General features: G+C 72.8%; 36 protein-coding genes, 10 tRNA genes and 1 pseudogene. 19 read left to right on the top strand and 28 right to left on the bottom strand.

Translation table 11 applies throughout. From position 1 onward, the window contains the following. Nucleotides 1-618, bottom strand: a 618-nt coding sequence (locus ACS04_RS13945) for an AfsR/SARP family transcriptional regulator (RefSeq protein ID WP_048476898.1), incomplete at its 3' end; no start/stop codon positions are given. 230 nt (nucleotides 619-848) lie between these two features. After that, the gene (locus ACS04_RS13940; protein WP_078864745.1) at nucleotides 849-3035 is read right to left on the bottom strand and encodes an asparagine synthase-related protein; all 2187 of its coding nucleotides are present in this window, start codon (nucleotides 3033-3035) and stop codon (nucleotides 849-851) included. Nucleotides 3036-3697: 662 nt separating this feature from the next. Between ACS04_RS13940 and ACS04_RS13935 the strand changes: the two genes are divergently transcribed. The 4 genes from ACS04_RS13935 to ACS04_RS13920 all read left to right on the top strand — a co-directional run bounded on the left by ACS04_RS13935 (nucleotide 3698) and on the right by ACS04_RS13920 (nucleotide 8990). Then, a complete protein-coding gene (locus ACS04_RS13935) occupies nucleotides 3698-5356 on the top strand; it encodes an NsdA family TPR-like regulatory protein (protein WP_048476897.1) in 1659 nt (552 codons plus the stop codon). Between the two features lie 145 nt (nucleotides 5357-5501). Next, nucleotides 5502-6734 carry an L-2-hydroxyglutarate oxidase gene (lhgO, locus tag ACS04_RS13930; RefSeq protein ID WP_048476896.1) on the top strand — a complete coding sequence of 411 codons (1233 nt, stop codon included), beginning with the start codon at nucleotides 5502-5504 and terminating at the stop codon, nucleotides 6732-6734. 56 nt (nucleotides 6735-6790) lie between these two features. After that, on the top strand, nucleotides 6791-7615 hold the full coding sequence (trmB, locus tag ACS04_RS13925) for a tRNA (guanosine(46)-N7)-methyltransferase TrmB (protein WP_048476895.1): 825 nt from the start codon (nucleotides 6791-6793) through the stop codon (nucleotides 7613-7615). 52 nt (nucleotides 7616-7667) lie between these two features. After that, nucleotides 7668-8990, top strand: coding sequence for a PrsW family intramembrane metalloprotease (locus ACS04_RS13920; RefSeq protein WP_048476894.1), 1323 nt, complete (start codon nucleotides 7668-7670; stop codon nucleotides 8988-8990). Here the strand turns inward: ACS04_RS13920 and ACS04_RS13915 are convergent. The 11 genes from ACS04_RS13915 to ACS04_RS13865 form a co-directional block, all read right to left on the bottom strand. Beyond that, nucleotides 8899-9951, bottom strand: coding sequence for a M23 family metallopeptidase (locus ACS04_RS13915; protein ID WP_048476893.1), 1053 nt, complete (start codon nucleotides 9949-9951; stop codon nucleotides 8899-8901). The genes ACS04_RS13920 and ACS04_RS13915 overlap by 92 nt on opposite strands. A gap of 293 nt (nucleotides 9952-10244) precedes the next feature. Next, nucleotides 10245-11414, bottom strand: coding sequence for a PP2C family protein-serine/threonine phosphatase (locus ACS04_RS13910; protein ID WP_048476892.1), 1170 nt, complete (start codon nucleotides 11412-11414; stop codon nucleotides 10245-10247). A gap of 173 nt (nucleotides 11415-11587) precedes the next feature. Next, nucleotides 11588-11661: transfer RNA gene (locus ACS04_RS13905), tRNA-Met, on the bottom strand. Nucleotides 11662-11918: 257 nt separating this feature from the next. Further along, nucleotides 11919-12425: a hypothetical protein gene (locus tag ACS04_RS13900; protein WP_048476891.1), complete on the bottom strand. Its 507-nt coding sequence runs from the start codon at nucleotides 12423-12425 to the stop codon at nucleotides 11919-11921. A 156-nt stretch (nucleotides 12426-12581) separates the two neighbouring features. After that, a tRNA-Trp gene (locus ACS04_RS13895) sits at nucleotides 12582-12659 on the bottom strand. 89 nt (nucleotides 12660-12748) lie between these two features. After that, nucleotides 12749-12821, bottom strand: a tRNA-Lys gene (locus ACS04_RS13890). Nucleotides 12822-12958: 137 nt separating this feature from the next. Further along, nucleotides 12959-15235 (bottom strand): DEAD/DEAH box helicase, encoded by a 2277-nt coding sequence (locus tag ACS04_RS13885; RefSeq protein ID WP_048476890.1) that lies wholly within the window; start codon nucleotides 15233-15235, stop codon nucleotides 12959-12961. A gap of 269 nt (nucleotides 15236-15504) precedes the next feature. Continuing rightward, entirely contained in the window at nucleotides 15505-16020 is a 516-nt protein-coding gene (locus ACS04_RS13880; protein WP_053080767.1) for a hypothetical protein, read from the bottom strand. Between the two features lie 221 nt (nucleotides 16021-16241). Further along, on the bottom strand, nucleotides 16242-16616 hold the full coding sequence (gene crcB / locus ACS04_RS13875; RefSeq protein WP_048476889.1) for a fluoride efflux transporter CrcB: 375 nt from the start codon (nucleotides 16614-16616) through the stop codon (nucleotides 16242-16244). Continuing rightward, entirely contained in the window at nucleotides 16613-17083 is a 471-nt protein-coding gene (locus tag ACS04_RS13870) for a fluoride efflux transporter FluC (RefSeq protein ID WP_048476901.1), read from the bottom strand. Before ACS04_RS13870 ends, crcB begins: the two co-directional genes overlap by 4 nt. A 122-nt stretch (nucleotides 17084-17205) precedes the next feature. Further along, a complete protein-coding gene (locus tag ACS04_RS13865; protein ID WP_030160118.1) occupies nucleotides 17206-17556 on the bottom strand; it encodes a metallopeptidase family protein in 351 nt (116 codons plus the stop codon). 128 nt (nucleotides 17557-17684) lie between these two features. On the opposite strand from ACS04_RS13865, the gene ACS04_RS13860 reads away from it, so the two are divergent. The 3 genes from ACS04_RS13860 (at nucleotide 17685) to ACS04_RS13850 (ending at nucleotide 17969) form a co-directional block, all read left to right on the top strand. After that, a tRNA-Glu gene (locus tag ACS04_RS13860) sits at nucleotides 17685-17757 on the top strand. 39 nt (nucleotides 17758-17796) lie between these two features. Next, nucleotides 17797-17870 (top strand) — tRNA-Asp (locus ACS04_RS13855). Between the two features lie 22 nt (nucleotides 17871-17892). Continuing rightward, nucleotides 17893-17969: transfer RNA gene (locus tag ACS04_RS13850), tRNA-Phe, on the top strand. Nucleotides 17970-18005: 36 nt separating this feature from the next. On the opposite strand, the gene ACS04_RS13845 is transcribed toward ACS04_RS13850, so the two are convergent. Genes ACS04_RS13845 through ACS04_RS13835 form a run of 3 tightly spaced genes read right to left on the bottom strand, consistent with a single transcriptional unit; the run spans nucleotide 18006 to nucleotide 19956 of the window. After that, a complete protein-coding gene (locus ACS04_RS13845; protein WP_048476888.1) occupies nucleotides 18006-18854 on the bottom strand; it encodes a cytochrome c biogenesis CcdA family protein in 849 nt (282 codons plus the stop codon). Further along, complete coding sequence (locus ACS04_RS13840; protein ID WP_048476887.1) at nucleotides 18851-19666, bottom strand: DsbA family protein; 816 nt, start codon at nucleotides 19664-19666, stop codon at nucleotides 18851-18853. Before ACS04_RS13840 ends, ACS04_RS13845 begins: the two co-directional genes overlap by 4 nt. A gap of 53 nt (nucleotides 19667-19719) precedes the next feature. Then, on the bottom strand, nucleotides 19720-19956 hold the full coding sequence (locus tag ACS04_RS13835; protein WP_048476886.1) for a hypothetical protein: 237 nt from the start codon (nucleotides 19954-19956) through the stop codon (nucleotides 19720-19722). Nucleotides 19957-20266: 310 nt separating this feature from the next. Here ACS04_RS13835 and hrpA point away from each other — a divergent pair, with 310 nt between their 5' ends. Together hrpA and ACS04_RS13825 are read left to right on the top strand one after the other, a co-directional pair. Beyond that, nucleotides 20267-24202, top strand: coding sequence for an ATP-dependent RNA helicase HrpA (gene hrpA, locus ACS04_RS13830; protein WP_048476885.1), 3936 nt, complete (start codon nucleotides 20267-20269; stop codon nucleotides 24200-24202). Between the two features lie 69 nt (nucleotides 24203-24271). Beyond that, nucleotides 24272-24345, top strand: a tRNA-Asp gene (locus ACS04_RS13825). A gap of 519 nt (nucleotides 24346-24864) precedes the next feature. On the opposite strand, the gene bldC is transcribed toward ACS04_RS13825, so the two are convergent. Together bldC and ACS04_RS13815 are read right to left on the bottom strand one after the other, a co-directional pair. Continuing rightward, complete coding sequence (bldC, locus tag ACS04_RS13820) at nucleotides 24865-25071, bottom strand: developmental transcriptional regulator BldC (protein WP_003949541.1); 207 nt, start codon at nucleotides 25069-25071, stop codon at nucleotides 24865-24867. Nucleotides 25072-25571: 500 nt separating this feature from the next. After that, complete coding sequence (locus tag ACS04_RS13815) at nucleotides 25572-26426, bottom strand: DUF8083 family protein (RefSeq protein WP_209441694.1); 855 nt, start codon at nucleotides 26424-26426, stop codon at nucleotides 25572-25574. Nucleotides 26427-26609: 183 nt separating this feature from the next. Between ACS04_RS13815 and ACS04_RS13810 the strand changes: the two genes are divergently transcribed. After that, nucleotides 26610-27722: a Leu/Phe/Val dehydrogenase gene (locus ACS04_RS13810; protein ID WP_048476884.1), complete on the top strand. Its 1113-nt coding sequence runs from the start codon at nucleotides 26610-26612 to the stop codon at nucleotides 27720-27722. Nucleotides 27723-28003: 281 nt separating this feature from the next. After that, nucleotides 28004-28270, top strand: a complete 267-nt coding sequence (locus ACS04_RS13805; protein WP_048476883.1) for a DUF3073 domain-containing protein — start codon at nucleotides 28004-28006, stop codon at nucleotides 28268-28270. A gap of 90 nt (nucleotides 28271-28360) precedes the next feature. On the opposite strand, the gene purM is transcribed toward ACS04_RS13805, so the two are convergent. Together purM and purF are read right to left on the bottom strand one after the other, a co-directional pair. After that, on the bottom strand, nucleotides 28361-29431 hold the full coding sequence (gene purM / locus ACS04_RS13800) for a phosphoribosylformylglycinamidine cyclo-ligase (RefSeq protein ID WP_048476882.1): 1071 nt from the start codon (nucleotides 29429-29431) through the stop codon (nucleotides 28361-28363). Between the two features lie 108 nt (nucleotides 29432-29539). Beyond that, nucleotides 29540-31057 carry an amidophosphoribosyltransferase gene (gene purF, locus ACS04_RS13795; RefSeq protein WP_030160137.1) on the bottom strand — a complete coding sequence of 506 codons (1518 nt, stop codon included), beginning with the start codon at nucleotides 31055-31057 and terminating at the stop codon, nucleotides 29540-29542. Between the two features lie 147 nt (nucleotides 31058-31204). Here purF and ACS04_RS40405 point away from each other — a divergent pair, with 147 nt between their 5' ends. Both ACS04_RS40405 and ACS04_RS13790 read left to right on the top strand, forming a co-directional pair. Next, nucleotides 31205-31300, top strand: coding sequence for a putative leader peptide (locus ACS04_RS40405; protein ID WP_350325720.1), 96 nt, complete (start codon nucleotides 31205-31207; stop codon nucleotides 31298-31300). 115 nt (nucleotides 31301-31415) lie between these two features. Then, nucleotides 31416-32840, top strand: coding sequence for a sulfatase-like hydrolase/transferase (locus ACS04_RS13790; RefSeq protein ID WP_048476881.1), 1425 nt, complete (start codon nucleotides 31416-31418; stop codon nucleotides 32838-32840). A gap of 22 nt (nucleotides 32841-32862) precedes the next feature. Here ACS04_RS13790 and ACS04_RS13785 read toward each other — a convergent pair whose 3' ends face one another. From ACS04_RS13785 to purS, 5 genes and pseudogenes are all read right to left on the bottom strand, one after another. Then, nucleotides 32863-33675 carry an META domain-containing protein gene (locus ACS04_RS13785; protein ID WP_048476880.1) on the bottom strand — a complete coding sequence of 271 codons (813 nt, stop codon included), beginning with the start codon at nucleotides 33673-33675 and terminating at the stop codon, nucleotides 32863-32865. Nucleotides 33676-33772: 97 nt separating this feature from the next. Continuing rightward, nucleotides 33773-34564: a maleylpyruvate isomerase family mycothiol-dependent enzyme gene (locus tag ACS04_RS13780; protein ID WP_048476879.1), complete on the bottom strand. Its 792-nt coding sequence runs from the start codon at nucleotides 34562-34564 to the stop codon at nucleotides 33773-33775. A 128-nt stretch (nucleotides 34565-34692) separates the two neighbouring features. Further along, nucleotides 34693-36965: pseudogene (gene purL, locus ACS04_RS13775) on the bottom strand (phosphoribosylformylglycinamidine synthase subunit PurL). After that, entirely contained in the window at nucleotides 36962-37642 is a 681-nt protein-coding gene (gene purQ, locus ACS04_RS13770) for a phosphoribosylformylglycinamidine synthase subunit PurQ (protein WP_048476878.1), read from the bottom strand. The pseudogene purL and the gene purQ overlap by 4 nt, the downstream one beginning before the upstream one ends. A gap of 2 nt (nucleotides 37643-37644) precedes the next feature. Further along, nucleotides 37645-37896, bottom strand: a complete 252-nt coding sequence (gene purS / locus ACS04_RS13765) for a phosphoribosylformylglycinamidine synthase subunit PurS (protein ID WP_008740952.1) — start codon at nucleotides 37894-37896, stop codon at nucleotides 37645-37647. 346 nt (nucleotides 37897-38242) lie between these two features. On the opposite strand from purS, the gene ACS04_RS13760 reads away from it, so the two are divergent. The 6 genes from ACS04_RS13760 to ACS04_RS13735 all read left to right on the top strand — a co-directional run bounded on the left by ACS04_RS13760 (nucleotide 38243) and on the right by ACS04_RS13735 (nucleotide 40969). After that, the gene (locus ACS04_RS13760) at nucleotides 38243-38560 is read left to right on the top strand and encodes a histone-like nucleoid-structuring protein Lsr2 (protein WP_030292364.1); all 318 of its coding nucleotides are present in this window, start codon (nucleotides 38243-38245) and stop codon (nucleotides 38558-38560) included. A 177-nt stretch (nucleotides 38561-38737) separates the two neighbouring features. Next, nucleotides 38738-38809: transfer RNA gene (locus ACS04_RS13755), tRNA-Gly, on the top strand. Nucleotides 38810-38890: 81 nt separating this feature from the next. Beyond that, a tRNA-Gly gene (locus tag ACS04_RS13750) sits at nucleotides 38891-38963 on the top strand. A 71-nt stretch (nucleotides 38964-39034) separates the two neighbouring features. Beyond that, entirely contained in the window at nucleotides 39035-40261 is a 1227-nt protein-coding gene (locus ACS04_RS13745) for a sensor histidine kinase (RefSeq protein WP_048476877.1), read from the top strand. Next, a complete protein-coding gene (locus ACS04_RS13740) occupies nucleotides 40258-40869 on the top strand; it encodes a response regulator transcription factor (protein ID WP_048476876.1) in 612 nt (203 codons plus the stop codon). The genes ACS04_RS13745 and ACS04_RS13740 overlap by 4 nt, the downstream gene beginning before the upstream one ends. A gap of 24 nt (nucleotides 40870-40893) precedes the next feature. Then, a tRNA-Gly gene (locus ACS04_RS13735) sits at nucleotides 40894-40969 on the top strand. A 182-nt stretch (nucleotides 40970-41151) separates the two neighbouring features. Here ACS04_RS13735 and ACS04_RS13730 read toward each other — a convergent pair. From ACS04_RS13730 to ACS04_RS13720, 3 genes are all read right to left on the bottom strand, one after another. Next, on the bottom strand, nucleotides 41152-42054 hold the full coding sequence (locus ACS04_RS13730) for a phosphoribosylaminoimidazolesuccinocarboxamide synthase (RefSeq protein WP_048476875.1): 903 nt from the start codon (nucleotides 42052-42054) through the stop codon (nucleotides 41152-41154). 190 nt (nucleotides 42055-42244) lie between these two features. Continuing rightward, nucleotides 42245-43741 carry a N,N-dimethylformamidase beta subunit family domain-containing protein gene (locus ACS04_RS13725; protein ID WP_048476874.1) on the bottom strand — a complete coding sequence of 499 codons (1497 nt, stop codon included), beginning with the start codon at nucleotides 43739-43741 and terminating at the stop codon, nucleotides 42245-42247. 204 nt (nucleotides 43742-43945) lie between these two features. Continuing rightward, nucleotides 43946-45559, bottom strand: coding sequence for a M48 family metalloprotease (locus ACS04_RS13720; RefSeq protein WP_048476873.1), 1614 nt, complete (start codon nucleotides 45557-45559; stop codon nucleotides 43946-43948). Nucleotides 45560-45647: the final 88 nt, after the last annotated feature.

The raw sequence follows: 45647 nt of genomic DNA, 5'->3' as shown, positions 1-45647 counted from the left end.
GCGCAGGGCGCGTAGCTGCTGGGCGCGCAGGAGCTCGTCGTACGGGTGCTCCCGGATCAGCGCCTCGATCTCCGGGAGGAGGGACGCCGGGTCGGCGGCCCCGCTGCGGAGCTCGGCCTCGATCCGGGCGCGGAGGGCGGATGCGCGGTGGGCCCCGGGGGTGGCGGCGTGGGCGGTACGGGCGGGCTCGGGGAGGTCGGCGAAGGCGGGGCCGCGCCACAGGGCGAGGGCGGTGTGCAGGGTTTCGGCGGCGGTGGCGGGGTCGGTGGCCAGCTGCCGGGCGCCCAGCCGGGCGAGCCGCGTGAAGCGGTGGAGGTCGACGTCGTCGAGGTCGGCGACGGCGAGCCGGTAGCCGCCGGCGGGGTCGGCGCGGACCGCGTCCCGGCCGCCGAGGGCGCGGCGGAGGCGGCCCACGAGGGCTTGGAGGGCGGCGGGGGCGTCCTGTGGCGGGGCGTCACCCCAGACGTCGTCGACGAGGTCGCCGACGGTGGCGGCGGCCGGGCCGCCGGCGCGGAGCGCGAGGGCGGCCAAGAGCGCGCGCAGGCGGGCGCCGCCGATGGGGAGGGGGGCGCCGGTCTCGTCGCGCGCCTCGGTGACGCCAAGGATGAGATACCGCACCGGGCAATTCTGCCTTGCCGCCGCCGGGGGCGCCGGGGGGTTTTCGCGGGGGCCGGGCCGCGGGGGCCGGCGCGCGATGTGCGGCGGCGGGAGCGGAAGCGGCGGGAGCGGAGGCGGCCGAAGCGGCCGATGCGGATATGCCAGGTGGCGGGAACCGGCCGCCCGCCCCCGCCAGGGCGGGGCATCGGGTGTCGGCGGTCAGCCCCACGCGGTCGGCCGGGGCCGGGCCGTCAGGAGAGGGCCGCCCGGGGAGTCGGGACCCCTTCGGGGACCGCTCTGCGGCGGGGGGTGGACGTGCCCGTCCAGCACGTGCCCCGGCGGGACAGGAGGCGGCCCAGCCAGAGTTCCATCGAGACGAGTTCGGCCAGGCCGTCCAGCGGTACCGGGTGGCCGTCCGCCGCGTCGAGGAGGGCCTGCTGCACCACCCGGGCCTCGATCAGGCCCGCGTCCGCCAGGAGGGGGGACGCGAAGAGCGCCAGGAGGGAGGTGAGCGCCGCGCGCAGGCCCAGGCGGATGGCCGTCTCGTTCGGGGTGTGGGTCGGGGCGCCCCAGCCCGGGGGGAGTTCGCGTACGCCCGTCGAGGACAGAACCGTGCGCAGGATCGCCGCCCTCGCGCCCGGCTGGACCCGCAGCGATTCGGGGAGGGCGCGGGCCGCCCGTACGACCTGGTTGTCCAGGAACGGGGCGTGCAGGCGCTGGCTGCGGACCTCCACCGCCTGTTCGAAGACCCGGTGGTCCGCCGCGTGCCGGGTCAGCGCGGCGCGGGCCCGGGCCTCGCCGGGGCGCAGGGACAGGGGCGGGCGGGCCGCCGCGGTGGTCAGACGGATCGATACTTCCGCCAGGGCCTCCCCCGTCAGCCAGCCCGCCGCCGGGCCGGGCCGGGACCAGGTCAGGGCCGCCAGCGAGGCGTCCACCGGATTCGACGCGCCTGCGGCGACGGTCCCTTCGCGCAGCCGGGCCGCCGCCGCTTCCATGCCCGCGCGGTACGGCGTACGGGCGAGGCGGCGGGCCGCCGAGTAGACGGAGAACGGGACCAGCAGGGACAGGGCGGAGTCGCCCGGCGCCGAGCGGGCCAGGGCGGCGACCGGACGCAGCAGGTGGCGTCTGCGGCGGTCCATCAGGAGGTCGGCGAGACGGGCCGGGTGCGCGTCGAGGACCTGGCGGGCGCCGTGCCCGACGAAGTGGTCGGCCGAACCGGCTGCCAGCCGGCGCCGCTCGCGGGCGGCGGAGACCAGGGAGGGGCCGGGCTCGTCGGTGAGGGGGCCGTCGAGGTCGGCGTACGGGAGGGCCTCCTCGGCGGCGGCCACGACCACGTGGTGGAGCCGGGGGTTGGCGGCGATGGCCCGGGCGCGCTCCAGTTCGGCCTCGCGGCCCTGGGGGGTGGCGAGGTCGTTGAAGGTGACGGCGAGGAGCCGTTCGCCGGACTGCTTCAGCACCGTGCCGGGCGCCCCGGGCAGGCCTGCGGCGAGCAGCGCGAGGGTGGCGGAGGCGCTGCCCCCGGAGAGGTCGGCGCCCACGCCGGGCGCGGGGGCGGGTGCGCCCCGGGCCGCGCGCCGGTCGGCGGGGCCCATTCCGGGCACCGGGCCGGGGTCGTGGGGCGGCGTGTCGGGGGCATGCCGCGGAGCCGTGAGCCGGGCGCGCACGGCATCCACCAATGCTTCGCGTACGCCCTCCACCGCGCGCTCGGGATCGGCCGTGGGCGCGGCCACCGCGAGGGAGGCCACCGGCTCGTAGCCGGTGATCTCGCGCGATCCCTCGCGCAGGATCAGCGCGTGCCCGGGCGGGATGCGCCGCACGCCGACGTACGGTGTGCCGTCGCCCAGTGCCTCCGGGCTGTCGGGGCAGGCCAGCAGGGCCGCGAGGTGGCCGATGTCGAGCTGCGCCTCGATGAGGTCGGCGAGCGGCAGCGCGGCGGTGGCGTACGCGGTCCCGCCAGCCCAGGGGGTGTGGAACACGGGCCGGGCGCCCGCGAGATCACCGACGACGGTGATGCGGCGGCCGGTCTGGACGACGGCGGTGTAGCTGCCGGACCACTGGGTGAGGTGGCGCAGGGCTCCGCCGCGGGCGGCGAGGAGCGCGCTGCGCAGTTCGGCGTCGGTGGCCGCGCAGCAGCCGAGGACGGCGAGCCGGGTGAAGGGGTCGGCGGGATCGGCGGCGAGGGTGCGGATCTCGTCGGGGCGCCAGTCGCCGACGGCCCACAGGGGGTCGGGGTCTCCCCAGAGCAGCTGGGCGCCGACGGGGACGACGGTGCGCTCGGCGGCGGGGTCGTCGGGGCGGGCGGTGTCGGCGTCGGCGAGGCCGCCGGTCACCGGGCCGCCGCCCGGATGGTCGTACGGGCCGGATCCACCCTGACCGGACACGCGGCCGGCCGTGCCGAAGCTCGCGGCGATACTGCTCCAGCCGACCAACCAGCGCACCGCCGCCTCCCCCAGCCTGTGGGCAATTGACCGGGGCGGGAACGTCGTGGTCAGCGCTGAGGGCGCGGCCGACGGGACCCCGGGTGGCTCGGGGTCCATGCTGCCACGAGACAGGCGTGCGAGAGGGACCTGGGAGGGCGCACGTGCAAACGAACACGCCGCGGTCACGCGGTATTTGGCGTTCCGTTCCCACCGCCCCATAGGTCGGTTTCGGCCATTCTTCGGCCGCACCGCGGCCGTATCCGGCGCCACCGCACGCCTTCGGGCGTCCGGCCGCACCGGCCCGCGGGCGCGGTCCGGGGGGCGGGATCCGCCCCCCGGACCGTTCCGCCACCCGCGGGGATTGAGGCGGCGGCATCCCCCGGCCCGCCGGATCCACGCAGCGGGCCGACCCACGCAGGGCACATCGAATCGCCGGGCCCGCCGACCGGCCAGAGCGCACGGGCGGGCGCACGGCCACACGCACGGAGCACGGCGGGGGGCGTGCGCCCGCGGCGCGGTCCCCGCCCCGACTGTGCGGGCGGACAACAATCCCGCCATAGGGAAGTCGGGGCCTTAACGCTTGGGAGGCGGGGAACTACGCTGGGTTTACGAAATGCCGGGCAACTATGCCCCGGCGGCGTATGCGTTGTGTGCGTTCCGCGTGTGACGAGGGGTGGCGCATGTCCAGGGAGCTCCGCGAGCCCAATGAGAAGCTCGGCGCCGTCCTCGCCCTGGCGGGCATCAGCAACGCCGGGCTGGCCCGTCGGGTCAACGACCTCGGCGCACAACGCGGCCTGACGCTCCGGTACGACAAGACGTCGGTGGCCCGGTGGGTTTCGAAGGGGATGGTCCCGCAGGGCGCGGCCCCGCATCTGATCGCCGCCGCGATCGGCGCGAAGCTGGGGCGTCCGGTGCCGCTCCACGAGATCGGGCTGGCGGACGCGGACCCCGCGCCCGAGGTGGGCCTGGCCTTCCCGCGCGACGTGGGCGAGGCGGTGCGCTCGGCCACCGATCTGTACCGGCTGGACCTCGCGGGACGCAGGGGCGGCGCGGGGGGCGGTGGCGGGATCTGGCAGTCGCTGGCCGGCTCCTTCGCGGTGTCCGCGTACGCGACGCCCGCCTCGCGCTGGCTGATATCTCCGGCGGACGGTTCGGTGGCGCGCGAGCCCGCCGCTCCGTCCCGGGCGGCCGCTGCCCCGCCCCGCGAGACCGTGGCGCCGCGCCGGCCGGCGGCGGGCGCGGCCGCACCCTCGCCGATGCCCTCTCCGTCCTCGTCCTCCGCCGCGTCCGCCTCCGCGCCCGCGCCGTCTGCTCCGTCATCGGGTCTGCCCGCGCAGTCTTCGGGTGAAACGCCGCACGCCCCGCCCGGGCAGCTGCCCGCGACGGCGGCCGCGGCCCTGGGACCGTACGACCCGGTGCCGCAGCGCGTGGGCCACAGCGACGTCACCAAGCTGCGCGAGGCGGCCGAGGACGCCCGCCGCTGGGACTCCAAGTACGGCGGTGGGGACTGGCGTTCCTCGATGGTTCCGGAGTGCCTGCGCGTCGACGCGGCGCCGCTGCTGCTCGGCTCGTACAGCGACGACGTGGGCCGCGCGCTGTTCGGCGCGACCGCCGAACTGACGCGGCTGGCCGGGTGGATGGCCTTCGACACCGGCCAGCAGGAGGCGGCCCAGCGCTACTACATCCAGGCGCTGCGGCTGGCCCGCGCGGCCGCGGACGTACCGCTGGGCGGGTACGTGCTGGCCTCCATGTCGCTCCAGGCCACCTACCGGGACTTCCCGGACGAGGGCGTGGACCTCGCACAGGCGGCCGTGGAGCGCAACCGCGGCCTGGCCACGGCGCGCACCATGAGCTTCTTCCGGCTCGTCGAGGCGCGGGCGCACGCGAAGGCGGGCGATTCCGCGGCGGCCGGGGCGGCGCTGCGGGCGGCGGAGGGCTGGCTGGAGCGGGCGCGCGAGGGCGACCCGGATCCGACCTGGCTCGGTTTCTACTCGTACGACCGCTTCGCGGCGGACGCGGCCGAGTGCTACCGGGACCTCAAGCTGCCGCGGCAGGTCCGGCGCTTCACGGAGCAGGCGCTGTCGCGCCCGACGGAGGAGTACGTGCGCTCGCACGGGCTGCGGCTGGTGGTGAGCGCGGTGGCGGAGCTGGAGTCGGGCAATCTCGACGCGGCGTGCGCGGCGGGCACCCGGGCCGTGGAGGTCGCGGGCAGGATCTCCTCGGCGCGCACGACCGAGTACGTACGGGACCTGCTGCACCGGCTCGAACCGTACGGGGACGAGCCGCGGGTGGCGGAGCTGCGGGAGCGGGCACGGCCGCTGCTGGTGGCGCAGGGGTAGGGCCGCCCGGGCCGCACGGGCGTGGAGTCGGCCCGGCGGCACGGGCGGGTAGCCGCCGGGTGCCGCGGGTACGGACCCGCGTGGCCGCATTGTCAGTGGCGGGGTGCAGTATGCAGGGGTGGGAGGTGGCGGCTTGGGCGGCGGCATGGGCGCGGGCAGCGCGGGCAGCGTGGGCGGCGCGGGCAGGGTCGACTGCGATGTGCTGGTGATCGGCGGCGGCATCGTCGGTCTGTCGACGGCGCACGCCCTGGCACAGCTCGCTCCGGGGACGCGGGTGGTGGTGCTGGAGAAGGAGTCCGGCCCCGCCCGGCACCAGACGGGTCGCAACAGCGGGGTGATCCACAGCGGGATCTACTACCGGCCGGGATCGCTCAAGGCGCGCTTCGCGGTGCGCGGCGCCGCCGAGATGGTCAAGTTCTGCGCCGAGCACGACATCGCCCACGAGGTCACCGGCAAGCTGATCGTGGCCACCGGGCGGGAGGAGCTGCCGCGGCTGCACGCGCTGGTGCAGCGGGGCCGGGAGAACGGCATCCCGGTGCGCGAGCTGGGCCCGGCGCAGATCTCGGAGTACGAGCCGGAGGTCCAGGGCCTGGCGGCGATCCACGTCGGCACCACCGGGATCGTGGACTACGGGCAGGTGGCGCGCCGCCTCGCCGAGTCCTCCGGTGCCGAGATCGTCTACGGCGGGGCGGTGGACCTGATCTCGCGGCGGCCGAGCGGGATCGCGGTGCGGACGACGGCGGGGCTCGTGGTGCGCTCCCGCGTGCTGGTGAACTGCGCGGGCCTGCAGTGCGACCGGATCGCGCGGCTGGCCGGGGACGACCCGGGCATGCGGATCGTGCCGTTCCGCGGCGAGTACTACGACCTGGCGCGGCCCGGTCTGGTCCGCGGGCTGGTCTACCCGGTGCCGGATCCGGCGTTCCCCTTCCTCGGCGTGCACCTGACGCGGGGCATCGGGGGCGGGGTCCACGTCGGGCCGAACGCGGTGCCGGCGCTGGCGCGCGAGGGGTACGGATGGGGCGTGGTCCGGCCGCGGGACGTCGCGGACGAACTGGCCTGGCCGGGATCCTGGCGGATGGCCCGGCGGCACTGGCGGTACGGGGCGGGCGAGATCCACCGCTCGCTGTCCAAGCAGGCGTTCACGGAGGCGGTGCGCAGGCTGCTGCCGGCCGTCTCGGCGGCGGATCTGGCTCCGGCGGGGTCCGGGGTGCGGGCGCAGGCCGTGCTGCGCGACGGGACGCTGGTGGACGACTTCCTGATCAAGGAGGGGCCGCGGACGGTGCACGTCCTGAACGCGCCCTCCCCGGCCGCCACCGCCTCGCTGCCGATCGGGCGGGAAATCGCCCGGCGGGCCCTGACGACGCTGCGCACGGCATAGCCGCCGGGTCGGTGCCCGGGCGGGTGGCCGGGGCGGGGTCGTAGAATCGGGGCATTGTGTCTGAGTCCCTCACCCCCCAGCCCAGCGCCCCGCAGCCCGTGCCGGAGGCGAACTCCTACGTGCCCCCGAAGTGGCGGACCGAGCCGCGGTTTCCCGACGGGCCCGCACCCGACCCGGCCGGATCGCACCACGAGCGGCGGATCCGCAGCTTCCAGCCGCGCCGCAGCCGGGTCACCACCGGGCAGGGCGAAGCCCTGAAGCGGCTCTGGGGCACCTGGGGGCTCGACATCGACGGGCGTTCCGTCATCGACCTCGACGAGATGTTCGGCGGGCTGCCCGTCGTCCTGGAGATCGGTTTCGGGATGGGGGAGGCCACCGCGCAGATGGCCGCCGCCGACCCCTCGACCGGCATCCTCGCCGCCGACGTGCACACCCCCGGGCAGGGGAACCTGCTCGCGCTGGCCGAGCGCGGCGGGATGACCAACGTCCGCGTCGCCAACGGCGACGCCATCATCCTGCTCCGCGAGATGCTTCCGCCCGACTCCCTCGCCGGCCTGCGCGTGTACTTCCCGGACCCCTGGCCCAAGGCCCGCCACCACAAGCGGCGGCTGATCCAGCCCGAGTTCCTCGACCTCGCCGCGACCCGCCTCGCCCCCGGGGCCGTACTGCACTGCGCGACCGACTGGGAGCCGTACGCCGAGCAGATGCTCGAAGTGCTCACGGCGCACCCGCTGTTCGAGAACACCCAGGCGGACGGCGGGTACGCGCCACGGCCCGAGTTCCGGCCGCTCACCCGCTTCGAGGGACAGGGCCTCGACAAGGGACACGTCGTGCACGACCTCCTCTTCGCGCGCCGGGGGCACGCCTCCCCGAACGAGTAGAGAAACGGCGTACGTCACTCCTCGTGTCAGTGCGGCTCGCTACAGTCATCGCGTGTTCCGAGCGCTCCCTGCTGTCCGCGGCGTCCGTGCGTGCGTGTCCGCCGTACTGTCGCTGTCGGGGCTGGCGATCCTCGAACTCGTGCGGGAGCAGACCGGGACCGCGGGGTTCTTCGTCGGCCTCGGACTGGCCGTGCTGCCGGTGCCGCCGCTCATGGCGGCCTTCCGGTGGCTCGGCCGGGCCGCGCCCCGCCCCTGGGCGCAGTTGCTGTTCTGCTTCGGCTGGGGCGCCTGTACCGCGGCCCTGATCGCGATACTGGCCAACAACTTCGCCACCGAGTGGATAACGGCGGCCACCGCCGACGCCTCGGCCGCCGACCGGCTCGGTTCGGTGGCGATCGCCCCGGTGGTCGAGGAGAGCGCCAAGGCGGCCGCCCTCCTGCTGGTGTTCGCCTTCCGCAGACGCCAGTTCACCGGCCCCGCCGACGGGTTCGTGGTGGCCGGGTTCACCGCCACCGGCTTCGCCTGCACCGAGAACGTCCTCTACCTCGGCAACGCCTTCGGCGAGGACGTCGAGAGCGGCGCGGCCCCGCTGGACTCGGTCACGGCCGCGACCTTCTTCGTGCGGATCGTGGTCTCGCCGTTCGCGCACCCGCTGTTCACGGTGCTCACCGGGCTCGGGTTCGGCGCCGCCGCCCTCGGGGCGGGCCGGGTGCGCCGGATCGGGCTGCCGCTGCTCGGGCTGCTGGCCGCGATGGGACTGCACGCGCTGTGGAACAGCTCGTCGCGTTTCGGGGAGTACGGGTTCTACGTCGTGTACGGCTGCGTGATGGTCCCGGTCTTCGCCCTGCTGCTGTGGCTGGCCGTGCGCATGAGGCGGCGCCGGCTGCGGGCCGTCGCCGGGGAGCTGGCGGTCTACGCGGCCGCGGGCTGGCTGCGCCCGGCGGAGGTGCCGGCGCTGGTGTCGATGCCGGCCCGGTCCCTGGCCCGCGCGCTGGCCCGGTCCACCGGCGGCCGGGCAGCGGGGCGGGCCGTCGCCCGGTACGAGGCGGACGCCGCGGCGCTGGCCCTGCTGCGGCACCGGGCCCGGCACGGCGGCCCGGCCGGAGTGCCGGATTTCGCCCGCCGGGAGCGGGAGTTGCTGCGCCGGCTGTGGCTGCGGAAGGCGACGGCGGGGCCCGCGCTGGCCCGGGCGGCGGTCCTGGAGGAGCTCCTTCCGCCCCGGCCGGTCCCCCTCGCGCCCCTGGAACCCCTGGAGCGGGTCTTCGTACCGCTCGTACCGCGCGCTAGACGTTCAGGCCCTTGGACTCCAGCCAGGCCAGGGGGTCCATCGTCGAACCGCCCCTGCGCACTTCCAGGTGGAGATGGGGTCCGGTGACGTTGCCGGTGGCGCCGACGCGGCCGATGGTGTCGCCGGCGCCGACCGAGCCGGAGGTCACGGACATCGAGGACAGGTGGCAGTACCAGATCTCCGTACCGTCCTCCAGCTCCAGCACGATCCGGTATCCGTACGCGCCCGACCAGCCGGCCGAGGTGATCTTCCCGGCGGCCACGGCCTTGGCGGGGGTGCCGGTCGGGGCGGCGAAGTCGAGGCCGGTGTGGTGGCCGGAGGACCACATGGAACCGGAGTCGCCGTAGTGCGAGGTGAGGGTGTAGGCGGAGGTGGGGAGGGAGTAGCTGCCGGAGGTCTTGGTGAGGCGCTCCTGCCCGGCCTTGGCGTCGGCGGCCTCCTTGGCCTCCTGCGCCTCCTTCGCCTCCTTGGCTTCCTTCGCGGCCTGCTCGGCGGCGAGGCGGACGCCCTCCGCCTCCTTCTCGGCGGCCTCGCGCTTGGCCTTGGCCTCGGCGGCGGCCGCCTCCTGCGCCTCCCGTTCGGCCTGCGCCCGGGTCCGGGCCTCGGCGGCGCTCTCCTGGGACTCGGCCTGCTGGAGGATGCGGCCCACCAGGGTGGCGCCCGCGTCGGCGTGCGCGCTCGCCTGCTGCGCCATGATCCCGGTCCGCCCGGCGGTGGCAGCAGTGTCCGCCGTGGTGCCTTCGGCCTGGGCGGGCCGTTGCCCGTCGGCTCCGCCGCCGCCCATCCCGAAGTCGGGCAACGAGGGCATGGAGATGGCGACTTGGGGCCGGTCCTGCGCGGTGGCGATGCCGCCGGCGCCGACGGCCGCGATGACTCCGACGCCGAGCACGGTGGAGCTGCGGGCAAGTCCCCCGCGCTGCTTGGCGACACGGTGCTTGCCGCGCGGCGGGCGGGCCGAGTCCTCGGTGGGGTTCCACTCACCCCAGGCGCCGGCTGTGGGCGCTTCCTGGAGCTCTATGCCGTCGTGGGCAGGCGAGTTGGAGGCCACCGGGCCACACTCCTCAGGGGGACACGCACGCGCACGGCGCCGTCTCTTGCGACGGCTGGGACGACCGCGCTGCGTTATCGAACGGTAATCTACGGAGGGGAGTGATTCCAAGCTGTTGCGATGGATGGGTGGCAGTAATCAGCCACGTACCGCGCAGCCTTGGCCACGACTAAAGCCGCTTAAGTGGATCAATTCGGGCAAAATACAGCCAAGATCCACATCTACCCGGCCACACGCACACCTTGACTGCCCGTCATAAACCTTTCTGAGCGCACTAATTCGCACACGCACCGTCACGGAGCGACCACGGGAACGGTACGCCGGCGCTCCGGCTCACCCTCCCCCGGCCGGCCCACCGCGAGCAGCGCCATGTCGTCCGTCGCCCCGCCGCCCGTGTGCCGGCGTACGTCGCTGCTGAGCGCGCCGAGCAGCTCGCCGGGGCCGGAGAAGACGCGGCCTCTCAGCCGGGCCGCCGGATCGTAGAAGACCCCCGCCGCGTCCCGCGCCTCGGTCAGCCCGTCCGTGAACAGGAGCAGGGTGGCCCCGGCGGGGAAGGGCCACTCCTCGGCGCGGTCGGGCCAGGTCACACCCAGGTCCCCCATGCCGAGCGGCAGCGCGGGCTCCGCCGGGGCGAGGACCGCCAGCCGCCCGTCGGCGTGCAGCAGCAGCGGCTCGGGATGGCCCCGGTTGACCAGGCGCAGCACCTGCGCGTCCGCCGGGATCTCGCCGAGGACGCAGGTGGTGAACCCTTCCACCGAGTCCAGACTGTCGCGCCGGGTGCCCTCGCGGGTCAGTGCCCGCTCCAGCCGCCGGGCCAGGCCCTCCAGGGTGGGTTCCGTCTCCGCCGCCTCCCGGAAGGCGCCGAGGACCACGGCCACGGCCTCCACCGCCCCCAGTCCCTTGCCCCGTACGTCCCCCACCGCGAGCCGCACTCCGTAGGGGGTGTCCTGGACGGCGTACAGGTCCCCGCCGATGAAGGCATCGGCCTGGGCGGCCTCGTACCGGGCGCGGACGTGCAGGCCGGCGATGCGCTCGGCGGGCTCGGGCAGGACGGCGCGCTGGGCGGCCTCGGCGATCCCGCGCGCCGAGGCGAGCCGCTCGCCGCTGCGCCGTACGACCCGGTTGGTCAGGATCGCGAGGCCGGAGACGGTCATGACGGTGACCAGCTCGGTCAGCGCCTCGACCTTCCAGGTGGTGCCGTTGAGGAAGTGCAGCAGGACGACGGCGAGCGAGGCGAGCACACCGGTGAGGACCGTCACGCGCAGGGAGGACAGCGGGGCGGCGATCAGCGGGGCCGCGGAGAAGAAGGGGGAGCCGGTGTAGCTGGGCGGCGTCAGCAGGTCGAAGGCCAGTCCGCCGGCGATCAGCACGGCCGGGAGGGCGCGGACCACCGTGCGGGCCGCGCCGTTGCCGGTGCCGCCCGGGTCCTCGTCGTCCTCCTGCTGCCGACCCAGCCCCACCACGTGCTCTCCTGCCCGGTCCCTCGCGCGGGTGCGGGCCGCCTCCGCATCGCTCCTCAAGGCTGGCGGCCGGGGGGCGGCACGGCGACCCGGCCGGGGCGATCGGGTGAGGGCCGGGGAGGGCGGGAGAACGACGAAGGCCCGGTTCCCAAGGGGAACCGGGCCTTCGTACTGAGTAGCGGGGACAGGATTTGAACCTGCGACCTCTGGGTTATGAGCCCAGCGAGCTACCGAGCTGCTCCACCCCGCGTCGGTAAACACAACTCTACGTCATCGCGGGGAGGGCTCGCGCCAATTAGCCTCCGCACCCCCTCTCGAACCGACGTATCCGCAGGTCAGAGCCGCAAGGGAGGCCGGAAAGCCGATTCGGGCCGGCCTGTGACCGCCGGGGGCAGACCTCGGCCCCGGGGCGCTGCGCGCGCTCCGCGTACGGGGCCGCACCGCGAAGGCCTCGCCGGTGAACCCGTACGCGAAGAGCGGGAGCGGGTGGCCGGCGGGCGCGGGGCCTCAGCGCAGGCCCAGCGACTCGTACGTGGCGTCCAGCTCGGCGACGTCGAGGCCCGCGGCCTCGCGGACGGGGCGGATGGCCCGGTAGATCTGGCTGATGTGCGCGATGTCGTGGCCGATGACCTTGCGGATCGTGACCTCCGTCGTTTCGTCGCCCTGCTCGCCGCGGCGGCCGGTGCGCCGCCGGTCCTCGGGCGAAGGGGCGGCGAGGAGGGCGACGTTGGAGGCGCGCAGGCGGGTCCAGGCGAGGAGTATCCGGCGGAACGGGAGCCGGGGCAGACGGGGTTGCCCTCGGTGGCCCCGAGGCGCCGGCGGAAGCCGTAGACGATGTCGATGTCGAAGAGGTGGCCGGAACGCGTCGCGGTCACCGGCGACTTCGAGGAGCGCGCGGACGGAGGCGGCCGGGTCCTCGCGTTGAACGGTCGCCGGGGCCGGTTCGGGGGTCTCGGCGGGGCCCTGTCCGGCTGGGCACGATGGCGGCACGCCGAACGAGAGGTCCGGCCACACCGCCTCCGCTCCAACTCCCCGTCCGTACCGGCGCCGCTGTTCGCTTCAAGGCCCCGGCCTTGTGCACCTCATGGGACGCGGAGGCGGCCGTCTCGGCACAAGTCCGGTAATGCCCCCGGCAGGCCACTGATACGGGGGCGCAGCGAGCCGTGAGAGGGCGGGGCGGCCGGATTCGAACCGGCGTCCTCGCGGTTTTGGAGACCGCGCGCGACGACCTCTGCGCTACGACCCCGCCGTGCGGGGATCATCGCAGAGCCGCCGCCGGAACGTCCAGAACGACGAAGCGCCCCGCCCGAGGGGTCGGGTGGGGCGCTTCGGAGCTGTAGGCCATGTCGGACTCGAACCGACAACCAACGGATTAAAAGTCCGCTGCTCTGCCAATTGAGCTAATGGCCCGTGCGTGCTCACCCCAGAGCATAGCCGGAGACCAACCGTCAGCCGATCGAGTATCGGCTGACCGGGTCCGTCGCGGGTCGCGAAACGCGGACAGGGCCCCCACGACGGTGTCGTGGGGGCCCTGTCAGTCAGTCAGATCAGCCGTTGCGCTTCCAGCGCGGCTTGTCGTCGCGGCGGCCGCCGAAGGAGCCGGTCGAGCCGGAGCCGGAGGGGCGGTCGTCGCGGCGGAAGCCACCGGACGGGCGGTCGCCACCGGAGCGGAAGCCACCGGACGGACGGTCGTCGCGGCGGAAGCCGCCACGGTCGCCACCGCGGTCGTCACGGTTGAAGCCACCCGACGGACGGTCGTCGCGGCGGAAGCCGCCACCACGGTTGTCGTCACGACGGTCGCCACCGGAGCGGAAGCCACCGGACGGACGGTCGTCGCGGCGGAAGCCGCCACGGTCGCCACCGCGGTCGTCACGGTTGAAGCCGCCCGAGGGACGGTCGTCGCGGCGGAAGCCACCGGACGGGCGGTCGCCACCGGAGCGGAAGCCACCGGACGGACGGTCGTCGCGGCGGAAGCCGCCACGGTCGCCACCGCGGTCGTCACGGTTGAAGCCACCCGACGGACGGTCGTCGCGGCGGAAGCCGCCACCACGGTTGTCGTCACGACGGTCGCCACCGGAACGGAAACCACCGGACGGACGGTCGTCACGGCGGAAGCCGCCACGGTCGCCACCGCGGTCACCGCGGTCACCGCGGTCGTCACGACGGTTGTCGCGGCGCTCGTAGTTGCCGCGGTCGTCGCGGGACTGGAACGACGGGCGCTCCTCGGCGACCGGCGCGGCCGCGACGGCAGCCGCGACCTCGGCCTCGGCGGCCACGGCCACCTCGGCGACAGCGGCCTCGGGGTCCTCGCCGCGCTCGCGGGCGGAGCGGGCGACCAGGCGGTCGGCCTCCTCGCGCAGTTCGGCGGCACGGCGCGTCAGGCGCTCCAGCTGCTTGGTGAGGTCGGCGACCTCACGCTCGGCCTGCTTGGCGGCGTTGTTCGCGGAGTCGGCCTGGACCTCGGTCAGCGAACGCGCGCCGGTGATCTCGGCGACCTCGGGGTCGAAGGCGCCGGCGCCCTGGACGATGTGGCGCGAGGCGTCGACGCCCGCGTCCTCCATCAGGCGGAAGATCTGGCGGCGCTGGTGCGGCAGGGCCAGGGAGACCACGACGCCCGACTTGCCGGCACGGGCGGTACGGCCCGAGCGGTGCAGGTAGTCCTTGTGGTCGCCGGCCGGGTCCACGTTCAGGACCAGGTCGATGCCGTCGACGTGGATGCCTCGGGCGGCGACGTCGGTGGCGACGAGCGCGTTGACGTAGCCGTCCTTGAAGTCGGCGAGGACGCGGGTACGGGCGCCCTGCGTCATGCCGCCGTGCAGCGCGTCGGCCTTCACGCCGGCCTCGACGAGCTGCTCGGCGATGCGGTCGGCGCCCAGCTGGGTGCGGACGAAGATGATGGTGCGGCCCTTGCGGGCGGCGATGGCGGCCGTGACCGGCGCCTTGTCCTTCGGCTTCACGACGAGGACGTGGTGCGTCATGGTCGTGACATTGCCCTGCGCGCTGTCGACCTCGTGCGTGACGGGGTTGGACAGGTAGCGCTTGACCAGGGTGCCGATCTCGTTCTCCATGGTGGCGGAGAAGAGCATGCGCTGGCCGCCGCCGGGGATCTGGTCGAGCAGCTCGGTGACCTCGGGCAGGAAGCCCAGGTCGGCCATCTGGTCGGCCTCGTCGAGGACGGCCACCTCGACGTTCTCCAGGGAGCAGGCGCCGCGGTTGATGATGTCGCGCAGACGGCCCGGGGTGGCGACGAGGACGTCGACGCCCCGCTCCAGGGCGTAGATCTGGTTGCCCATCGAGGTACCGCCGCAGACGACCTTCATCTTGAGGCCGAGCACGTCGCCGTACGGCTGGAGGGCGTCCGCGACCTGCATCGCGAGCTCACGCGTCGGCGTCAGGATGATCGCGCGGGGCTTCTTCTTCTCGGTGTGGCCACCGGCCAGGCGGGCCAGGGTGGGCAGACCGAAGGAGAGGGTCTTGCCGGAGCCGGTGCGGCCGCGGCCGAGGATGTCCTTGCCGGCCAGGGCGTCCGGGATGGTCGCGGCCTGGATCGGGAAGGGGGAGGTGACACCGTTCTGCGCGAGCTTGCGCACGACGCCCTCGGGCAGACCGAGGTCGCCGAAGGAGATGGTGGGCTCGGCGTCGGCGTCGTCCGCCTCGGCGTCGATGGACTGGTCGGTCGTCACGTCGGCCTCAAGGGCCTCGATGATCTCGTCCGCCTCAGCGGCCTCGATCGCCTCGGTGACCACAAGGGCCTCGACGGCGTCGACGATCTCGTTCGAGTCGTTCTCGGGCATGACGGCACGGTCAGAACTGGAAATGGACATGCGAAATGCGAAACCTTCCGGAGTCTCGGCACGCGCCCAAACTCCGTGAATCGCAAATCGACCGCCTCAATGCGGTCAGCCACGGCTAGGGAGAGTACGCGCCACACGGCGCTCTTCGGATTCGGCGCCGGGCAATGGGATCAAACGATCTATAACCATACGCACCCTCCCCGGGGTCTGGCAAGTCCGTCCCGGTAGATCCTCTCTGACCTGCGACGATGTCACCGATCCGGAAGATCCGACCCCACCCCCGGGGGCACCCTCGGGCGCTAGGAGGCAGTCGGACTGGGCTCCGGAGCCGGGGGCGTCTGGGGCGGCGGAGTGGGCGAAGTCACGGGCGGCTCCGGCGACGGCGACTGGACGGGCGGCGGCGGCGTGACGTGCGTCCCACCGGAACCACCGCTTCCGGATCCGCCCGAGGTCGGCTGCTGTCCGCCTTGGCCCCCGGGCCCGCCACCCGGTCCGGCCGACGGCGACGGGGCCCCGGGCCGGCCGGCGGGGGCACCCGGGCTGGGGGTGGCCCCGGTGGCGCCGGAGGCCTTGCCGTCCTCGGCCGGCCTTCCGTTCTCGCCCGTCGCGCCCGGCTTGGAGCCGTGGCCGGTGCCGCGCGCCCCCGCGCCCTTGCCGGAAGCGGAGCCCCCGGCCGCTTCCGCGGCCGCCTTGCGGTCCGCCTGCGAGGAGGGCCCGGGCTTCGCGCCGTCCTCACCGACGCTCATGCAGCCCGCCGACGCCGCGACCGCGAGCACGGCGGCGGCCAGCCGGAGGGGAGCGGACAACTGGCGCACGGGGCACCTCCTGGGTGTCCCCCGGCGGCAGCCGGGAGGGGCGGTCAGGGCCCGCGGTGAGCGGGTCAATGTGCCCAACTCCCTTTACCCCGTAAGAGACACGCCCTTGAGGACACCGCCTGTCCGCGCCACCCGGCCCCGCCCGTCCACGCCACCCGGCCCCACCCGGCCCGCGGTCCGCCCACCCGTCCCCCGCCCCGTCGGCGACGGCCCGGACCGGCTCACGCGAACAACTGCCGTGCCACCTGCGAGCCCAGCGTCACCGCGCCCAGCCCCGCCAGCACCGAGGCCGCCACGTTCGCCGCCGCCAGGAACCGCCGGCCGCGCTCGTACAGCCGCAGCGTCTCGTACGAGAACGTCGAGTACGTGCTCAGCGCCCCGCACAGCCCGGGCCCCAGCAGCAGGTTCAGCGACCGGGGCGCCGCGCCGGCCAGCGCCGCCCCGCTCAGCACTCCGAGCACCAGGCACGCGCCCACGTTCACCACGAAGGTCCCCCACGGGAACACCGCGTCGTGGCGCGCCTGCACCGCACGGTCCGTCAGATAGCGCAGCGGCGCCCCCACGACCGCGCCCGCCACCACCAACAGCCAGTTCACTCCCGCCCCCGCGGACCGCCCCGTACGGGAAGACCGGTCGCGAGCCGGGTCAACCCGGCCCCCGCCCCCACCGCGCCCAGCGCCGCGACCAGCGTGAGCCCGGCGTACGCCAGCGCGCGCCCCGCCTCCCCCGCGTCCAGCAGCCGGGAGAAGTCGGCGGCGTACGTGGAGAACGTGGTGAACCCGCCCAGCACGCCGACCCCGGCGAACGGCCGGACCAGCGGATGCGGCGCCGTCCGCCCGCCCTCGCTGATCAGCACCATCAGCACCCCGATCAGCGCGCAGCCGGCCACGTTCGTCCAGAAGGTCGTCCACGGGAAGGCCCCGGGCCCGGCGGCCGGCCACAGCAGCGAGGCCCCGTACCGCGCCGAGGCCCCGAGCGCACCGCCCGCCGCGATCGCCGCGAGCACCGGCCCGGGCCGTTCGGCGCGCTGCGCGGGCACGTGGAGGTCGACGTCCGGGTCGATGGCCTCGGCCGGAACGGCCGCCTCCGCCGCGCCGCCCGCACCCGGACCGCCGGCACCCGGACCATCCCCACCGCCGGGACCATCCCCACCGCCGGCACCCGGACCGTTCCCCGCCGGACCGGTCACCCGTACCCCAGCGCGTGCAGCCGCTCGTCGTCGATCCCGAAGTGATGGGCGATCTCGTGCACCACGGTGACCTCCGTCTCCGCGATCACGCTCTCCCGGTCCTCGCACATCCGCAACGTGGGGTTCCGGTAGATCGTGATCCGGTCCGGCAGCACCCCGGCGTACCACTCGCCGCGGTCCGTGAGCGGGGTCCCCTCGTACAGGCCGAGCAGCTCGGGATCGTCCGCCGGCGGTTCGTCCTCGACGAACACCGCCACGTTGTCCATCAGCCGCGTCAGCTCCGGCGGGATGCGGTCCAGGGCCTCTGCGACGAGCTCTTCGAACTCCTCGCGCGTCATCTCCAGCACCGGGCCATTGTCCCTCCGACGGGGGCGCCTTCCGCATGCGGGCGGGAAACCGTTTTGGCGATACCTCCCCGGATCCCATATGCTTCTCACGTCCCCGACGCGCTGAAGAAGTGCCCGGCGGGCCTTTAGCCCTCATCGTCTAGTGGCCCAGGACGCCGCCCTTTCAAGGCGGTAGCACGGGTTCGAATCCCGTTGGGGGTACGCATTACCGTGTGCAAGACTTGGTCTCGCACACTGCAAGGTCCTGTGGAGCAGTTGGTTAGCTCGCCACCCTGTCAAGGTGGAGGTCGCGGGTTCAAGTCCCGTCAGGATCGCTGAGGCCGGAAACGGTCTCGTGGCTGGGTAGCTCAGTTGGTACGAGCGATCGCCTGAAAAGCGATAGGTCGCCGGTTCGACCCCGGCCCCAGCCACCACAAGAAGGCCCCGTCCCCCGGACGGGGCCTTCTGCGTTACTCCCCCTCCCCCTCGGGACCGGGCGTACGGCGGCGCCACTGCGTCGCGCCGACCGCCGCCGCGCCCGCCGCCACCAGCCCGAGCAGCGCCCAGTCCGGAACCGCGTCCGCGAACGAACGGACCCACTGCTCCACCGCGTACGAATCGTCCACGTCGAGCAGGCCCGGCAGCGCGCTCGCCCCGTCGTACGCGAGGAACAGCGCGCCCAGGGCGATGAAGAACAGCCCGGACAGCAGCGAGGTGGTGTGCAGCTCGAACCGGCCCAGCCGGACGGCCCGCCCGCGCAGCCAGCGCCGCCGGCCCAGGTCGAGCCGCTCCCACAGCAGCGCCAGCAGGAACAGCGGTACGGCCATCCCCAGCGCGTACACCGCCAGCAGCAGCCCGCCGTAGACGGCACTGCCGCTGACCGCCGCCACCGTCAGGACGCTGCCGAGGATCGGGCCGGCGCAGAACCCGGCCAGCCCGTAGACGGCCCCCAACGCGTACACCGACAGGGCGGTGGTCGGCCGGATCCGCCCCGACAGCTCCGAGATCCGCTTCGAGGCGAAGCCCAGGCCCAGGATCTGCGCGAGCCCGAGCGCGATGATCAGCCAGCCGCCCGCCAGGACGAGGCCGTCCCTGTTGCCGTGGAAGAACCGTCCGGCGTACGAGCCCGCCGCGCCCAGCGGTACGAGGGTGCTCGCGAGGCCCGCGTAGAAGATCCCGGTCCGCGCGAGCAGCCGCGAGGCGGAGTCGATCGAGTACGCGAAGAACGCGGGCAGCAGCAGGGCGCTGCACGGGCTGAGCAGCGCGAGCAGCCCGCCCAGCAGCGCGGCCAGGTACCCGATGTCGCCGGCGCCGGTCACCGGGCGGCCCGGCCGTCGGCCTGCGGGCCGCCTTGGGCCCCGCCCTGGGTCCCGGCCTGGGCCTTGGCCCGAGCGATCGCCGCGGCGAAGGCGTCGAGCGGCTGGGCGCCCGCGATCGGCTGCCCGTTGACGAGGAAGGACGGGGTGGAGGTGACGCCGATGCGGTAGCCCTCCTCCTGGTCCTTCCTGAGGGCGGCCGCCGCGGCCTCGCCGGCCATGTCCCTCTCGAAGCGCTCCATGTCCGGGACGCCGGCCTCGCGGGCCAGCTCCAGCAGCCGCGCCCGGCCGAAGCCCTTCTCCTTGGCCCCGTCGGCGTACGCGGCCGCGTGGAACGGCGCGAAGCGGTCCTGCTGCCCGGCGGCCCAGGCGGCCTTGGCGGCGGTCTCGGAATCGGCACCGAAGATCGGGAAGTTGCGCCACTCGATGCGCAGCGTGCCGTCGTCCACGTACTTCTTCACCAGTTCGGGCTCGGTGTCGCGGGCGAACTTCCCGCAGTAGCCGCACTTGAAGTCGGAGTACTCGATCAGGACGACGGGGGCGTCCGCCCGGCCGAGGGCCAGCTTGTCCCCGGCCTCGCGGCGGGCGAGCTTCGCCAGCTCGGCGTGGACGTCGGAGCCCTTGGGCGCGGCCGCGGCAGCGGAGGAGGTCCGGTCGGGCAGGTCCTCGGGCGCGGTGGCCCGCCAGGACACGATCCCGAGGGTGACGGCGGCGACCGCGACCGCGGCGGAGATCAGCAGCCGCTTGCGCGCGGAGGCGGAGGAAGAAGAGGAGGAGGACGAAGGGGAGGAGGAACGGGAAGCGGAAGAAGGCATACGGGTGCTCCAGAGCTGCGGGTGGTGGATCGGACCGGCGGAAGGCCGGTCCTCTACACCCGCATCACGGACAGCTCCACGGGCCCCGGACCCGCCTGGTCCGGCCCCCGTACGAGCACCCGCGCGACCGGCGTCCGGTCCGCCCAGAGCTGCTCCGCCGCGGGCCGCCCCAGCGGGGCGTGCGCATGCTCCCCGGCCCCGCGCGGCGGCACCCCCGGAGCCTGCCCGTGATCCCGCGTCCCGGGGTCGCAGGAGGGGCCCTGTCCGGCGGAGGCCACGGCGAGCGCCACGGGAGCGTCCGCGACCGGAGCCGAACGCGGAGCCGGTGCCGGTGCCGGACCCGAAGCCGGACTCGGAATCGAACCGGCAATCGAACCGACAATCGGACCGGGAAGCGGAAGCGCCGCGGCGGGCGCCGCACAGCCGACCAGCACCGCGATCACGGCGCCGAGCAGGCACCGGACACCACGGAAGCGGTACACGGCGGGCCTCTCCCTCGGTCGGCAGGTCGGTTCAGACGATCTCGTCCCGAAATGGTACGGGGAGGGGGCACAAATGCGTTCGCCACCCGGCACCCGCGGGTGAGATCCTCGATCAGGTATGTCTACTTCCTTCGCCGCCCTGCAGACGCTCCTCGGGGAGATCTCCCTCCGTGACGCGCACCGCCTCGGCCGCCGCCTCGAAGGCGCCCGCCGCATCCGAAAGCCCGAGGCCAAGCAGGCCGTGCTCGACGAGATCGCCGCGGAGGCCGAGAAGGCCGCCGCGCGACTGGCCGGCCGTGCCTCGCGCATGCCGGAGGTCACGTATCCCGAGAACCTGCCCGTCAGCCAGAAGAAGGACGAGATCGCCGAGGCGATACGCGACCACCAGGTCGTGATCGTCGCCGGTGAGACCGGTTCCGGGAAGACCACGCAGATCCCCAAGATCTGCATGGAGCTGGGGCGCGGCGTCCGGGGCATGATCGGGCACACCCAGCCCCGCCGGATCGCCGCCCGCACCGTCGCGGAGCGGATCGCCGAGGAGCTGGACTCCGAGATCGGCCGGACGGTCGGCTGGAAGGTCCGGTTCACCGACCAGGTGGACCAGGACGCGACCTTCGTGAAGCTGATGACCGACGGCATCCTGCTCGCCGAGATCCAGACGGACCGCGAGCTGCGCGCGTACGACACGATCATCATCGACGAGGCCCACGAGCGCAGCCTCAACATCGACTTCCTGCTGGGCTACCTGTCCCAGCTGCTGCCCAAGCGCCCCGACCTCAAGGTCGTGATCACCTCCGCGACGATCGACCCGGAGCGCTTCTCCCGCCACTTCGGCGACGCCCCGATCGTCGAGGTCAGCGGTCGTACGTACCCGGTGGAGGTGCGTTACCGTCCCCTGCTCGAAGAGGACTCCGAGGAGAGCGACCGCGACCAGATCACCGCGATCTGCGAGGCCGTCGACGAGCTCCAGTCGGAGGGGCCCGGGGACGTCCTGGTCTTCCTCTCCGGCGAGCGCGAGATCCGCGACACGGCGGACGCCCTCAACAAGCGGAACCTCAGGTTCACCGAGGTCCTCCCCCTGTACGCCCGCCTCTCGCACGCCGAGCAGCACCGGGTGTTCCAGCAGCACACGGGCCGAAGGATCGTTCTCGCGACCAACGTCGCCGAGACCTCCCTCACCGTCCCCGGCATCAAGTACGTGATCGACCCGGGCACCGCCCGGATCTCCCGCTACAGCCACCGCACCAAGGTCCAGCGCCTGCCCATCGAGCGGATCTCCCAGGCCAGCGCCAACCAGCGCAAGGGCCGCTGCGGCCGCACCAGCGACGGCATCTGCATCCGGCTCTACTCCGAGGACGACTTCCTCTCCCGTCCCGAGTTCACGGACGCCGAGATCCTGCGCACCAACCTCGCCTCCGTCATCCTCCAGATGACCGCGGCCGGCCTCGGCGAGATCGAGAAGTTCCCCTTCATCGACCCGCCGGACCACCGCAACATCCGCGACGGCGTCCAGCTGCTCCAGGAGCTCGGCGCGCTCGACCCCGCGGAGAAGGACCCCAAGAAGCGGCTCACGCCGATGGGCCGCCAGCTGTCCCAGCTGCCCGTGGACCCGCGCCTGGCCCGCATGGTCGTCGAGGCCGACAAGAACAACTGCGTCCGCGAGGTCATGGTCATCGCGGCGGCCCTGTCGATCCAGGACCCGCGCGAGCGGCCCTCGGACAAGCAGACGCAGGCCGACCAGAACCACGCCCGCTTCAAGGACGAGACCAGCGACTTCCTCTCGTTCCTCAACATGTGGCGCTACGTCCGCGAGCAGCAGAAGGAGCGCGGCTCGTCCTCGTTCCGCCGGATGTGCAAGCAGGAGTACCTGAACTTCCTGCGGATCCGCGAGTGGCAGGACATCTACTCCCAGCTGCGCACGGTCGCCAAGGGCATGGGCATCCACGTCAACGAGGGCGACGCCCCCGAGACGAGCGTGCACATCTCGCTGCTGGCCGGCCTGCTCTCGCACATCGGCCTCAAGGACACCGACAAGAACGAGTACCTGGGGGCCCGGTCCGCCAAGTTCGCGATCTTCCCGGGCTCGGCGCTCTTCAAGAAGCAGCCGAAGTTCCTGATGTCGGCGGAGCTGGTGGAGACCTCGCGGCTGTGGGCCCGGGTCAACGCCAAGGTGGAGCCGGAGTGGGTCGAGCCGCTCGCCCAGCACCTGATCAAGCGCACGTACAGCGAACCGCACTGGGAGAAGGACCAGGCGGCCGTCATGGCGTACGAGAAGGTCACGCTGTACGGCGCGCCGATCGTCGCGCAGCGGAAGATCAACTACGGCCGCATCGACGCCGAGGTCTCGCGCGAGCTGTTCATCCGCAACGCGCTGGTCGAGGGCGACTGGCGCACGCACCACAAGTTCTACGCCGACAACCGCAAGCTGCTCACCGAGGTCGAGGAGCTGGAGAACCGGGCGCGGCGCCGCGACATCGTCGTGGACGACGAGACCCTCTTCGACTTCTACGACCAGCGGATCCCCGAGCACGTGGTCTCGGGGGCGCACTTCGACTCCTGGTGGAAGCACAAGAAGCGGGAGGAGCCGGAACTCCTCGACTTCGAGCGCGAGATGCTGCTGACGGAGAAGGCGGCCGGGGTCACCAAGGCCGACTACCCGGACTCCTGGCGCCAGGGGCAGCTCAAGTTCCGGGTGACCTACCAGTTCGAGCCGGGCGCGGACGCGGACGGCGTGACCGTCCACATCCCGCTCCAGGTACTGAACCAGGTCACCGACGAGGGCTTCGACTGGCAGATCCCGGGCCTGCGCGAGGAGGTCGTCACCGAGCTCATCCGGTCCCTGCCGAAGCCGATCCGCCGGCACTACGTACCGGCGCCGAACTTCGCGACGCGCTTCCTGGCCACGGCCGTACCCCTGCAGGAGCCGCTGCCGGTCACCCTGGCGCGCGAGCTCCAGCGGATGGTCGGGGTCCCGGTCTCGGCCGAGGACTTCGACCTCGGCCGGATCCCGGACCACCTGAAGATCACCTTCCGGATCGTCGACGAGCGCCGCAAGAACCTCGCCGAGGACAAGGACCTCGAAGCCCTGCGGCTGAAGCTGAAGCCGAAGGCCCGCCAGGCCCTCTCCAAGGCCGCCGCGGCCACCGCCGAGCGCGCGGGCGGGGAGTCGCTGGAGCGCACGGGGCTCACCGACTGGACGATCGGCACGCTCACCAAGGTCTTCGAGACCCGGCGGGCCGGACAGCCGGTGAAGGCGTACCCGGCGCTCGTGGACGAGGGCGCGGGCGTCTCCGTACGGCTCTTCGACACGGAGGCCGAGCAGCAGCAGGCGATGTGGCTCGGCACGCGGCGGCTGATCCTGCTGAACATCCCGGTGAACCCGGCGAAGTTCGCCTCGGACCACCTGACCAACCAGCAGAAGCTGGCCCTGCCCCGCAATCCGCACGGCTCCATCCAGGCGCTGTTCGACGACTGCGCGACCGCCGCGGCCGACAAGCTGATCGCCGACCACGGCGGCCCGGCCTGGGACGAGGCCGCCTTCCGCGCCCTCTACGAGGCCGTCCGCGCGGACCTCGTGGACACGACCGTGCGGACGGTGTCCCAGGTGCAGCAGGTCCTGGCCGCCTGGCAGGCCTGTGAGCGCCGCCTGAAGGCCACCAACAGCCTGGCCCTGGTGGCGAACGTGCAGGACGTCAGGACGCAGCTGGCGGCCCTCGTACCGCCCGGCTTCGTGACCCTGACGGGCCTGCGCCGGCTGGGGGACCTGATGCGCTACCTGGTGGCGGTGGACCGGCGGCTCCAGCAGATGCCGACGGGCGCCCAGCGCGACACCACGCGCATGCAGAAGGTGCACGAGATGCAGGACGAGTACGCGTGGCTGCTGGAGCAGCTTCCGAAGGGCCGGCCGGTGCCGTCCGCGGTCACCGACATCCGCTGGATGATCGAGGAACTCCGCGTCAGCTACTTCGCGCACGCGCTCGGGACCGCGTACCCGATCTCCGACAAGCGGATCGTGAAGGCGGTGGACGCCGCGGCCCCGGGGCCCGCCCGCTGATCCGGTTCGACTCCACCCCCTGAGCTGGGGTACAGTCTGATTCGCAGCCGCCCAGCGGCCGCAAATCAAGGACCTGTGGAGCAGTTGGTTAGCTCGCCACCCTGTCAAGGTGGAGGTCGCGGGTTCAAGTCCCGTCAGGTTCGCAAGAAGAGCAGGGCCCGCATCCCCCAGGGATGCGGGCCCTGTTGCGTATGCGCCGCCCACTCTGCGCGTGTGCCGCCGGACTGTGCGGCCCGTCAGCGGCGCCCCGCCCGGCTGGACGCCGCCCGCCGTCCGCCGCCCCGCCCGGACCCCACCGACGCGAATCCCCCGTCCGCATGAGGCACTCTGCGACGCACGTCCCCTTACGGGTGCATTGCGCGTCGCACAAGTGTCACTGCCTGTGACGGGAGTCACCACATGAGTTTTTGAGACTCGCACATTTATCGCACCCATACGCGTGCTCGATTTAATATGTGCAATGGCACCTATCGCGCCGGCCTCCCGCGTCCGCCCGATCCACCCTCCCCGGGCACAAAAAAAGATCGCGCTGGACCCGGCGGAGTCCAGCGCGATCTGACGACAAGGACCTGTTGGGGCAGGTCCAGGCGTTTGAAGCCTTTGGGTTTCATCGGATTGGGGGACCCGATTCACGCCCGGTAAAGCGGGGTGCTTGCGCGACCTCAGGCCTCGCTGCGCTGCTGCGGGATTCCCGCGAGCAGAGCGCGAACCTCGGCCTCGCGGTAACGGCGGTGTCCACCCAGGGTGCGGATGGACGTGAGCTTGCCAGCCTTGGCCCAGCGGGTGACCGTCTTCGGGTCCACGCGGAACATCGTGGCAACCTCAGCCGGGGTCAGCAGCGGCTCGGCATCAGGGGTGCGAGCGGTCATGAGCGGCCTCCTCGGGAGAACCGAACCATCTCGGTTCTTTCCTCTAAATTCTGCACCTTGGCCCGCGTTGCCCGAAATGGACATACGCGGGCCGAGTCGGTTATAGGACGAACGGCTTGTCCTCGGCACTACAACTACACCATCCGTCCAGCCTCGACGGCCAAACCGATGGAATTGCCCTCCGAGGTGTTCATCAGCGGCGGAAGCCGATGGACCGCCCCATAGCGGACAGTCACCCCACTGTGACGATCAGTCACAGAGCGATCAGGAGTCGTCAGGACCCCCCGTAGAGTGCAATGCCGAGCATTCCGCCCAAAGTTGGGCGGAAGGAACCCTCCCCGGACTCCTTGTCCTATTTTGGCACGAGGGTAGGGGAAGGGCGCAAGGGTGTAGATAGTGCGGTCCGTCACCCTTGAGTCAATGGCCCGTATCGGGACGTAGGTCCTGGAACTAAGGCCCGAATGTGTCCTGACCGCGAACGCCGGGGGTCGCTCCGGGGGTCAGTTCGCGAACAGCCTCTCCCTGACCTCCCGCCAGCGTTCCGCCAGTTCCGCGTACGTCCGCGCCGCCGCGTCCGCGTCCCCGGCCCCCAGCGCCGCGATCCCCGCCGCCACGTCCCGGGCCGACCGGTCGGTCCGCAGCCGGTCCGCCGGCAGCGCGTGCACCAGGCCCGCGTAGTCCAGCTCGACCATCGAGCGCGGGTGGAACTCCTCCAGCCAGCTGCCGACGTCCACCAGCCCCTCCGCGAGCCCTCCGTACCCCTCGGCGGCCCGCAGGATCCGCAGCGCCCGCGCGAGCCGGCGCCGGGCCTGCACCATCGGCGTCCGGTAGCGCAGCCGCTCGCCCGGCAGGTACTCCCGCTCGTCGTCGGCCACCAGCACGAACCAGCGCAGCGGCACCTGCCACACCCCGGTACGGATCCACGGGCGCGCGTCCGGGTTCCGCTCGCGCCAGCGCTCGTACTCCTCGGCCGCCCTGCGCCGCGCCCCCGGCGGGAGCGCCGCGTCCAGCACCGGGAGCGGGAACTGGTCGACGAGCTCCCGGAGCGCCAGCCAGCCGCGCAGCCTGGTCCGCCAGGGGCAGATCAGCAGCACCCCGTCCACTTCCGCCGTGAAGGCGTCCGCGCTCTCGTGCGCCGGCACCCCCACCACCGGGACCCGGACCAGATCGGAGAGGGAGCGACGCAGTTCGTCCTGGGCCGTCGCCGCCACGCCGCGCCGCGCGTACGAGGCCCAGTGCGTGCGCTCCGGCTCCGCGAAGGCCGCCAGGGGCTCGTAGACGCGCAGGTAGGAGGCGTACGGGACGGTCGGCGCCGAGCGCGCCGCGGGCAGCTTGGGGTCGGAGGATTCGCTCACGCTCTCGTACTCCCCCGCCCCGCCGGGAGCTACTCGCCGGGCGGGGCGGACCCCCGGAGCGGTCCGATCTCCGGACAGGACGCCTGCGCACGGCCCGCAGGTCTTACTCTGCTCCCAGCACGCCCTCCCCCACCCGCAGGGCGGGCGTCATTCCGCCGCATCTCTTCCATGGGAGTCACCACCGTGACCGAAATGACCGACGGCGTCCTGCACACCCTGTTCCGTTCGGAACAGGGCGGCCACGAGCAAGTCGTGCTGTGCCAGGACCGAGCCTCCGGCCTGAAAGCCGTCATCGCGATCCACTCCACCGCTCTGGGCCCGGCCCTCGGCGGTACGCGCTTCCACGCGTACGCCTCCGACGAGGAGGCCGTCCTCGACGCGCTGAACCTCTCGCGCGGCATGTCCTACAAGAACGCCCTCGCCGGTCTCGACCTCGGCGGCGGCAAGGCCGTCATCATCGGCGACCCCGACGTCCTGAAGTCCGAGGAACTGCTGCTGGCCTACGGCCGGTTCGTGGAGTCGCTCGGCGGCCGCTACGTGACGGCCTGCGACGTCGGCACCTACGTGGCGGACATGGACGTCGTGGCCCGCGAGACCCGCTGGGCGACCGGCCGCTCCCCCGAGAACGGCGGCGCCGGCGACTCCTCGGTCCTCACCGCCTTCGGCGTCTTCCAGGGCATGCGGGCCAGCGCCCAGCACCTGTGGGGCGACCCGACGCTGCGCGGCCGCAAGGTCGCCGTGGCCGGCGTCGGCAAGGTCGGCCACTACCTCGTCGAGCACCTCCTGGAGGACGGCGCCGAGGTCGTGATCACGGACGTGCGCGAGGAGTCGCTGCGCCGGGTCCTCGACAAGCACCCGCAGGTCACCGCGGTGGCGGACACCGACGCGCTGATCCGCACCGAGGGCCTGGACATCTACGCCCCCTGCGCGCTCGGCGGTGCGCTGAACGACGAGTCGGTACCGGCCCTGACGGCCAAGGTCGTGTGCGGCGCCGCGAACAACCAGCTCGCCCACCCGGGCGTGGAGAAGGACCTCGCGGACCGCGGGATCCTCTACGCGCCCGACTACGTGGTGAACGCGGGCGGGGTCATTCAGGTCGCGGACGAGCTCCGGGGCTTCGACTTCGACCGGTGCAAGGCGAAGGCCACGAAGATCTTCGACACCACGCTGGAAATCTTCGCTCGTGCGAAGGCGGACGGTATTCCGCCGGCCGCCGCCGCCGACCGGATCGCCGAGCAGCGCATGGCGGACGCCCGCGCCGCGAAGGCCGCGAAGGGCTCCGCCCCGGCCCTGTAGGACGCCTGGCGTGCGCCCGCCGGGGTTGCGGCGAGACGGAACTCACTGCACTTCGGCGGGTCGCTCGCCAGGAACGGGTTAAAATCGCAGCTGACCAGCGAGGACGGGGCGCCTCATTGGTCCTGCACCGGGGCACGTCATGCGGGCGGCGTACCGTATGGCCGCGGAAGCAGGTACCGTTAAACCCCTACGGACGGTCTCTCCACGGAGAGCCCGCTCCGAACCATGAACGCGTGTCAGACTCTGGGGCCGTCGAGCCCCGTCACCGAGGGGGTCGAGCCATGGGGCGCGGCCGGGCCAAGGCCAAGCAGACAAAGGTCGCCCGCCAGCTGAAGTACAACAGCGGCGGGACTGACCTCTCGCGTCTGGCCAATGAGCTGGGCGCATCGCCGACGGATCCGCTGCTGCCTGTCAGCGAGCCGGTCGAAGTCGATGACGATCTGGATGACGACGACGACCCGTACGCCAAGTACGCGGAGCTGTACAACAGCGATGACGACGACGAGGACGAAGAGTCCGGTCCGTCGGCACAGCGTCGCGGCGCTTGACGCTTTTTCGCGTCTGCACGAGAGCAACAAACACTGAAACCCGGTCCGGGGCCTCACCCCGGACCGGGTTTCAGTGTTGCCCCGGCGGCCTCAGCCGGCGTAGGAGCCGGTCAGGGTCGCGCCCTCGGTGCGGTCGCCGCGGTCCAGGATCTCTCCCGCGACCCAGGCGTCCACGCCCCGGTCGGCCAGCGCGGTCAGCGCCACCTCCACCGACTCCTGCGGGACCACGGCCATCATGCCGACGCCCATGTTCAGGGTCTTCTCCAGCTCCAGCTGCTCCACCTGACCGGCCTTGCCGACCAGGTCGAAGATCGCGCCGGGCGCCCAGGTCGAACGGTCGACCGTGGCGTGCAGGTGGTCCGGGATCACGCGGGCCAGGTTGGCGGCGAGCCCGCCGCCGGTGATGTGCGAGTAGGCGTGCACTTCGGCCGTACGGGTGAGAGCCATGCAGTCCAGCGAGTAGATCTTGGTGGGCTCCAGCAGCTCCTCGCCGAGGGTCCGGCCGAGCTCTTCCACGTGCTGGTCGAGCGACATGCCCGCGCGGTCGAAGAGGACGTGCCGGACGAGCGAGTACCCGTTCGAGTGAAGGCCGGACGACGCCATCGCGATGACGGCGTCACCCGTACGGATGCGATCCGCGCCGAGCAGGCGGTCGTACTCGACGACACCGGTGCCGGCGCCCGCCACGTCGAAGTCGTCCGGGCCCAGCAGACCCGGGTGCTCGGCGGTCTCGCCGCCCACCAGGGCGCAGCCGGCGAGGACGCAGCCCTCGGCGATGCCCTTGACGATCGCCGCGACACGCTCGGGGTGGACCTTGCCCACGCAGATGTAGTCCGTCATGAAGAGCGGCTCGGCGCCGCAGACGACGATGTCGTCCATGACCATCGCGACGAGGTCGTGGCCGATGGTGTCGTACACGCCCAGCTGGCGGGCGATGTCCACCTTCGTGCCCACGCCGTCGGTCGCGGAGGCCAGCAGCGGGCGCTCGTAGCGCTTGAGGGCGGAGGCGTCGAAGAGGCCGGCGAATCCGCCGAGGCCGCCGAGGACCTCGGGGCGCTGCGTCTTCTTCACCCACTCCTTCATCAGTTCGACCGCGCGGTCTCCGGCTTCGATGTCCACGCCCGCGGCTGCGTAGCTGGCACCGGTGGTCTTCTCTGTCATGACAGGGAGAGCTTTCGTGTCGTTACTGCGGGTGGTGCCGGGCCCTGGGAGAAGCACTCGTAAAGGCAGGGCCCGGCGCAGGTGGAGCCGGGGTCGCGGGTCGCGGCGCTACGGGCGCCGGAGCGCGTCGGCGGCGTCGGTGCCGCCGGCCAGCTCGCTCTCCAGGAGCTGCTTGCCCAGGAGCTGCGGGTCGGGCAGCTCCATGGGGTACTCGCCGTCGAAGCAGGCACGGCAGAGGTTGGGCTTCTGGATGGTCGTCGCCTCGATCATCGAGTCGAGCGAGATGTACGAGAGGGAGTCCGCGCCGAGGGACGTGGCGATCTCGTCGACCGTCATGCCGTTGGCGATCAGCTCGGCCCGGGTGGCGAAGTCGATGCCGAAGAAGCACGGCCACTTCACCGGCGGCGAGGAGATCCGGATGTGGACCTCGGCCGCGCCGGCCTCGCGGAGCATCTTGACCAGGGCGCGCTGGGTGTTGCCGCGGACGATCGAGTCGTCGACGACCACCAGGCGCTTGCCCCGGATGACTTCCTTGAGGGGGTTGAGCTTGAGGCGGATGCCCAGCTGGCGGATCGTCTGCGAGGGCTGGATGAAGGTCCGGCCCACGTAGGCGTTCTTGACCAGGCCGGAGCCGTACGGGATCCCGCTGGCCTCGGCGTAGCCGACGGCGGCGGGCGTGCCGGATTCCGGCGTCGCTATCACCAGGTCGGCGTCGACGGGGGCTTCCTTGGCCAGGCGCCGGCCCATCTCGACACGCGAGAGGTAGACGTTCCGGCCGGCGATGTCGGTGTCCGGGCGCGCCAGGTAGACGTACTCGAAGACACAGCCCTTGGGCTTCGCTTCCGCGAATCGAGAGGTGCGCAGCCCGTTCTCGTCGATCGCGATGAGCTCGCCCGGCTCGACCTCGCGGACGAAGCTGGCGCCGCAGATGTCGAGGGCGGCGGTCTCGCTCGCGACCACCCAGCCGCGCTCCAGGCGGCCGAGGACCAGCGGGCGGATGCCCTGCGGGTCACGGGCGGTGTAGAGGGTTCCCTCGTCCATGAACACCAGCGAGAAGGCGCCCTTGACCTTCGGGAGGACCTTGGTGGCCGACTCCTCGATCGTCAGGGGCTTGCCGTCGTCGTCCGTCTGGCCGGCCAGCAGGGCGGTGACCAGGTCGGTGTCGTTGGTGGCCGCCACCTGGGTGGCGCGGCCGTCCTGACGGGGGAGGTCGGCGACCATCTCGGCGAGCTCGGCGGTGTTCACCAGGTTGCCGTTGTGACCCAGGGCAATGGAGCCGTGGGCGGTCGCGCGGAAAGTGGGCTGCGCGTTCTCCCAGACGGAGGCTCCGGTGGTCGAGTAGCGGGCGTGACCGACCGCGATATGACCCTGGAGCGAGCCGAGAGAGGTTTCGTCGAAGACCTGGGAAACGAGGCCCATGTCCTTGAAGACGAGGATCTGGGAACCGTTGCTCACAGCGATTCCCGCGGACTCTTGTCCACGGTGCTGCAACGCATACAGTCCGAAGTAGGTGAGCTTGGCGACCTCTTCACCCGGAGCCCAGACACCGAAGACGCCGCAAGCGTCCTGGGGGCCCTTTTCGCCGGGGAGCAGGTCGTGGTTGAGTCGTCCATCACCACGAGGCACGCTCCCGAGTGTAGGCGAGATCGACCACTGGTCCGAATTGGGGATGGCCGGGAAATGTCACAGCACAGAGGGTGACAGCACGACTCCGTCTCGCTATTCGGAGCCTTTGTTGACATCTACGAAGGTGTTCGTACAGGCTCTCGCCTCATGCAGCCTCTCGGTGACCGTTCCGTCACCCTCGTCGAGCGCCGCCACGTAGACCTGGTCCGTGTCGCGAGCGCCATCTGTCGCTGTTCTGCGTAGCCACAACTCTCCCTCCCCTTTTTCCCTTTCGCTCCGCCGAGCCCCGCCCCGCCGTGCCGCGCGCCGTCCCGCGCCCGCCCGGGGCCGGGCCGCCGAGCCGTGCCTTGGAGTACCTGTGCCTTCGTACAACAGCAAGCTGTCCCGCCGGGCGTTCGGAGGGGCCGTCGGAGCCACCGCCGCGGCCGCCGCGGTGGGGCTCGGAGCCGGTCCGGCCGCCGCCTCCGACACCGCTCGGACCGAGCCCGCCGAGCGTCCGTTCCGTGCCGCCCGCGACCGGCGTTCGCGGCGCCCGAACATCCTCTTCATCCTCGGCGACGACCTGGGCTGGGCCGACCTGTCCTCGTACGGCTCCCCGCACATCAAGACCCCGAACCTGGACCGGCTGGCCCGCCAGGGGGTCCGCTTCACCGACGCCTACTCCGGCTCCGCCACCTGCTCCCCGACCCGGTTCAGCCTCTACACGGGCCGCTATCCGGGGCGTACCGAGGGCGGGCTCGCGGAGCCCATCGCCGACAAGAGCGCCGGCCTGGCGCCCACCCACCCGACGCTGGCCTCGCTGCTGCGCTCCTCCGGCTACGCGACCGCGCTGATCGGCAAGTGGCACTGCGGCTACCTGCCCGACTACAGCCCCACCAAGTCGGGCTGGGACGAGTTCTTCGGGAACTTCGGCGGGGCCCTGGAGTACTACTCCAAGCTGGGCCTGGGCGGGGAGTACGACCTCTACGAGGGCGACGCCGAGTACAAGGACCTGCGCTACTACACGCGGATCCTCACCGAGCGCGCGAGCGAATACGTCTCCCGCGACCACCACGGCAAGCCCTGGCTGCTGAACCTCAACTTCACCACCCCGCACTGGCCCTGGATCGCCGACGGGGACACGACGGAGAGCGCCGAGATCGAGCGGCGGATCAAGGCGGGCGACGCTCGGGCCCTGTGGCACCAGGACGGCGGCTCGATCGAGAAGTACAAGCAGATGGTCGAGGACCTCGACCGCTCGGTCGGCGAGGTCCTGAAGGCCCTGGCGCGCTCGGGCCAGGAGGAGGACACCCTGGTCTTCTTCTCCAGCGACAACGGCGGCGAGCGCTTCTCCCACAACTGGCCGCTCTCCGGCAACAAGGCCTCGCTCCAGGAGGGCGGGATCCGGGTGCCGAACATCGTGCGCTGGCCCGCCCGGATCGACGGCGGGCAGGTCAGCCGGGTCCCGGTGTTCACCCCGGACTGGACGGCGACCCTGCTCGAACTGGCCGGGACCCGCCCGGACCCCGCCCACCCGCTGGACGGGGTGAGCCTGGCCGGATACCTGCTGCGCGGCGAGAAGACCGCGGAGCGGGACCTGTTCTGGCGGGTGCGCGGGGAGCGGGCCCTGCGCCGCGGGAACTGGAAGTACTACCGCGGCAAGGGGGGCAGGGACCAGCTGTTCGACCTGGCCGGGGACATCCGCGAGCAGGCCGACAAGGCGGCTCTGGAGCCGGCCCGGCTGGCGCAGCTGCGTGCGGCCTGGGAGAAGGTGGACGCGGGGCTCCTCCCGTACCCGGGCTGACGGGAACCGGCGCCGGCCCGGGTCATTCCGCGGCCGAACCGGCCGTCGCGGTCAGGCCCGTACCGTCCGGGGCGGTGAGGGTGAGGCTCCCGCCCCTGACGCTCCAGGTGAGGGGGGAGGCGGCGAAAAGCCCGGTCAGCTTCCGTTCGAGCTCGCCGACCGGTCCCTCGCAGGCCATCCGGGTGCTGGTCAACGGACCGAAGGAGAGCGTGTGCCCGTCGACGGCGGCCTTGGCGCTGAACCGGTTGCAGCCGAGGCTGCCGCTCGCGGAGCCGTCGGCGGCGATCGTGAAGACCGCCTTGCCGGCCGCCCCGGCCGGTACGGAGGCCGCGCCCTGCCCGCCGGCCAGGGAGGTCACGGTCCACGCGGTGGTGGTGAGCGGGGCGTCCGGGGCGGGGGGTTCCGCGCTCAACACGATGGTGCTCCCGTCGGCGGTCTTCAGGGTGAGCGCGTTCGCCTGCCGGTCGACCGTCAGGCGGCCGGTGAACAGCTTCGCGAAGGCCGTCTCGAACTCCGTGTTCTCGCAGGCCATCGCGGTGGTGGAGCCGGGTTTCACGGTGATGGCGCCCGGGGACTCGTACGCGACCTGCGCGGTGAACCCGTTGCAGCCGTAGTTGCCGGTGGCCTGCTCGGACGCGGACGGCGGGAGGTGGACCTGGGCGACGGGCGGCGCCGTGAGGGTCTTCCCGCCCGTGGTCAGGCTCTGGACGAACCAGGTCCCGGCCGAGCCGTGGCCGGGGAGGGTGCCGCGCGGACCGCCGTCGGCGCAGGCGGTGGCGGCGGCCAGGGTCAGGAGGGCGACGAGGGCGGCGGGGAGGTGCCGTGGCGTACGCATGCCCCTGGGACGGATCCGGCCCGCGGGCGGTTCCCCTCGGCTCATGACGGGGGGGGCCGGGGGCGGTTCCCCTCGGTTCATGACGGGTCGGTTCTGCTCAGCTCATGACGGGGAGCAGCGCCGACAGGTCCGCCCGCTCGCCACTGGCCCTGACCCGCGCGTCCGCCACGGCCGAGGCCCAGTCCGTACGGCCGGTGGCCAGCCGGATCCAGGTCAGCGGGTCCGTCTCCACCACGTTCGGCGGGGTGCCGCGGGTGTGCCGGGGCCCCTCGATGCACTGGACCACCGCGAACGGCGGGATCCGTACCTCCACCGAGCCGCCCGGGGCCTTCAGGGCGAGGGCGTCCGCGAGCAGCCGGGTGCAGGCCGCCAGGGCCTGGCGCTCGATCGGGACGTCCAGGCCCGCCGCCCGGTTGAGGTCGTCCGTGTGCACCACGAGTTCCACGGTCCGGGTGACCAGGAAGTCCGCCAGGGTCATGTTCCCGACCCACAGGTCCAGCACCCGGCTGGCCGCGTTCGCGGCCAGCTCCTCACCCATGCGGGTGCCGGCGCGCTCGTACAGCTCGGACAGCGGGGCGCCCCCCAGGGTCTCCTTGGCCGCCTCGGCGATCTTCCCGGCCAGGGACGCCGTGGCGAAGGGCCATTCGACGGCGGTCAGTTCCGGCACGGCGGCCGGGGGCCGGGCCAGTCCGGCGGCCAGCGAGTCCGCGATCCACGCGATGTGGGCGGCGAGTTCGGCGACGCTCCACGCGCCGACCCCGCTGGGCCGCGCGAGCTGCTCGTCGCCCAATTCCCCCACGGCGGCGGCTACATGACCGAACTGCGCGATGACGGCCGCTCGGATCTTCGCGGCGTCGTAGGTACGCGCCCTCTTCTTGGCGGGTGGCATGGCCCGACCTTATCCGCCGGGGCCGACAACCGGCCGGGCGCGCAACACCGGACGGCGCCCGGCAACGCCCGAGCCCCCGCCCGCAAGACCAGGAGTCTCCGGACGGGGGCTCGTGAACGAGCGCGTGATCAGGCGAGGAGCGCCGGGATCGTCGCCTCGTGCGCGGTACGCAGCTCCGCGAGCGGGATCGTGAACTCGCCCTGGATCTCGATCTCCTCGCCGTCCACCACGCCGATGCGCGTGGCGGGCAGGCCCCGCGCGCCGCACATGTCGGTGAAGCGGAGCTCCTCGCTGCGCGGGACGGCCACGATGGCCCGGCCCGCCGACTCGGAGAACAGGAAGGTGAACGCGTCCAGGCCCTCGGGGACCACGATCCGCGCACCGTTGCCGCCGCGCAGGCAGGATTCGGTGAGCGCCTGGATCACGCCGCCGTCGGACAGGTCGTGCGCCGCGTCGACCATGCCGTCGCGGGACGCCGAGATCAGGATCTCGCCGAGCAGCTTCTCGCGGCCCAGGTCCACCTTGGGCGGCATGCCGCCGAGGTGGTCGTGGACGACCTGGGACCAGGCCGAGCCGCCGAACTCCTCGGCCGTGTCGCCCAGCAGGTACAGCAGCTGGCCGGCCTCCGCGAACGCCATCGGCGGCGGCGGTTGACGTCGTCGATCACACCGAGGACCGCCACGACCGGGGTCGGGTGGATCGCGATGTCACCGGTCTGGTTGTACAGCGAGACGTTGCCGCCGGTCACCGGGGTGCCCAGCTCCAGGCAGCCGTCCGCGAGACCGCGGGTGGCCTCGGCGAACTGCCACATGACGCCCGGGTCCTCCGGGGACCCGAAGTTGAGGCAGTCGGAGATGGCGAGCGGCTTGGCGCCGGTCGCGGCGACGTTGCGGTACGCCTCCGCCAGCGCGAGCTGGGCGCCCGTGTACGGGTCGAGCTTCGCGAAGCGGCCGTTGCCGTCGGTGGCCATGGCCACGCCGAGGTTGGACTCCTCGTCGATGCGGACCATGCCCGCGTCCTCGGGCTGCGAGAGCACCGTGTTGCCCTGGACGAAGCGGTCGTACTGGTCCGTGACCCAGGACTTCGAGGCCTGGTTCGGGGACGAGACCAGCGCCAGGACCTGCGCGCGCAGCTCCTCGGAGCTCTGCGGCCGGGGCAGCTTGCCCGCGTCGTCGGCCTGGAGGGCGTCCTGCCACTCGGGGCGCGCGTACGGGCGGTGGTACACCGGGCCCTCGTGGGCGACGGTGCCCGGCGGCACGTCCACGATCTGCTCGCCGTGCCAGAAGATCTCCAGGCGCTCGCCGTCGGTCACCTCACCGATGACGGTGGCGATGACGTCCCACTTCTCGCAGATCTCCATGAAGCGGTCCACGTACTGCGGCTCGACGATCGCGCACATGCGCTCCTGCGACTCGCTCATGAGGATTTCCTCGGGCGAGAGCGTCGCGTCGCGCAGCGGGACGGTGTCGAGCTCGACGCGCATGCCGCCGGAGCCGGCGGAGGCCAGCTCGGAGGTGGCGCAGGAGAGCCCGGCGCCGCCGAGGTCCTGGATGCCCGCGACCAGCTTCTCCTTGAAGATCTCCAGGGTGCACTCGATGAGGAGCTTCTCCTGGAAGGGGTCGCCGACCTGGACGGCGGGGCGCTTCTTGGGCTTGCCCGTGCCATCGGCACTGTCAGACGCAGCGTCGAAGGTCTCGGACGCGAGGACCGAGACGCCGCCGATGCCGTCGCCGCCCGTGCGGGCGCCGTAGAGGATGACCTTGTTGCCGGGGCCCGAGGCCTTGGCGAGGTGGATGTCCTCGTGCTTCATCACGCCGATGCAGCCGGCGTTGACCAGCGGGTTGCCCTGGTAGCAGGCGTCGAAGACGACCTCGCCGCCGATGTTCGGCAGGCCCAGGCAGTTGCCGTAGCCGCCGATGCCCGCGACCACGCCCGGCAGGACGCGCTTGGTGTCGGGGTGGTCGGCCGCGCCGAAGCGCAGCGGGTCGACGACCGCGACCGGGCGGGCGCCCATGGCGAGGATGTCGCGGACGATGCCGCCGACGCCGGTGGCCGCGCCCTGGTAGGGCTCGATGTACGAGGGGTGGTTGTGCGACTCGACCTTGAAGGTGACCGCGTACCCCTGGCCGACGTCGACGACGCCGGCGTTCTCGCCGATGCCGACGAGCATGGCGTCGTTCTCGGGGACCTTCTCGCCGAACTGCTTCAGGTGGACCTTGCTGCTCTTGTACGAGCAGTGCTCGGACCACATGACCGAGTACATGGCGAGCTCGGCGCCGGTGGGGCGGCGGCCGAGGATCTCCCGGATCCGGGCGTACTCGTCCTCCTTGAGGCCGAGCTCCTTCCAGGGCTGGGAGGCGTCCGGGGTCTCGGTGGCGTTCTTGACGGTGTCGAGGCTCATGCGGAGACCAGCTTCTTCAGGACCGAGGTGAAGAACGGGAGGCCGTCGGTGCGGCCCGTCCCGATCAGCGGCTCGACCGCGTGCTCGGGGTGCGGCATGAGGCCGACCACGTTGCCCGCGGCGTTGGTGATGCCGGCGATGTCGCGCAGCGAACCGTTCGGGTTCACGTCGACGTACCGGAAGGCCACGCGGCCCTCGGCTTCGAGCTCGTCGAGGACGCGCTCGTCGGCGACGTACCGGCCGTCCATGTTCTTGAGCGGTACGGAGATCTCCTGGCCGGCGGCGTAGTCGCCGGTCCACGCGGTCTCCGCGTTCTCCACCCGCAGCTTCTGGTCGCGGCAGATGAAGTGCAGGTGGTTGTTCCGGAGCATCGCCCCCGGCAGCAGGTGGGCCTCGGTGAGGACCTGGAAGCCGTTGCAGATGCCGAGGACGGGCATCCCGGCCTTGGCCTGCTCGATGATGGTCTCCATCACCGGCGAGAACCGGGAGATGGCTCCGGCGCGCAGGTAGTCCCCGTAGGAGAAGCCGCCCGCGAGGACGACCGCGTCGACCTGGTGCAGGTCCTTGTCGCGGTGCCACAGCGAGACGGGCTCGGCTCCCGCGAGGCGCACGGCGCGCAGCGAGTCACGGTCGTCGAGCGTTCCGGGGAACGTGACGACTCCGATGCGAGTGGTCACCCTCAGGCCTCGACCTTCACGGTGAAGTCTTCGATGACGGTGTTGGCGAGGAACGTTTCGGCCATCTTGTGGATGCGGTCGAGGGCGGCCTGGTCGACCGGTCCCTCCACTTCCAGCTCGAAGCGCTTCCCCTGGCGGACGTCGGCGATGCCCTCGAAGCCCAGGCGCGGTAGTGCACGCTGCACCGCCTGGCCCTGGGGGTCGAGGATCTCCGGCTTGAGCATGACGTCGACTACGACGCGTGCCACTGGCACTCCCGATGAGGTGGTTGGTGCAAAGGCGGTTCCATCAGCGTACCCGGCCGAAATTTCTACGCGGGTAGATATCCTCCGGGGACAACCGGCGCCCCGTTTCGCTTCACCAACGCTTCGCAAAATCCACCGGAAAACCACGCACCCGGCATTGCGGCGGGACACGCGGAGACAATTAACTGGGCTTCGCAATGCAATGGGAATCGCGGTACAAAGGATTCCACCGGAAGAGCGGCATTTTTCACCGCACGATCCGGGGCGGAATCATGCATTGCTCCGAAACATCCACACAGGCGACATCACCGCACGTCCCACGGGTGGGCGGCGTCGCGCGAAGGGACCGATATCCGTGGCGCAGCGCGTAGTAGTCACGATCTCCGACGACATCGACGGCGGGGAAGCGGCGGAGACGGTCACGTTCGGCCTGGACGGTAAGTCGTACGAGATCGACCTCAATCTGGCCAACGCAAAGAAACTGCGGAAGAGCCTCGCGCCCTTCGTGGCCGCCGGACGCCGGCAGGCGCGTTCCGGGAAGACGTACAAGCACACCTCCCTGGCCCCCGACCCGGCGGTCGTCCGCGCCTGGGCCCGGTCCAACGACCTCGACGTGCCGCCGCGCGGCCGCATCCCCAAGCGCGTGTACGCGGCGTACAACGAGGCCCACTGAGGTCTGCGCGGTCTCTGCGGGGCGGCCGGGCCGGGGGCCTGCGGGGCCCGGCCCGGCGCCGACGGAGGTCCGCTAACGGGGCCCGGCGGGAGCCGATTTGCCATCCACCCCCTCCGGTCCGCTAGTGTGTGGATCACGCCGAGGGGCGAGGCCGCAGGTCAAAGCCCCGAAGGTCGTGCGGGTGTAGTTCAGTAGCAGAACATCCCCCTTCCAGGGGGAAGGCGCAGTGTGCGATCCCTGTCACCCGCTCTGCAACGCTTTACCGACCACTCCGGTGGATCGGGTAGAGTGATGCACGCATCGCGACGGCATTCATGCCGGAGCAAGCATGCGGACGTAGCTCAGTTGGTAGAGCACCACCTTGCCAAGGTGGATGTCGCGCGTTCGAGTCGCGTCGTCCGCTCAGCGTGCAAAGGCCCTGATCATTGATCAGGGCCTTTGTCGTATGTGTTCAACCATCGGGGGGCCGGGGGCATGTCGAAACTGACGGGGTGGTGGAAGAACCGCAGCAGTGCGGCGAAGGTCGAGCTCTACACCCGCTGGTCGTTCCACTTCTTCGTGCTCCTCGAATCCTGCGCGGTGTTCTTCGGCCTCGTCCCCCAGGGCCCCGATCTCGTCACCGGCGCCCTGCTCCTGCCCCTGTGCGCACAGATCGCGCTGTGCGGAGTCGTGTCCTCCAAGGCGCTGGACTGGGTGCTCGGCCGGCGCGAGCGCCCCGTACGGCTCGCGGCGGCCCTCCTCGCGCTGACCGCCGTCCTGTCGGTCGCCGTCCTGGTCCTGCGCTCGTTCGGCGCCGTCTCCCACGCGGGCGTCGCCCCCACCCTCGCGGTCAACACGGTCGCGTTCGCCGCCGGTTCCCTGACGCTGGTCCTGACCCGGGTGCGGCACATGCTGTGCGTGGCCCCGGCCGCGGGGGCCGCTGCGGCGGCCGTGGCGCTGGCGGTGGGCCACCCCGCCGGGGAGGCGGCCGGCTACGGGGTCGGCGTCCTCCTCACCTGCGGCCTGCTGGTCCTGGCCTGCGGATTCTCCGCCTGGCTGCTGAAGACGGTGTACGAGCTGGACCGGGCCAGGGAACTCCAGGCCCAGCTCGCCGTGGCCGAGGAGCGGCTGCGCTTCGGGCGGGACCTGCACGACGTGATGGGCCGCAACCTGGCGGTGATCGCGCTCAAGAGCGAGCTGGCCGTCCAGCTGGCCCGGCGCGAACGCCCGGAGGCCGTGGACCAGATGATCGAGGTCCAGCGGATCGCCCGCGAGTCGCAGCGCGAGGTGCGGGACGTCGTACGCGGCTACCGGGAGGCGGATCTCACCGTGGAACTGGAGGGCGCCCGCGGGGTGCTCAGCGCGGCCGGGATGGACTGCCGCGTCGAGGTGCGGGCCGGCCGGGCGCTGCGGCCCGAAGTGCAGTCGGCGCTGGGCTGGGTGGTCCGGGAGGCGACCACCAACGTGCTGCGGCACGGGGACGCCCGCAGCTGTGTGATCAGCCTCACGGCGCCCGAGTCGGGCGCGCTGACCCTGGTGGTGGAGAACGACGGGGCCCCCGAGGTGCTGGCCGGACCGCCGGGCTCGGGCCTCGCGGGCCTGCGGGAGCGGCTCGCGGCCCTGGACGGCGCCTTGGAGGCCGGCCCGGTCGGTGACGGCCGGTTCCGGCTGACGGCCCGGATCCCGGGCGGGCAAGGGCGAGGACCGGAGGCACGGGCATGACCCCCGTACGCGTACTGCTGGCCGACGACGAGCACCTGATCCGCGGCGCGCTCGCCGCACTGCTGGCCCTGGAGGACGATCTGCTCGTCGTCGCGGAGGCGGCCTCGGGACCGGAGGCCCTCGCGATGGCGCGCGCCCACCGGCCGGACGTGGCGGTGCTGGACCTGCAGATGCCGGGGGCGGACGGTGTGAGCGTCGCCACAGCGCTGCGGGCCGAACTCCCCGGCTGCCAGACCATGATCGTGACGAGCCACGGGCGTCCCGGGCACCTGAAGCGGGCCCTGGCCGCGGGGGTGCGGGCCTTCGCGCCGAAGACGGTGTCGGCGCAGCGGCTGGCCGAGCTGATCCGCACCGTGCACGCCGGAGGGCGTTATGTGGACCCGGAGTTGGCGGCCGACGCGATCAGCGCGGGGGACTCCCCGCTGACCGCGCGCGAGGCCGAGGTGCTGGAACTCGCGGGGGACGGGGCGCCGATCGCGGAGATCGCCGAGCGGGCCTCGCTTTCGCCGGGGACGGTACGGAACTACCTGTCCTCGGCGGCGAACAAGCTGGGCGCAGAGAACCGTCACACGGCAGTGCGTCTCGCACGCGAGCGAGGTTGGGTATAGTGGTTCTCGCGCTACGGCGCACCTGCGGACATAGCTCAGTTGGTAGAGCACCACCTTGCCAAGGTGGATGTCGCGCGTTCGAGTCGCGTTGTCCGCTCCATCGAAGAAGCCCCCGGTCCTGTGACCGGGGGCTTCTTCGTGTCCCGGGCCGCGTCCGGGGCGGGACCAGGGGCCCGGGTGGGACCGCCGCGGCCCGGGCCGCCGTTTCCGGGGACGCCGTTTCCGGGGACGCCGTTTGCCGCCGTGTCCCGGGCCCGCGGGTCGGGGCCCGGGACGACGGCGTCAGGTCCAGGCGAGGCCGGTGAGCCGCTCGTACGCCTCGATGTACTTGGCGCTGGTCTGCTCGACGACCTCCTGCGGAAGGGCCGGCGGCGGGAGTTCGCCCCTGCGGTCCCAGCCGGAGGCGGGGGAGGTGAGCCAGTCGCGGACGAACTGCTTGTCGTAGGAGGGCTGGGCGCGGCCCGGCTCCCACTGGTCGGCCGGCCAGAAGCGGGAGGAGTCCGGGGTCAGCACCTCGTCGCCGGCGACGAGCGTGCCGTCCCCGTCGAAGCCGAACTCGAACTTGGTGTCCGCCAGGATGATCCCGCGCTCGCGGGCGATGTCCCGGGCCCGGCCGTACACGGCCAGGGTGGTCTGGCGCAGCAGCGCCGCCGTCTCGGCGCCGGTGGTGCGCGCCACCTCCTCGTACGAGACGTTCTCGTCGTGCTCGCCGACGGCGGCCTTGGCGGCCGGGGTGAAGATCGGGGCGGGCAGCTCGGAGCCGTCCACGAGCCCCTCGGGGAGGGCGAGCCCGCAGACCGTACGGGTCTTCTCGTACTCGGCGAGGCCGGAGCCGGTGAGGTAGCCGCGGGCCACGCACTCGACCGGGACCATGTCGAGGCTCTTGCAGACCAGCGTGCGGCCGGCCCAGTCGGCGGGCGCGCCCGCAGGCAGGTCCGTGCCGATCACGTGGTTCGGGACGAGGTCCCGCAGCTGGTCGAACCACCAGAGGGAGAGCTGGGTCAGGACGCGGCCCTTGTCCGGGATCTCGGTGGGGAGCACCCAGTCGTAGGCGGACATGCGGTCGCTGGCGACCATGACGAGGTTGCCGTCGCCGTCGCTGTAGAGGTCGCGCACCTTGCCGGTGTGGAGGTGGACGAGGCCGGGCACCTGAACCGGCTCGGGCTTTTCGACGAATCCGGACACGGGGTCTCCCTGTGGTTCTGTACGAGCGCAGCCCCATTCTCCCGCACGGGGGCCCGTGCCCGGCCACAGGGGTGCCCGGCCGCTCCCGCGTCGGGCCCCCGTCCGGCCCTGCGGTAACGGGCCCGGCCGTGACGGGCCCGGCCGTGACGGGCCCGGCCCGGTCGAGCCCTGCCCTGCCCCGGTCCCCGGCTCAGTCCCGCTTGCAGATCCGGTCGAGGAGGTTCGAGGTGGCCCGCTGGACCCGCTCGTCGATGTGGCCGGGGCGGTCCAGTGCGGGGGACCAGGCGAAGGTGCCCGACGCGAAGACCAGCGCACCGCTCGGGGCCCGGTACAGGGAGGTCTCCTGGTGGCGCTTGGCGCCCTCGCCGTCCCGGTACGGGGAGTGCGCGAGCAGGATCCGGTCCTGGTGCTCGGGGAGCTGGGTGCGCGGGAAGTACCGGTCGGCCTCGCCGGCGACCAGGCCGGGGAGCTCGTCGTTCTCGGCGGCGCCGGTGGACTCCCAGAGCCAGTGCGTGGCATTGCGCACGATCAGGGGCGCGGGCTCGGGGACCCGCCCCGCGTACTGGATGCCGAGCAGCTGCTGCTCCGGGCGGTCGACCTCGCGCCAGAGGCTGGGGCGGCCGGGGCCGCGGCGTTTTCGGCAGGTGAGGAGCCGGTCGTCGACCCCGGAGGGGGAGGGGCCCAGCTCGACCTGCCAGTACATGGTGTTGGCGGAGAGGAAGACGAGCGAGGTGCCGTGGTCGCGGGCGCGCTCGACGGTGCGGCGCATGGGAGCCGACCAGTACTCGTCGTGGCCGGGGAAGACCAGGCCGCGGTAGCGGGTGGGGTCGACGCGGCCCGCGTGCAGATCGCGGGTGTCGGCGTAGGCGATGTCGTAGCCGTAGCGCTCGGCCCAGCGGACGAAGTCGTAGGCGTGGCCCACGTGCAGGGGCAGCCCGGCGCCGGCGTAGGGCCGGTCGAAGGAGACCGTGGTGGCCGCGTCCCGCTCGCCGAGCAGCCGGCCCTCCTCGTCCCAGGCGTGGTAGAGGCTCGCGCCGGTCCGGCCGTCCTCGGGGTAGAGGTTGTAGGCCTGCCAGGTGATGTCGGGCAGCAGGAGGAGGAGATCGGCGGGGTGGTCGTCGCGGACGGTGAAGGGGATGTGCGACCGGTACCCGTCGGCGGTGGTGAGGACGGCGACGTACGCGCCGACGCTCCAGTAGGAGGGGACCTGGAGCCGCCAGGAGAGCCACCAGTGGTGGCAGGAGACGGTGCGGTCGGCGGTCAGCGGGGCCGGCTGGACGATGCCCGAGAGCCGGGGGCTGGTGGTGATCTTGGAGGCGCCGTCGCCGCCGTAGTGGCCGATGCGGTAGACGTCGACGGAGAACTGCTGGGGCGGGTCCACGGTGATGTGGAAGTCGATGGCCTCGCCGGGGGCGACGGCTCCGGTGGAGGCGAAGCCCTTGATCTGCCGGTGCACGTCGTCGGCGGTGCGCGGGCCGCCGTTGCCGCGGGCGCGGGGGATCCGGCCGGGGGCGAGCTCGGGGTCGGCGAGCGCCGGGTCCACGTACCAGGGCACGACGTGGCCGGTGTCGTCGAAGTAGAGCTCGCTGCCCCGGAACCACGGCAGCGGGCCCTGGCCGAAGGGGTCGTTCACCGCGTGCGCGAGCGCACCTGATTCCCACCGCCGGATCTGGTCCGCACCACTCATGTCGCTCCCCTCCCTCACTCCCCCGAACGGACTCTGAACACGCCGTCACGGCTCGGTTTCCGGACATCGAACCGCTACCGGTCCCAGCACATCACATAACGCACTCATTCCGTCACCGTTCGCCACATCCGGAGTCGTGGAGTGCCGCGTCCGCCCGGCCCGGGTCGGCCGGGATTGGGGGGCGTGCCGCCGCGGGCGGAACGGTCAGACCAGCCGGACCGGCTTCTCCGGGCGTACGCCGATCTCGGCGAGCCAGTCGCGCAGGGGCTCCGGGTCCCCGTCCTCCACCAGGCTCAGCACCCGGGGGGCGAGGTCCGCGCGCCGTACGCCGTCGACCAGGAGGACCGGGCCGTCGAGCCAGTCCAGCCCCGGCGCGGCGTCGGCCGAGTCGACGGCGGCGGCGCACACCATAGCCGTCACGTGGTCGGCGAGGAGGTCCCGCCCGCTGCGGGGCGGCTGGAGGGGGAACAGCGGCACCGCGTCCGCCCCGCGCGCCACCGGGGCGCCCGCACCGCTCCCGGCCGCACCCGTGCAGCGCTCTTCCCGGGCCAGGTCGCCACTGAGCCGGCCGGCCAGCGCCTCGCCGGCCGCGCCCTCTCCGGCGGCGTCCGTGAGATAGCCCAGTACCCGGTCCAGCGTCGGGCCCGGGCCGGGGGGCACGGCGAGGGCGTCCAGCGCCTCGTGCAGCCGGGTCGCCTCCGCACGCCATTTGCGGTCGACGACCTCCTCCGGATAGGCGGCCCACTCCACCGGCGACCAGTCCGGTCCGGCCTTGGCCGGACCGCCGTGGAACAGCCGGGCGGCCAGCAGCGAAGCCGCTTCGTCGATCACCCCGGGCCGCTCCAGCAGGTCACAGGCGGGCCGCTCGCCGAGCCGGGAGGTGTAGCCCTCGGCCAGCCGGTCCCGCCGGGACAGCTCGGTCAGCGCGGAGACCACCCCGGCGTCGAGGTGCGCCGGCCAGCGGCCCATCCGCCAGGCGGGCAGGGCGACCCTGGTCAGCAGCCGGTCCCAGCCCGCGTAGGCGAGGCCGACCTGCTCCTGGGCGACGATGCGCAGCCCGTAGTCCACACCCTGTGCGCGGTCCGAGGCCGCGGCCGCGACCCCGCGCTCCATCTCGGCCGCGTCCACCTGGCACAACCTCAGCAGCAGCCGGGCCGGGCGCCCGATCCAGCCGAGGCCGGGCCGGCTGCCCACGTCCACCGCGGCGTCGAGCCCGCGCACGAAGTTCCGGGCGTCGGCTATGTCCGGATGCGCGGAGGGACCCGTACCGGCGACGACCGGCGCCAGGACCGCCCGCAGTTCGGCGACCCGCATCCACCACAGGAACGGCGAGCCGATCACCAGCACGGGGGCCGCGCCCGGCTCCACCTCGCGCCCGCCCGATATGCCGGCGCGCCGGTGGGCCGCATGCGTACGGTCCTCCAGCCAGCTGTCGCAGTCCGGCGTCAGGGCTATCGCCGAGGGCGCAGGCACGTCCATCCGGTCGGCCAGATCCCGCACCATCCGGTACAGGTCGGGCGCGGCGGACTCCGGCAGCGGCACCGTCGGCGTCACGGCCGGGCTCGCCCGCAGCACCACCGCGGCGAACACCCCGCCGACGAGCAGCACCAGGGCGGCGACCACGCACACGGCGACCGTCACCGCGGGCCAGGGGTCACCGGCCAGCCGGCCCGTCAGCCGGGCACTCACCAGCACCACCGCGAGGGCGGCGGGCAGCACCCCGAGGGCCAGCGCCCGGCTGCGCACCCGCAGCACGGCCAGGGCCCGGGAACGCGCGGACGGCGCGCCCCCTTCCACGATCGAACCCGTTCCGGACACGGCCGGACCTCACCCCCTCTGCCCTGCGGCGGTTTTGCTCACTCCCCCACTGTGACACCCCCCACTGACATCGCAATGCCGGTGGGCC

Origin of the sequence: Streptomyces roseus (genome assembly GCF_001044425.1) — a bacterium.
GTDB classification, from domain to species: Bacteria; Actinomycetota; Actinomycetes; order Streptomycetales; family Streptomycetaceae; genus Streptomyces; species Streptomyces roseus.
The sequence above is the reverse complement of the archived record's forward strand: the minus strand, read 5'-3'. Positions and strand labels throughout refer to the sequence as shown.

What these genes read in the sequence shown, in the direction of transcription:
- ACS04_RS13805 (WP_048476883.1), top strand. Translation starts at nt 28,004, where the DNA reads ATGGGGCGCGGCCGGGCCAAGGCCAAGCAGACAAAGGTCGCCCGCCAG.
- ACS04_RS13740 (WP_048476876.1), top strand. Translation starts at nt 40,258, where the DNA reads ATGACCCCCGTACGCGTACTGCTGGCCGACGACGAGCACCTGATCCGC.
- purM (WP_048476882.1), bottom strand. Translation starts at nt 29,431, where the DNA reads ATGACAGAGAAGACCACCGGTGCCAGCTACGCAGCCGCGGGCGTGGAC.
- bldC (WP_003949541.1), bottom strand. Translation starts at nt 25,071, where the DNA reads ATGACCGCTCGCACCCCTGATGCCGAGCCGCTGCTGACCCCGGCTGAG.
- ACS04_RS13785 (WP_048476880.1), bottom strand. Translation starts at nt 33,675, where the DNA reads ATGCGTACGCCACGGCACCTCCCCGCCGCCCTCGTCGCCCTCCTGACC.
- hrpA (WP_048476885.1), top strand. Translation starts at nt 20,267, where the DNA reads ATGTCTACTTCCTTCGCCGCCCTGCAGACGCTCCTCGGGGAGATCTCC.
- ACS04_RS40405 (WP_350325720.1), top strand. Translation starts at nt 31,205, where the DNA reads ATGCAGCCTCTCGGTGACCGTTCCGTCACCCTCGTCGAGCGCCGCCAC.
- ACS04_RS13935 (WP_048476897.1), top strand. Translation starts at nt 3,698, where the DNA reads ATGTCCAGGGAGCTCCGCGAGCCCAATGAGAAGCTCGGCGCCGTCCTC.
- ACS04_RS13840 (WP_048476887.1), bottom strand. Translation starts at nt 19,666, where the DNA reads ATGCCTTCTTCCGCTTCCCGTTCCTCCTCCCCTTCGTCCTCCTCCTCT.
- ACS04_RS13885 (WP_048476890.1), bottom strand. Translation starts at nt 15,235, where the DNA reads ATGTCCATTTCCAGTTCTGACCGTGCCGTCATGCCCGAGAACGACTCG.
- ACS04_RS13725 (WP_048476874.1), bottom strand. Translation starts at nt 43,741, where the DNA reads ATGAGTGGTGCGGACCAGATCCGGCGGTGGGAATCAGGTGCGCTCGCG.
- ACS04_RS13745 (WP_048476877.1), top strand. Translation starts at nt 39,035, where the DNA reads ATGTCGAAACTGACGGGGTGGTGGAAGAACCGCAGCAGTGCGGCGAAG.
- lhgO (WP_048476896.1), top strand. Translation starts at nt 5,502, where the DNA reads ATGGGCGCGGGCAGCGCGGGCAGCGTGGGCGGCGCGGGCAGGGTCGAC.
- ACS04_RS13780 (WP_048476879.1), bottom strand. Translation starts at nt 34,564, where the DNA reads ATGCCACCCGCCAAGAAGAGGGCGCGTACCTACGACGCCGCGAAGATC.